This window comes from Streptomyces sp. NPDC017246 (assembly GCF_044331325.1).
Classification (GTDB): domain Bacteria; phylum Actinomycetota; class Actinomycetes; order Streptomycetales; family Streptomycetaceae; genus Streptomyces.
In genome coordinates this window covers 112147-168088 of the sequence record NZ_JBIRMW010000006.1, presented here as the reverse complement: position 1 = coordinate 168088, position 55942 = coordinate 112147, and the positions used below count along the sequence as shown (strand labels likewise).

Here is a 55942-nt window from a genome sequence, read left to right as displayed (position 1 = left end):
AGATCGGCCTCGGTGTGGCTCACGAGGACTCCTCAGTGAACGTTCACGACGGGGAAGCGGACCGTCGCGCCGCGTGGGGTGGGCGGGCAGGTGGGCCGAGGGCGTCCGTTCACACCCGGGTCACACCGTTCACAGTCCGATGTCACCCCGCATTGAAGCGTGTTGACCGGATCCGGACAACGGAAGATGCTCCTGACCAGCGTCCGGACGCGCTCCTCCACCCCCCACACCCCCACATCCCCACACCCCCCGCCCCAGGGAGGAACGCGATGCGCAGAAGAAAGCTGAACCTCGCGGCACTCGCCGCAGCCGCCCTCTTTCTCGTCCCCACCACCTCGGCGTCCGCCGCACCCGCCGGCGAGGACGCGGCCGCCCTCGGCTCCAAGCGGCTGAACATCACCATGCAGGCCCAGCAGAAGACCAACTGGTGCTGGGCCGCGGGCGGCAACACCATCGCCACCTGGTTCGGCCGGAACTACAGCCAGAACCAGTTCTGCAACGCCGCCTTCAACCGCCAGCAGGGCTACGACTGCCCCAACAACCAGGCCACCCTCGGCAACGTCCAGACCGGACTCAGCTGGGCCGGCGTCAACCCCGGCTCGTACGTGACCGGCTGGCTGCGCTACGCGACCGTGCAGACCGAGATCAACGCCGACCGGCCCGTCGAGACCCGCATCCAGTGGTCCAGCGGCGGCGGTCACATGCACGTCCTCTACGGGTACGACGACGCCAACAGCTGGGTCTACTGGGGCGACCCGTGGCCCTCCAGCGACCGCTACAACTGGGCCTCGCACGCCTGGTACGTCAACAACGACTCCTTCTCCTGGACCCACTCGCTCTACCGGATCGGGGCGTGACGGCCATGAACGCACGTGCCATGGGCGCCGGTCTCCTCACCACCGCCGCCCTCGTACTCCTCGGAGCGTTCCCGGCGGAGGCCGCCGACGCCCCGCCGCCCGCGCCCACCCCCGAACAGGCCGCGTCCGCGCCGGGGACCCTGGACACCCTGTCCCGGTTCTTCGCCCGGGACGGCGCCGTCGCCCGCTCGGCCGCCGCGCCGCGCGTCGAGGGCGGGTCCGTTCCGGTACGAATCCTCTCCCCGGACTTCGTCGCCGGGAAGGCCGGTGCCCCGGTCGCGAGGGTCGAGTTCCACGCCAGCCGGGCCGTGTCCTCGGACGGCCAGAAGGCCTCGCTCTGGACGGTGAAACAGGCCGGCGGCTGGCAGGTGGTGAACATCGCCACCGGCGACGACGAGATCCGCTACGCGGAACAGGGCGGGCGCGTGCTGCCCGGCGGCCTCGTCTTCCGCGAGCCGCAGATCGACGCGTGGTACGTCCAGAAGGGCGCGAAGGTGCTCCCGCTGGACGAGGACGCGGTGCGGGCCGTCGGCCGGAACGGGACGAGCCTCACCGCGTACCGGGAGCGGGTCGCCCGGGCGTACGGCGACAAGCTGCCCGGCTCCGCCTACGCGAAGAAGGGCGCGGCGGGGGGCTACGGCCCACAGGCGGGTGCGCCGGCCGCGGCGCCGGGGCCCGTGTCCCGTACGGCGGCCGGCCACGACGAACCGGCCGTCACGGCGGCGTCGGCCACGGCGGGTGCGGGGGCGGTGCTGGCGCTGGTCCTGATATCCGCGTCGGCGATACGCCGGAGGCGGGGCGCGAGTACGACCTGACCCACCCGCGGGGGGCGGGCCCCTGCGGCCCGCCCCCCGCGGTGATCAGCCGTTCCCCCACGCAGAACGCCCGGCCCCGCCGGGGCGTCACCCCGCCCACCTCGTTGCGGCAGCTGCCTGCCGGGCCGGAACGGCCGGTCACGACGTGCGTCGTCGCCACCGCGTTGTGGGCGCTGCCCACCCCGTTGTGGGCAACTGTTCCTCCCCCAGACTCCGTCCGGGGGGACCCCCAGGGCGGAACGGGTGGGCACAACGGAACGTCGCCCTTTGCCGGGCCCAGGCTTCCGCGCCCTGACCCGCACCGGATGCGCGTCGCGCTGTTGGTGCGGGTTCGGGCGCAGGGGGCGGACGCGCCGCCAAGCGCGCGTCCCGTGTGCCCACCCGTCCCGCCCCAGCGGGACGATTGCCCACACGGGCGGTGGCGGGGGGCAGCGTGCGCACGCTGCGGCAAAGGCCGGGCGGCGCGGGCGGGCGGGCGGGCGGGCCCGCACGGCGGTGAGCCGGGCGGGGCGGCGTGCGCGTGCGCACACGGCGGTGAGCCGGGCGGGGCCGCGTGGGCGCGCCCACACGGCGGGGCCCGGCGGGGAGCGCGAGCTCACCGGGGGTGGGCGGGGTCGGCCGGAGCGTCGGCTCGCGCGAGTTCCCAGGGGACGACGGGGCGGCGGCGGACCCGCGGGGGTGGCGTCCGGTCGGGTGGGTGGGGTCCGGGGGTCAGCGGGCCAAGTAGCCGCCGTCCACCGGGAGGATCGCGCCCGTCACGAACGACGCCTCGTCCGAGGCGAGGAAGACGATCGCCGCCGCCACCTCCTCCGGCCTGCCGAAGCGGCCCATCGGATGGGCCCGGACGATCTCGGAGAGGTACTCGGGGCCGCCGGGCTCCACGCGCGCCGCGGCCACCCGTTCCGTCTCGATGGTGCCGGGGGCCACCGCGTTCACCCGGATCCCGTGCTCCGCCCACTCCACCGCCAGGTGCTTGGTCAGCCCGGTGGCCACGAACTTCGCCGGACCGTAGACCGCCTGCCGGGCCTGCCCGGCCACGCCCGAGATCGACGATGTGCACACGATGGCCCCGCCGCCCGAGACGAGCATCGCCTCGATCGCGTACTTGCAGGTCAGGAACATGCCCCGGCCGTCCACCGCCATCACCCGGTCGAAGTCCGCGCCCTCCGCCTCCGTGATGTCGAGCAGCGGGATCACCCCGGCGTTCGCCACCAGGACGTCCAGCCGTCCGAAGCGGTCCACCGCCGTGGTGATCATCCGCCGGGCGTCCTCCTCCCGTGCCACGTCGCCCACGACCGGAACGACACCTTCGAGCGTCGCGAGCCGGTCCCCGTCGAGGTCGGCGGCGATCACATGGGCCCCTTCGCGGAGGAACCGCTCCGTCGTCGCCCGCCCGATTCCGCTCGCCGCGCCGGTGATCACGCACACCCGGTCCGTCAGCCGTCCCGCCACCTGATTCGCCATGCTTCGCCAACGAGCGCGCGAGGCCGGAGTGTCGGTGCCCGCCAGTAGGGTGGGGAGCATGGCAGACCCCTCCAGCTACCGCCCCAAGCCGGGTCAGATCCCCGACTCCCCGGGGGTCTACAAGTTCCGCGACGAGCACCGCCGGGTGATCTACGTGGGGAAGGCGAAGTCCCTGCGGCAGCGGCTGGCCAACTACTTCCAGCCGATCACGAGCCTGCACCCGCGCACGGCCACCATGGTGACCACCGCCGCCTCCGTGGAATGGACCGTCGTGTCGACCGAGGTCGAGGCGCTCCAGCTGGAGTACTCCTGGATCAAGGAGTACGACCCCCGGTTCAACGTCAAGTACCGGGACGACAAGAGCTACCCGTACCTCGCGGTGACCATGAACGAGGAGTTCCCGCGGGTCCAGGTCCTGCGCGGCCACAAGAAGAAGGGCGTGCGCTACTTCGGGCCGTACGCGCACGCGTGGGCGATCCGCGAGACCGTCGACCTGATGCTGCGGGTCTTCCCGGTGCGGACCTGCTCCGCGGGCGTCTTCCGGAACGCCGCGTCGGCCGGCCGGCCCTGCCTCCTCGGTTACATCGGCAAGTGCTCGGCGCCCTGTGTCGGCCGGGTCACCCCGGAGGAGCACCGCGAACTGGCCGAGGAGTTCAGCGACTTCATGGCCGGCCGCACCGGTACGTACATCCGCCGGTTGGAGAAGCAGATGATGCTCGCGGCCGAGGACATGGAGTACGAGAGGGCCGGACGGCTCCGCGACGACATAGAGGCGCTGCGCCGGGCCATGGAGAAGAGCGCGGTCGTGCTCGCCGACGCCACCGACGCGGACCTGATCGCTCTCGCCGAGGACGAGCTGGAGGCCGCCGTGCAGATCTTCCACGTGCGCGGCGGACGGGTCCGCGGCCAGCGCGGCTGGGTCACCGACAAGGTCGAGGCCGTCGACACGGCCGGGCTCGTCGAGCACGCGCTCCAGCAGCTGTACGGCGAGGAGACGGGGGACACGGTGCCGAAGGAGGTCCTGGTCCCGGCGCTCCCCGAGGACGCCGAGGCGGTCACGGCCTGGCTGTCGGGCCGCCGCGGGTCGAATGTCTCGCTGCGGATCCCGCAGCGGGGCGACAAGAAGGACCTGATGGAGACCGTCGCGCGCAACGCCCAGCAGTCGCTGGTCCTGCACAAGACGAAGCGCGCCAGCGACCTGACCACCCGTTCCCGGGCCCTGGAGGAGATCGCCGAGGCCCTGGACCTGGAGTCGGCGCCGCTGCGGATCGAGTGCTTCGACATCTCGCACCTCCAGGGCGAGGACGTGGTGGCCTCGATGGTGGTCTTCGAGGACGGACTGCCCCGCAAGAGCGAGTACCGCCGCTTCCAGATCAAGGGCTTCGAGGGCCAGGACGACGTCCGGTCCATGCACGAGGTGATCGGCCGGCGCTTCCGGCGTTATCTCGCGGAGAAGGAGAAGACGGGGGAGTGGGACCCCGAGGGCGTCGTGGAGGACCCGGACGAGACGGGGCGGCCCAAGCGCTTCGCGTACCCGCCGCAGCTCGTCGTGGTCGACGGCGGGCAGCCGCAGGTGGCGGCGGCCCGGCGGGCCCTCGACGAGCTGGGGATCTCCGACATCGCGGTCTGCGGGCTCGCCAAGCGTCTGGAGGAGGTGTGGCTGCCCGGTGACGACGACCCGGTGGTGCTGCCCCGCTCCAGCGAGGGCCTGTACCTCCTCCAGCGGGTACGTGACACGGCTCACGACTTCGCCATCCGCTATCAGCGGTCCAAGCGCGCGAAACGTATCCGGACCAGCCCTCTCGACGCGGTTCCCGGCCTCGGCGACACCCGCAAACAGGCGTTGATCAAGCATTTCGGCTCGGTGAAGCGGCTCCGGCAGGCGACAATCGAGCAGATCTGCGAGGTTCCGGGCATGGGACGGAGGACCGCGGAGGCGGTCGTCGTGGCCCTCGCACAGGCGGCTCCGGCCGCACCCGCCGTGAACACGGCGACAGGAGAGATCATGGAAGACGACGGGGGCGGCACGGCATGACCGCGCACGAGCAGGACGAAGAACAGCGGCGACAGCACGACGGGCGGCAAGCGCACGGCGAGCACGACGCGCACGAAGAGCACGACCGAGAAGACGGAGCAGGACACGTGAGTACGGGCACGAAGGAGACCCCCGGCGACAACGACGCCGAGGCGGCCATTCCCGAGCTGGTGATCATCTCCGGCATGTCCGGAGCGGGCAGGTCCACCGCGGCGAAGTGCCTGGAGGACCTCGGCTGGTTCGTCGTGGACAATCTGCCGCCCGCGCTGATCCCCACCATGGTCGAGCTCGGGGCCCGCTCCCAGGGCAATGTCGCCCGGATCGCCGTCGTCGTGGACGTCCGCGGCCGGCAGTTCTTCGACAACCTCAGGGAGTCCCTCGCCGACCTGGACGCCAAGCAGGTCACCCGCCGGATCGTCTTCCTGGAGTCCTCCGACGACGCCCTCGTCCGGCGCTTCGAGTCGGTCCGCAGGCCGCACCCGCTCCAGGGCGACGGCCGCATCACCGACGGCATCGCCGCCGAGCGCGACCTGCTGCGCGAGCTGCGCGGCGACGCCGACCTGGTCATCGACACCTCCAGCCTCAACGTGCACGAGCTGCGCGCCAAGATGGACGCCCAGTTCGCCGGTGACGAGGAGCCCGAGCTGCGGGCCACCGTCATGTCCTTCGGGTTCAAGTACGGCCTGCCGGTCGACGCCGACCTCGTCGTCGACATGCGCTTCCTGCCGAACCCGCACTGGGTCCCCGAACTGCGCCCCTTCACCGGCCTCAACGAGGAGGTGTCGAACTACGTCTACAACCAGCCCGGCGCCAAGGAGTTCCTCGACCGCTACACCGAGCTGCTCCAGCTGATCGCCGCGGGCTACCGCCGCGAGGGCAAGCGCTACGTGACCATCGCCGTGGGCTGCACCGGCGGCAAGCACCGCTCCGTGGCCACCGCCGAGCGGCTCGCCGCCCGCATCGCCGCCGAAGGGGTCGAGACCGTCGTCGTGCACCGGGACATGGGGCGCGAGTGAAGCCGTACCGCCGTCGCGTCTCCACCCTCACGGTGCGGCGTACGCTCCGCAGACGCGGCGCCCAGCCGAAGGTGGTCGCGCTGGGCGGCGGGATGGGCCTCTCGGCCTCCCTCGCCGCCCTCCGCCGGATCACCGGCGATCTCACCGCCGTCGTCACCGTCGCCGACGACGGGGGTTCCAGCGGCCGGCTCCGGGAGGAGCTGGGCGTGCTGCCCCCCGGCGATCTCCGCAAGGCGCTCGCCGCGCTCTGCGGTGACGACGACTGGGGCCAGACCTGGGCCCGGGTGATCCAGCACCGCTTCCAGTCCAAGGGCGAGATCAACGGCCACGCCGTCGGCAATCTGCTGATCGTCGCGCTCTGGGAGCAGCTCGGCGACCCCGTGCAGGCCCTGGACCTGGTGGGCCGGCTGCTCGGCGCCCAGGGCCGGGTGCTGCCCATGTCCGCCGTGCCCCTGGAGCTCCAGGCCCTGGTCAGAGGCCATGACCCGGCGCGTCCCGACGAAGTGGACACCGTGCGCGGTCAGGCGACGGTGGCCCTCACCCCGGGCGACGTCCAGTCCGTGCACCTGGTGCCGAACGACCCGCCGGCGGTGCCCGAGGCGGTCGAGGCGGTCCTGGACGCGGACTGGGTCGTTCTCGGTCCCGGCTCCTGGTTCTCCTCGGTGATTCCGCACCTTCTCGTCCCCGAACTGCTCGACGCCCTGGTCGAGACGAAGGCCCGGAAGGTGCTCTCGCTGAACCTCGCGCCGCAGCCCGGAGAAACCGAGGGCTTCTCCCCGCAGCGTCATTTGGAGGTTTTGGGACGACACGCCCCTAAACTCGCCCTGGACGTGGTGTTGGCCGACGAGGCCGCCGTGCCCGATCGCGAGTCCCTCGCCGATGCCGCCAAGCGGCTCGGTGCCGCGGTCGAGCTGGCGCCGGTGGCCGGGCCCGACGGCTCCGCGAAGCACGACCCGGAGCTGTTGGCCGCCGCGTACGACCGTATTTTTCGGATGCATGGAAGGATCGGCCCATGGCGATGACGGCAGCGGTGAAGGACGAGATCTCCCGGCTTCCCGTCACCCGGACCTGCTGCAGGAAGGCAGAGGTCTCGTCGATCCTGCGGTTCGCGGGCGGGCTGCACCTGGTGAGCGGCCGCATCGTGATCGAGGCGGAGCTGGACACCGCGATGGCGGCCCGCCGCCTCAAGCGGGACATCCTGGAGATCTTCGGGCACAGCTCGGAGCTGATCGTGATGGCTCCCGGCGGACTGCGGCGCGGCTCGCGTTTCGTGGTGCGGGTGGTGGCCGGAGGCGACCAGCTGGCCCGGCAGACGGGTCTCGTGGACGGCAGGGGCCGCCCCATCCGGGGCCTCCCCCCGCAGGTGGTCTCCGGGGCGACCTGTGACGCGGAGGCGGCCTGGCGGGGCGCGTTCCTCGCGCACGGTTCGCTGACGGAGCCCGGCAGGTCCTCCTCGCTCGAGGTGACCTGCCCGGGTCCGGAGGCCGCGCTCGCCCTGGTCGGCGCGGCGCGCCGGCTCTCCATCGGGGCGAAGGCCCGTGAGGTGCGGGGGGTGGACCGGGTCGTCGTCCGCGACGGCGACGCGATCGGTGCCCTGCTCACCCGGCTCGGTGCGCACGAGTCGGTGCTCGCCTGGGAGGAGCGGCGGATGCGGCGCGAGGTCCGCGCCACCGCCAACCGCCTGGCCAACTTCGACGACGCCAACCTGCGCCGCTCGGCCCGTGCCGCGGTCGCCGCGGGGGCCCGGGTGCAGCGCGCCCTGGAGATCCTCGGCGAGGAGGTGCCCGAGCACCTCGCGGCCGCCGGCCGGCTGCGCATGGAGCACAAGCAGGCCTCCCTGGAGGAGCTGGGCGCGCTCGCCGACCCGCCGCTGACGAAGGACGCGGTGGCCGGCCGGATCCGGCGGCTGCTCGCGATGGCCGACAAGAGGGCGCAGGACCTGGGCATTCCGGGGACCGAGTCCAACCTGACGGAGGAGCTCGACGACAGCCTCGTCGGCTGATCACGACGGAATCCCGAACTCCGTGCTGCCGGTGCCTTTCTGAGGCGCCGGCAGCTTTTTCGTCCACCCGCGAGGCACCCTTGACAGGCCCATGAGCGCCCATGAGCCTGGCGTCTGTTCACCTTCGTGGCAGACGACAACAAGGGGGGCTCATGAGACGCAGAGCGAGATCGATCCTCGCAGCGGCTTCACTGCTGATCGCGGGAGTGGCGGCGGCACCCGTCGCCGGAGCGCAGCCGAACGACCGGGACGGCGGTGACGGCCTCTCCGTATGGCGTGCCGAGGTCACCCAGGAGCAGGTACCCCTGCTCCTGGAGGCCGGCGCCGACGCCCATGAACTGACCGAGCAGGTGCCCGCGAAGGGCGCCGCCACGGTCGAGCTCTTCCTCACCGGCCGGCAGGCCGGGCAGCTGCGCGGCCAGGGCGTCGAGATCACCGAGCACGATCTGAGCGCGCAGGCCGAGCGGCGGGTGGCCGCCGCGGGGGACGGCGTCTTCCGCCCGTACGGAGGTCCCGGCGGCCTCAAGCAGGAGGTCCTGGACACCGCCCGGGCCAACCCCGGGATCACCAAGGTCGTCTCCATCGGCAAGACCCTCAAGGGCCAGGACATCCTCGCCCTGAAGGTCAGCAAGGGCGCCCAGCGCGTCAAGGACGGCTCCAAGCCCGCCACGCTGTACATGTCCAACCAGCACGCGCGCGAGTGGATCACCCCCGAGATGACCCGGCGGCTGATGCACTACTACCTCGACGGGTACGGCAAGGACGAGCGGATCACCCGGATCGTCGACTCCACCGAACTGTGGTTCGTGCTCTCCGCCAACCCGGACGGCTACGACTTCACGCACGCCGACCCCGACAACCGGCAGTGGCGCAAGAACCTCCGGGACAACGACGGCGACGGGCGGATCACGTCCGGCGACGGCGTCGACCTGAACCGCAACTTCGCCTACAAGTGGGGCTACGACAACGAGGGCTCGTCACCCGACCCGGCCGACGAGACCTTCCGCGGCAAGGGCCCCATGTCGGAGCCCGAGACCAAGGCCCTCGACGCCTTCCAGAAGCGCATCGGCTTCGCGTACGGCATCAACTACCACTCGGCCGCCCAGCTCCTGCTGTACGGCGTGGGCTGGCAGGTCGCCACCGACACCCCCGACGACGTGGCCCTCAAGGCCCTCGCCGGCACCCCGCAGAACTCGGCCGTGCCCGGCTACCGGCCGCAGGTCTCCTCGGAGCTGTACATCACCAACGGCGAGGCGGACGGACACGCCGCCAACGTCAACGGCACGCAGATGTTCACCCCGGAGATGTCGACCTGCGCCACCGCCTCCCGGGTCGACCCGAACGACGCCTGGAACGCGGCCGACTGCGCCTCCGTCTTCACCTTCCCGGACGACGAGAAGCTGATCCAGGCCGAGTTCGCCAAGAACATCCCCTTCGCGCTCGCCGTCGCCGAGACCGCCGCCCACCCGGACCGGCCCGTCTCCCCGGTCGGCATCGACGCCCCCGACCTCACCCCGAAGACCTTCACCACCTCCTACGCCCGCGGCGGGGAGCAGGAGGTCGCGGTCACCGCGCGCAAGTCCCTGCGCGGCAAGACCCTGAAGTACCGGATCAACGGCGGCCGCACCCACAGCGAGGAGCTCGACGCCTGGAAGGGCGGCGAGACCTTCGGCGGCGAGGACAACCTCTACTTCGACGAGTACCGCGCCGAGGTCGAGGACGCCCGGCCCGGCGACTCCGTCGAGGTCTGGTTCACCGCCCGTACCCGCGAGGGCCGGGCCACCGCCTCCGCCCCCTTCACCTACACGGTGGCCGAGCGGCCCCGCGGCGACGTGCTCGTCCTCGCCGACGAGGGCGGCACCACCGCCGCCAAGCACACCGCCGCCTATGTGAAGGCGCTCGCCGACAACGGCCGCAAGGCCGCCGTCTGGGACGTCGCCACCCAGGGCACCCCTGACACCCTCGGCGTGCTCTCCCACTTCCGTACCGTCGTCTGGTACACCGGCGCCGAGCGGCCCTCCGGAGCCGCCCAGCTCGCCGTCCGCGCCTACCTCAACGAGGGCGGCAAGCTGATCAACGCCGGCGAGAAGTCCGGCGGCCTCACCCGGGTCGGCCTGGCGGAGACCAACGACTTCGCCCAGTACTACCTCGGCGCCTACCACCGCGCGGGCCTCAAGACCCCGCCCGCCTTCGCCGGCACCGGAGCCTTCGCGGGCGTCGGCGCGAGCCTCGGCGCCGCCGCCGACAACCCGCTGGACGACGCCGGCGCCTACACCGTCACCTCGGACACCCTGAAGGCGAAGGACTTCCCGCAGTTCGCGAGCAGCGCCTCCGCCGGTGACTACCCGGGCATCCGCACGCCCTTCGAGCCCGCCGAGGGCGCGACCTTCGCGGCCGTCAAGCACGCCGACGACACCTGGGCCCGGCTCAGCAGGACCGTCGACCTCACCGGCGTCGTCGCCGCGGCCGCACCGCGCCTGGACTTCCAGGTCAGCTTCGACACCGAGCCCGGCTACGACAACCTCGTCGTCGAGGCCCACACCGTCGGCCAGGACGACTGGACGACCCTGCCCGACGTCAACGGCGGCACCTCCAGCGAGCCCCCCGCCGACTGCGGCGAGGGCTACTACGTCCAGGGCCACCCCTTCCTCGCCCACTACCTCACCGTCGGCGAGGACGGCTGCGCCCCCACCGGCACCACCGGCTCCTGGAACGCCTTCACCGGCCCCTCCAACGGCTGGCGGCAGGCCTCCGTCGACCTGAGCGCCTGGGCGGGCAAGAAGGTCGAGCTCTCGATCTCCTACGTCTCCGACCCCGGCACGGGCGAGACGGGCGCCTTCGTCGACGACACCCGCCTCGTCACGGGGACCACCACCGAGGCGGAGGGCTTCGAGACCGCCTTCGGGGCCTGGACCGTACCGGGCGCGCCGGCCGGCAGCCCCGGCAACGGATCCGACTGGACGCGCTCCGCCGCGCTCTTCCACTCCCAGGCGGCTGTCACCACGCGTGACACCGTCCTCCTCGGCTACGGCCTGGAGCACGTGCCCGCCGCGACCGAGCGGGCGCGCCTCGTCGGCCGCGCCCTGGGGGCACTCCGCCGCTGACGGAGAGTAGTCGGGACAAAGGTCCCACGACGGCCCGTACCCGTTGGTAGGTACGGGCCGTCGGCCGTTTTACCTCACTTTCCGGGCTCGTACGGATGCGGCCGATGTCACTCGGGGCCCCCTGTGGGGGTAGGGTCGTAAGCGGTCGGGGACATCCCAAAAAACAAAAATCTCGCCGGCGTCGAGCACACCGGCGTACCTAACGAGGAGATCGGTTCGTGACGATCCGCGTAGGCATCAACGGCTTTGGCCGCATCGGCCGGAACTACTTCCGCGCGCTCCTTGAGCAGGGTGCTGACATCGAGATCGTGGCTGTCAACGATCTGGGTGACACCGCGACCACGGCACACCTGCTGAAGTACGACACCATCCTGGGCCGTCTCAAGGCCGAGGTGACCCACACCGCCGACACCATCACCGTCGACGGTCACACCATCAAGGTGCTCTCCGAGCGCAACCCGGCCGACATCCCCTGGGGTGAGCTGGGCGTCGACATCGTCATCGAGTCGACCGGCATCTTCACGAAGAAGGCCGACGCCGAGAAGCACATCGCCGGTGGCGCCAAGAAGGTCCTCATCTCGGCTCCGGCCAGCGACGAGGACATCACCATCGTGATGGGCGTCAACCAGGACAAGTACGACCCGGCGCAGCACGACGTCATCTCGAACGCGTCCTGCACCACCAACTGTGTCGCGCCGATGGCCAAGGTTCTCGACGAGAACTTCGGCATCGTCAAGGGCCTGATGACCACGGTCCACGCGTACACGAACGACCAGCGCATCCTGGACTTCCCGCACAAGGACCTGCGCCGCGCCCGCGCCGCCGCGGAGAACATCATCCCGACCACGACGGGTGCCGCCAAGGCCACCGCGCTGGTCCTCCCGCAGCTCAAGGGCAAGCTGGACGGCATCGCCATGCGCGTCCCCGTCCCGACCGGTTCCGCCACCGACCTGGTCGTCACGCTCGACCGCGAGGTGACGAAGGACGAGGTCAACGCCGCGTTCAAGAAGGCCGCCGACGACGGCGACCTGAAGGGCATCCTGTACTACACCGAGGACCCGATCGTGTCCTCGGACATCGTGAGTGACCCGGCCTCCTGCACCTTCGACGCCTCCCTGACCATGGTCCAGGACGGCAACACGGTGAAGATCCTGGGTTGGTACGACAACGAGTGGGGTTACTCCAACCGTCTCGTCGACCTCACCGTCTTCGTCGGCGGCCAGCTCTAAGCTTCAGGGCGGGCTTTCGATGTGAGCAGGGCTCGGGCAGCGCAACGCCGCGCTGTGCGAGCCCTGTTTGTGTGCTCCACCGCGTACCAAGGAGTCTGTGACAGATGAAGACGATCGACGAGCTTCTCGCCGAAGGCGTCTCCGGCAAGCGGGTGTTCGTCCGCGCCGATCTCAACGTGCCGCTCGACGGCACCACCATCACCGACGACGGCCGCATCCGCGCCGTCGTCCCCACGGTCAAGGCGCTCGCCGCCGCGGGTGCCCGCGTCGTGGTCGCCTCCCACCTGGGCCGCCCCAAGGGCGCCCCGGACCCGGCGTTCTCGCTCGCCCCGGCCGCCGCGCGCCTCGGCGAGCTCCTCGGCGCCGAGGTGGCCTTCGCGACGGACACGGTCGGCGATTCCGCCACCGCCACCGTCGCGGGCCTCGCCGACGGCGGCGTCGCCGTGATCGAGAACCTCCGGTTCAACGCCGGCGAGACCTCGAAGGACGACGCCGAGCGCGGCGCCTTCGCGGACCGGCTGGCGGCCCTCGCCGACCTGTACGTCGGCGACGGTTTCGGTGCCGTGCACCGCAAGCACGCCTCGGTCTTCGACCTTCCGGCGCGTCTGCCGCACGCCGCGGGCTACCTCATCTCCACCGAGGTGGGCGTCCTGAAGAAGCTCACGGAGGACGTCCAGCGGCCGTACGCGGTCGTGCTCGGCGGCTCCAAGGTCTCCGACAAGCTCGGTGTGATCGACCACCTCCTGGAGAAGGCCGACCGCATCCTCGTCGGTGGCGGCATGGTCTTCACCTTCCTCAAGGCCCTGGGCCACGAGGTCGGCACCTCGCTGCTCCAGGAGGACCAGATCCCGGTGGTCCAGGAGTACCTGGAGCGCGCGAAGGCGCGCGGCGTGGAGTTCGTGCTCCCCGTCGACGTCCTGGTCTCCGCCGAGTTCCCGGACATGAAGACCAAGGCCCCGGCCCACCCGGAGACCGTCGCCGGGGACGCCATCCCGGCCGGACGGATGGGCCTGGACATCGGTCCGGAGACCCGTAAGCTCTACGCCTCGAAGCTCGCCGACGCCGGCACCGTCTTCTGGAACGGTCCGATGGGCGTCTTCGAGCACCCCGACTACGCCGAGGGCACCAGGGCCGTCGCCCAGGCACTCGTCGAGTCCCCGGCGTTCACGGTGGTCGGTGGTGGCGACTCCGCCGCCGCCGTCCGCATCCTGGGCTTCGACGAGAAGGCATTCGGCCACATTTCGACCGGCGGCGGCGCCTCCCTCGAGTACCTCGAGGGCAAGACGCTTCCCGGCCTCGCCGCACTGGAGGACTGACTTTCTTATGAGCACTCGCACCCCGCTGATGGCGGGCAACTGGAAGATGAACCTCAACCACCTCGAGGCCATCGCCCATGTCCAGAAGCTCGCCTTCGCGCTGACCGACAAGGACTACGACGCCTGTGAGGTCGCGGTCCTGGTTCCCTTCACCGACCTGCGGTCCGTACAGACCCTGATCGACGGTGACAAGCTCAAGATCAAGTACGGCGCCCAGGACATCTCGGCGTACGACTCCGGTGCCTACACCGGCGAGATCTCGGGCCTGATGCTGTCCAAGCTGAAGTGCGCCTACGTGGCCGTCGGCCACTCCGAGCGCCGTCAGTACCACGCCGAGGACGACGAGGTCTGCAACGCCAAGGTGAAGGCCGCCTTCAAGCACGGCGTGACCCCGATCCTCTGCGTCGGCGAGGGCCTGGACATCCGCAAGGCCGGCAACCAGGTCGAGTACACCCTCGCCCAGCTCGACGGCGGCCTGAAGGACGTCCCGGCCGAGCAGGCCGAGACCATCGTGATCGCGTACGAGCCGGTGTGGGCCATCGGCACCGGCGAGGTCGCCACCCCGGACGACGCCCAGGAGGTCTGCGGGGCGATCCGCGGCCGCCTCGCGGAGCTGTACTCGCAGGAGCTGGCCGACAAGGTCCGCATCCAGTACGGCGGCTCGGTCAAGGCCGGCAACGTCGCCGCGATCATGGCGCAGCCGGACGTCGACGGCGCCCTCGTGGGCGGCGCGGCCCTGGACGCCGACGAGTTCGTCAAGATCGTCCGCTTCCGCGACCAGTGAGTATGCGGTAGCGGAGTTACGTCGTACCCTTGCGGGGGTCGGGCAGGTGCCCGGCCCCCGTCCGTATAAGTCCGAGGAAGTTGGTCCAGCCGTGGTTATGGGGTTCTCGATCGCCCTCATCGTCTTCAGCGGGCTGCTGATGCTGCTCGTGCTGATGCACAAGGGGAAGGGTGGCGGCCTCTCCGACATGTTCGGTGGCGGAATGCAGTCTTCCGTCGGTGGGTCCTCGGTCGCCGAGCGCAACCTGGACCGGATCACCGTCGTGGTCGGTCTGCTCTGGTTCGCCTGCATTGTGGTACTTGGTCTGCTGATGAAGTTGGACGGGTAACTCCAATCACTGGACGCGCGTTGGGCCTTACGTAGACTGGGGCATCTTCGAGCACCATCACGCAGGGAGTTACGACCGTGGCAAGTGGCAACGCGATCCGGGGAAGCCGGGTCGGAGCGGGGCCGATGGGCGAGGCCGAGCGGGGCGAATCGGCGCCGCGAGCCCGCATCTCCTTCTGGTGCTCGAACGGGCACGAGACGCAGCCGAGCTTCGCCAGCGACGCGGCGATCCCGGAGACCTGGGACTGCCCACGCTGCGGCTTCCCGGCAGGTCAGGACCGGGACAACCCGCCGGACCCGCCGCGCACGGAGCCGTACAAGACCCACCTCGCCTATGTGCGTGAGCGGCGCAGCGACGCCGACGGCGAGGCGATCCTCGCCGAGGCGCTGGCCAAACTGCGCGGCGAGATCTGACAACAGTGTGACGGTGTGACGAACGGGTCTTGCCCGCGAACTCGGTTCGCGGGCAAGACCCGTTCGTGCGTCCGGACGCGAGAGCCCCGTTGTCAGTGGCACCCCCTACCGTCGGTCGGAAGCGGATCACGAGGTCCGAAGGGGTGACGGGGGACGGACCGCATGACCACGACGGCGACCGAGGGCGTCAAGGCCGTGCCCGCCTGGCGGGGTGGCTTCGGGAGACTCTGGACGGCCGCCGTCGTCTCCCGGTTCGGCGACTCGCTGCGCACCGCCGCGCTGCCCCTGCTCGCCGCCTCCCTCACCGACGACCCCCTCCTCATCGCCTCCGTCACCGCCTGCGGCTTCCTGCCCTGGCTGCTCTTCGGACTCCTCGGCGGAGCCGTCGCCGACCGCGTCGACCAACGCCGCGCCATGTGGGCCGTCGACCTCGTCAGGGGCGCGCTCATGGCCGCGTTCGCCGTCGCCGTCGCGCTCGGCCACGCGGGCATCGCCCTGCTGCTCGTCCTCGCCTTCGCCCTCACCACCCTGCAGACCCTCTTCGACAACGCGGCCACCGCACTGCTCCCCGCCCTCGTGCCCGCCGAGGCCCTGGCCGGGGCCAACGCCCGTCTGATGACCGGACAGCAGTTCGCCGGCGGACTCCTCGCCGCACCCCTGGTGCCCGCCCTGCTGCTCGCCGGGCCCGCCGTGCCGTACGCGGCAGACGCCGCCACCTACGTCCTCGCCGCGCTCCTCATCGTCTCCCTGCGGACCGGAGCGCCCGAGCGGCCGCCGCGGCCGGCCGGCTCCACCCTCCGCGCCGAGACGGCCGAGGGGATCGCCGCCCTGCGCGCGGACCGCTTCCTGCGCGGGCTCTGCACCGCCACCACCCTCAGCAACATCGGCATGGGCGCCCTGATCGCCACCCTCGTCGTCCTGGTCGACGACGGCCTGCACGCCGGGAACACCGGGTACGCGGCCACGATCACCGGCTTCGCCGTGGGCGGCGTCGCCGGCGGATTCCTCGCCCGCCGGATCGCCGAACGCACCGGACGGGTACGCGCGGTGTTCCTCGCCGGGACCGTCCAGACAGGCTGTCTCGTCCTGTTGGGGACCGTTCCCGTCCTCGGGGTGTCGATCGGGGCCATGGCGGTGTTCGGCTTCATGGGGACGGTGTGGAACGTCCAGCAGACGACCCTCATGCAGGAGCGCGCCCCCGACGGCATGCTCGGCCGCATCGCCGCGGCCTTCCGCACCCTCGCCGTCGCGGGCGCCCCGCTCGGGGCCCTCCTCGGCGGCGCCGCGGCCGCCGGCTGGGGACCGCACACACCCGCCCTCCTCGCGGCGGCGCTGTTCGCGCTCGCCGTCGCGTCGTTGGCCCCTCTGATCAATTAAGTTTGGAGACGCAGCGGGGCAGACAAGCAGTACGAGAAGAAGTGGGCGATGTCCGAGATGAAGAACGAAGGCCGCACCAGGCTCAACCGGCTGCCCGAGTGGGCGGCCCTCGGCAAGCACCGTGAGCAGCTGGGCGAGGCCCGTCTGCGCGATCTGTTCGCCGCCGAGCCGGAGCGTGGCACCGGCTACACCCTGCGCGTCGGCGACCTCTACCTGGACTACTCCAAGCACCTCGTCACCGACGAGACGCTGACCCTGCTGCGCGAACTGGCAGTCGTCACCGGCGTCGCCGAGCTGCGCGACGCCATGTTCCGCGGCGAGAAGATCAACACCACCGAGGACCGGGCGGTCCTCCACACCGCGCTCCGCGCGCCCCGCGGGGCCGTGATCGAGGTCGACGGGGAGAACGTCGTCCCCGGCGTGCACGCCGTCCTCGACCGGATGGGCGCCTTCGCCGACAAGGTCCGCGCGGGCGAGTGGACCGGCCACACCGGCAAGCCGGTCAAGAACATCGTCAACATCGGCATCGGCGGCTCCGACCTCGGCCCCGCCATGGCCTACGAGGCCCTGCGCTCCTTCACCCAGCGCGACCTGACGGTCCGTTTCGTCTCCAATGTCGACGGCGCCGACCTCCACGAGGCCGTCCGCGACCTCGACCCGGCCGAGACGCTCTTCATCGTCGCCTCGAAGACCTTCACCACCATCGAGACGATCACCAACGCCACCTCCGCGCGCGACTGGCTCCTCACCGGGCTCGGGGTCGGCCAGGAGGCCGTCGCCAAGCACTTCGTGGCCCTCTCGACCAACGCCGAGAAGGTCGAGGAGTTCGGCATCGACACCACCAACATGTTCGAGTTCTGGGACTGGGTCGGCGGCCGCTACTCCTACGACTCCGCCATCGGCCTCTCGCTGATGATCGCCATCGGTCCGGAGCGCTTCCGCGAGATGCTCGACGGCTTCCACCTCGTCGACGAACACTTCCGCACCGCCCCGCCCGAGGAGAACGCGCCGCTGCTGCTCGGTCTCCTCGGCGTCTGGTACGGCGCCTTCTTCGACGCCCAGTCGCACGCCGTCCTGCCGTACTCCCACTACCTGTCCAAGTTCACCGCCTACCTCCAGCAGCTCGACATGGAGTCCAACGGCAAGTCGGTGGACCGCGAGGGCAACCGGGTCGACTGGCAGACCGGACCCGTCGTCTGGGGCACCCCGGGCACCAACGGACAGCACGCGTACTACCAGTTGATCCACCAGGGCACCAAGGTCATCCCGGCCGACTTCATCGGCTTCGCCCGGCCCGTCGCCGATCTGCTGCCCGGCCTCGTCGCCCAGCACGACCTGCTCATGGCCAACTTCTTCGCCCAGACCCAGGCCCTCGCCTTCGGCAAGACGCCCGAGGAGGTACGGGCCGAGGGCGTCCCCGAGGAGCTCGTCCCGCACAAGACCTTCCAGGGGAACCACCCCACCACCACGATCCTCGCCGACGAACTCACCCCGTCCGTCCTGGGCCAGCTCATCGCGCTGTACGAGCACAAGGTCTTCGTCCAGGGCGCGATCTGGAACATCGACTCCTTCGACCAGTGGGGCGTCGAACTCGGCAAGGTCCTCGCCAAGCGGATCGAGCCGGTCCTGACCGACGGCGAGGGTGCCGCGGACGGCGAGGAGCTCGACAGCTCCACCGCGGGGCTCGTCTCCGCCTACCGCTCGCTGCGCGGACGGTAGAGACATGACGGGGGAGAACGCGGTGCGGCTGCGGCCGCCCAGGAACGCCGTGGACGAGCGGGCCGTCGCCTGGTGGCGCAGCCGGCTCCTGGCGACCACCGCCGTACCGGTGGTGGTCCTCGGCGTCCTCGGCGCCCTCATCGGGCCCGCCCGCTTCTGGCTGCTGGTCCCGGCCGCGGCCGTGGCGGCCGTGGGCCTCGCCTGCACCGCGTTCTTCCCCGCCTGGTGGTTCCGGGTCCACCGCTGGGAGATCACCGAGGACGCCGTCTACGTCCGCACCGGGGCCTTCTGGCAGGAGTGGCGGATCGCCCCGATGTCCCGGATCCAGACCGTCGACACCTCACGCGGGCCGCTGGAGCAGCTCTTCGGGCTCGCCACCGTCACGGTGACCACCGCCTCCTCCAGGGGCGCGATCCGCATGGCGGGCCTCGACCGCGAACTGGCCGCCGGGCTCGCCGAGCGGCTGACCGTCATCACCCAGGCCACGCCCGGAGACGCCACATGAACGGGGCGGCGGACGAGGCGACCGAGAAGGCGGCGGACGAGGCAGCCGGGGCGCCCCCGGGCCCGGCCGGCGGAGGGAACGAGGACGCGGACTGGCTCCGCCTCGACCCCCGTACCGTCCTCGTCCGGGTCGTCCTCTTCAGCGGCGTCCTCTTCGGCGCCGCGCTCCCCGTCACCTTCGCGCTGGCCGGTCCGCGCCCGCTGTGGCAGGCCGCCGCTTGGAGCGCCGCCGGCGTCGCGCTGGCCCTGCTCGCCGACATCGCCGCCGAGACCGTCCGCCTCCGCCGCACCCGCTACCGGGTCGGCGTGGAACGGGTGGAGCTCCACACCGGGCTCCTCGTCGTCCAGCGCCGCTCGCTCGCCCGTGAGCGCGTCCGCAGCGCCGACCTCACCGCCAACCCGCTCCAGCGCGCCCTCGGCCTCGTCAAGGTCCGCATCGGCACCGGCGAACACACCGGCGGCAGCGACTCCACCCTCGAACTCGACCTGGTCACCCGGGCCGAGGGGGAGCGGCTGCGCCACGAGCTGCTCGCCCGCCCTGCCGCCACCCCCGGCGCCCCGGACGGCGACCCCTCCCTCGCCACGCTCGACCCGCGGTGGATCCGCTACGCACCCGTCTCCTTCGTCGCCCCCGCCCTCGGCGGGGCGGCGGCCGGAGCGGTCATGCAGGTCAGCGAGTGGTTCGGCGCCCAAGGGGAGGTCATCGACTGGATAGGGGACCGGTTCGAGGGCGTCTCCATCCCCTGGACGATCCTCGTCCTGGTTCTCCTCGCCACCGTCGCCGGGGCCGTCGGCGCCCTCGGCCTCTGGGTCGAGATGTGGTGGAACTACCGCTTGGAGCGCGAGCCCGGCGGCACCCTGCGGGTCTCCCGCGGCCTCTTCACCGCCCGCTCCGTCTCCATAGAGGAGCGCAGGCTGCGCGGCGTCGAGCTGGTCGAGCCGCTCGGCGTCCGGCTCTTCGGGGCCGCCCGCGTCGACGCCGTCGCCACCGGTCTCGTCAAGGACGACGACGACAAGCACGCCGACCTCAAGACCCTGCTGCCGGCCGTGGAGCGGGCCGTCGCCGACCGGGTCGCCGCCCGGGTCCTGCGCGAGCCGGAGCCACCCACCGGGACGCCCCTCGCCGCCCATCCCCGGGCCGCCCGCACCCGGAGGCTGCGCCGGGCGCTGTGGAGCGTCTTCGCGCCCGTGGCCGTCCTCGTCCTCCTCGGCCTGCTCCTCACCCCGGTCCTGCTGTACGTGGCTGCGGGCTGCGCGGTCGTCCTCACCCCGGTCGCCGTGATGTTCGCCCTCGACGCCTACGCGGGTCTCGGGCACGGTGTCAGCGGCGCCTATCTGGTGACCCGTTCGGGGTCGGTCCGGCGTGCCACGGTCGCCCTCCAGCGCTCCGGTGTCATCGGCTGGACCGTCAAGCAGTCGTACTTCCAGCGGCGGGCCGGCGTCCTGACGCTCACCGCGACCACGGCGGCCGGAGCCGGTGCGTACGACATCCTCGACGCCGGACAGAACCAGGGCCTGACCTTCGCCGCCGGGGCCGTACCGGAGCTGCTCGCGCCCTTCCTCGAACCCGTACCGACGCGGGAGGCCCGGTCCACCGAGGGGTGAACCGGGCCTCCCGCGGCGTGGGTCAGGCCGACGCCGGCGGGTACAGATCCCGCGGCAGCTCCGAGGCCGCCGCCGCGTCGAGCAGCCACAGCGTGCGCGAGCGGCCGTAGGCGCCCGCCGCCGGGGCCTGCACCTCGCCCGCGCCCGACAGCGCGATGGCCGCCGCCTTCGCCTTGTCCGCACCGGCCGCGAGCAGCCAGACCTCCTTGGCCGCCCGGATCGCCGGAAGGGTCAGCGAGACCCGGACCGGCGGCGGCTTCGGCGCGCCGTGCACACCGACCACCGTCCGCTCCGTCTCGCGGACCGCGGGCAGCTCCGGGAAGAGCGAGGCCACATGGGTGTCCGGTCCGACGCCCAGCATCAGGACGTCGAAGGTGGGCACCCCGCCGTGGTCACCGGGACCCGCGGCGGCGGCCAGCTCCGCCGCGTACGCGGCCGCGGCGGAGTCGGCATCGCTGCCGTACGGACCGTCCGACGCGGGCATGGCGTGCACCCGCGCCGGGTCGAGCGGGACCCGGTCGAGCAGCGCCTCCCGGGCCTGGGTGACGTTCCGCTCGGGGTCTCCCTCGGGCAGGAAACGCTCGTCGCCCCACCACAGGTCGAGCCGCGACCAGTCGATCGCGTCCCGCGCGGGCGCGGAACCGAGCGCCGCGAGCAGGCCGTTGCCGTTGCGTCCGCCGGTGAGTACCACCGAGGCGGAGCCGCGGGCGGCCTGGGCGTCCACGATCTTCGTGATCAGCCGGGCGGCCGCGGCCTCGGCCATCAGCTCCTTGTCCCGGTGGACGACCAGCTGGGGGGTGCTCACTTGGCCGCCGCCTTCTTGGCCGGGGCCTTCTTCGCGGCGGACTTCGCCGGGGAAGCGGCCGGGGCCGTCTTCGGCTCGGACCCGGGCTCCGTCTTCGGCTCGGACGCGGGCTCCGCCTTCGGCTCGGCCTCGGGGGCGGTCATGGCCGCCTCCTCGTCCAGCCGTTCCAGGCCGAACTTGAGCGCCGTCGCGTAGGTGTCGTCCGGGTCGAGACGGCGCAGCTCCTCGGCGATCAGCTCGGCCGTGTCGCGGCGCTTGAGCGCCACCGCACGGTCCGGCTGTCCCTGGATGGACAGCGTCGCGAGCGAGCCGTCCGGCCGGTCGAGCACGATCGGGCCGGTGCTGGTCTCCATCCGTACGGAGGTGAGACCGGGGCCCGCCGACTTCGAGCGCCGGACCGGCACCTTCAGCCGGTCCGACAGCCACATGGCGAGCAGCTCGACGCTCGGGTTGAACTCCTCGCCCTCCACCTCGGCGGAGGTGACCTCGCACACGACCTGGTCGAGCGCGGCGGCCAGCATCGAACGCCACGGGGTGATCCGGGTCCACGCGAGGTCGGTGTCGCCCGGGGTGTACGCGTCCGCGCGCGCGGTCAGCTCCTGGATGGGCTGCTCGGCGGCGTACGAGTCGGTCACCCGGCGCTGGGCGAGCGCGCCCAGCGGGTCCTTCGCCGGGTCGGTCGGCGCGTTCACCGGCCACCAGACGACGACGGGCGCGTCCGGGAGGAGCAGCGGCAGGACCACCGACTGGGCGTGGTCGACGACCTCGCCGTACAGCCGGAGGACCACCGTCTCGCCGGTGCTGGCGTCGGCGCCGAGGCGGACCTCGGCGTCGAGTCGTGCCGTGGAGCGGTCCCGCGGGGAGCGCGAGACCCGCTTGATGACGACGAGGGTCCGCGAGGGGTGCTCGCGGGACGCCTCGTTCGCGGCCTTCAGCGCGTCGTAGGCGTTCTCCTCGTCGGTGACGATGACGAGGGTGAGCACCATGCCGACGGCCGGCGTACCGATCGCCCGCCGCCCGAGCACCAGCGCCTTGTTGATCTTGGAGGACGTGGTGTCCGTCAGGTCGGTCTTCATGGCCGGCGCCAGCTCCGTCCGTCTCGTGCGAGCATCTCGTCCGCCTCGACGGGACCCCAGGTCCCGGACTGGTACTGCGCGGGCTTGCCGTGCTTGTCCCAGAACTGCTCGATCGGGTCGAGGATCTTCCAGGACAGCTCGACCTCCTCGACGCGCGGGAAGAGGTTCGAGTCGCCGAGCAGGACGTCGAGGAGCAGCCGCTCGTACGCCTCGGGGCTGGACTCCGTGAAGGACTCGCCGTAGGCGAAGTCCATCGACACGTCCCGGATCTCCATCTGGGTGCCGGGCACCTTGGAGCCGAACCGCACCGTCACGCCCTCGTCCGGCTGGACCCGGATGACGATGGCGTTGCGGCCGAGTTCCTCGGTCGCGGTGGAGTCGAAGGGGGAGTGCGGGGCGCGCTGGAAGACGACCGCGATCTCGGTGACGCGGCGGCCGAGCCGCTTGCCCGTGCGCAGGTAGAAGGGGACGCCCGCCCAGCGGCGGTTGTCGATCTCCAGCTTGATGGCCGCGTAGGTGTCGGTCTTCGACTGGGGGTCGATTCCGTCTTCCTGGAGGTAGCCGACGGCCTTCGCGCCGCCCTGCCACCCGGCCGCGTACTGGCCGCGGACCGTGGACTTGCCCAGGTCCCTCGGCACCTTCACCGCACCGAGGACCTTGGTCTTCTCGGCGGCCAGCGCGTCGGCGTCGAAGGAGCCGGGCTCCTCCATCGCGGTCAGCGCGAGCAGCTGGAGCAGGTGGTTCTGGATGACGTCGCGGGCGGCGCCGATGCCGTCGTAGTAGCCGGCGCGGCCGCCGATGCCGATGTCCTCGGCCATGGTGATCTGCACGTGGTCGACGTACGACCGGTTCCAGATCGGCTCGAAGAGGGTGTTGGCGAAGCGGAGCGCCAGGATGTTCTGGACGGTCTCCTTGCCGAGGTAGTGGTCGATCCGGAAGACCTCGTCGGGCGGGAAGACCTCGTGGACGACCTCGTTGAGCTCCTTGGCGGAGACCAGGTCGTGCCCGAAGGGCTTCTCGATGACCGCGCGGCGCCAGGAGCCGTCCTTCTGGTCGGCCAGGCCGTGCTTCTTGAGCTGCTGGACGACCTTGGGGAAGAACTTCGGCGGCACGGACAGGTAGAAGGCGAAGTTGCCTCCGGTGCCCTGCGCCTTGTCCAGCTCCTCGATGGTGGCCTTGAGCTGCTCGAAGGCGTCGTCGTCGTCGAAGTCGCCCTGGACGAAACGCATCCCCTGGATCAGCTGCTGCCACACCTCCTCGCGGAACGGGGTGCGCGAATGCTGCTCGACGGCGTCGTGGACCTCCTGCGCGAAGTCCTCGTCCTGCCACTCGCGACGGGCGAAGCCGATGAGCGAGAAGCCCGGCGGCAGCAGGCCGCGGTTGGCCAGGTCGTAGACGGCAGGCATCAGCTTCTTACGGGACAAATCGCCCGTGACGCCGAAGATCACCAGACCCGACGGCCCCGCGATACGCGGGAGCCGTCGGTCTGCGGCGTCACGGAGCGGGTTGGCTCCGTGGACTGCGCTCAAAGTGCTTACGCCTCCGAAGGTGCGAGGCGCGAGAGCTCCGCCTCGGTGGACTTGAGAAGGTCGTTCCAGGACGCCTCGAACTTCTCGACGCCCTCGTCCTCGAGGAGCTGGACGACATCGTCGTAGGCGATGCCCAGCTTCTCGACGGCCGCCAGCTCGGCGCGCGACTGCTCGTACGTGCCGCGCACGGTGTCACCGGAGACCACGCCGTGGTCGGCGGTGGCCTCCAGGGTGCCCTCCGGCATGGTGTTGACCGTGCCGGGGGCGACCAGGTCCACGACGTACAGGGTGTCCTTGTACGCCGGGTCCTTGACGCCGGTCGAGGCCCACAGCGGACGCTGCTTGTTGGCCTGCGCCTTGTCGAGGGAGGCCCAGCGCTCCGAGGAGAAGACCTCCTCGAACGCCTCGTAGGCGAGACGGGCGTTGGCCAGGGCGGCCTTGCCCTTGAGGGCCTTGGCCTCGTCGGTGCCGATGCCGTCGAGGCGCTTGTCGATCTCCGAGTCCACGCGGGACACGAAGAAGGAGGCCACCGAGTGGATCTTGGAGAGGTCGAGGCCGCGCTCGCGGGCCTTCTCCAGCCCCGCCAGGTAGGCGTCCATGACCGCGCGGTAGCGCTCCAGCGAGAAGATCAGCGTCACGTTGACGCTGATGCCGAGGCCGATGACCTCGGTGATCGCCGGGAGACCCGCCTTGGTGGCCGGGATCTTGATCAGGGTGTTGGGACGGTCCACCAGCCAGGCCAGCTGCTTGGCCTCGGCGATGGTGGCGGTCGTCTCGTGGGCGAGACGGGGGTCGACCTCGATGGAGACCCGGCCGTCCTGGCCGTCGGTCGCCTCGAAGACCGGACGCAGGATGTCGGCGGCGTCACGGACGTCCGCCGTCGTGATCATGCGGATGGCCTCGTCGACGGTCACCTTGCGGGCGGCGAGGTCGGCGAGCTGCTGCTCGTAACCGTCGCCCGAGGAGATCGCCTTCTGGAAGATCGACGGGTTCGTGGTCACACCGACCACGTGGCTCTGGTCGATGAGCTCGGCCAGGTTGCCGGACGTGATCCGCTTGCGCGAGAGGTCGTCCAGCCAGATCGCGACGCCTTCGTCGGAGAGGCGCTTGAGAGCGTCTGTCATGAGAATTCCATCTCCATTAAGTCGTACGTATGCGCGTCAGCGCGCGGCGGCGGCGATCGATTCCCGGGCGGCGGCGACGATCGCCTCCGGCGTGAAACCGAACTCGCGGAACAGGACCTTCGCGTCCGCCGAGGCACCGAAGTGCTCCAGCGAGACGATCCGGCCGGCGTCCCCGACGTACCGGTGCCAGGTGAGACCGATACCGGCCTCGACCGCGACACGGGCCTTGACCGACGGGGGCAGAACGGAGTCCTTGTACTCCTGGTCCTGCTCCTCGAACCACTCCACGGACGGCATCGAGACCACACGGGTCGGGACACCGGCGGCCTGGAGCTGCTCACGGGCCTCGACGGCGAGGTGCACCTCGGAGCCCGTGCCGATCAGCACGACCTCGGCGTCGCCGCCGTCGGCCTCGAACAGCACGTAGCCGCCCTTGACCGTGTCCTGGTTCGGCGCGTACGTCGGCACACCCTGGCGGGTGAGCGCGAGACCGTGCGGAGCGCCCTTGCCGAAGACCTTGGTGTGACGCTGCATGATCTCGCGCCAGGCGATGGCCGTCTCGTTGGCGTCGGCCGGACGGACCACGTTGAGACCGGGGATCGCGCGCAGCGAGGCCAGGTGCTCCACCGGCTGGTGCGTCGGGCCGTCCTCGCCCAGACCGATCGAGTCGTGGGTCCAGACGTACGTCACCGGGACGTGCATGAGGGCCGACAGACGCACGGCGTTGCGCATGTAGTCGGAGAACACCAGGAAGGTGCCGCCGTAGACGCGCGTGTTGCCGTGCAGCGCGATGCCGTTCATCTCCGCGGCCATGGAGTGCTCGCGGATGCCGAAGTGGATCGTGCGGCCGTACTTGTCGGCCTCCGGCAGCGGGTTGCCCTCGGGCAGGAACGACGAGTCCTTGTCGATCGTCGTGTTGTTGGAGCCGGCGAGGTCGGCCGAGCCGCCCCACAGCTCCGGGATGACCGCGCCGAGCGCCTTGAGGACCTGGCCCGAGGCGGCACGGGTGGCGACACCCTTGCCCGGCTCGAAGACCGGGAGCTTCTCGGCCCAGCCGGCCGGCAGCTCGTTCGCCTGGATGCGGTCGAACTCGGCGGCGCGCTCCGGGTTGGCCGTACGCCACTCGGCGAGCGACTTCTCCCACGCGGCGCGGGCCTCGCGGCCGCGGTCACCGAGCGAACGGGTGTGCGTGATGACCTCGTCGGTGACCTCGAAGGTCTGCTCCGGGTCGAAGCCCAGCCCACGCTTGGTGGCCGCGATCTCCGTGTCGCCGAGCGCCGAGCCGTGCGCGGCCTCGGTGTTCTGCGCGTTCGGGGCGGGCCAGGCGATGATCGAGCGCATCGCGATGAACGACGGCCGCTCGGTCTCGGCCTCGGCGGCCTTGATCGCCGTGTACAGCGCGGCCGGGTCCAGGTCGCCGTTGGCCTGCGGCTCGACGCGCTGGACGTGCCAGCCGTACGCCTCGTACCGCTTCATCGTGTCCTCGGACACGGCCGTCTCGGTGTCACCCTCGATCGAGATGTGGTTGTCGTCCCACAGCAGGATCAGGTTGCCGAGCTTCTGGTGGCCGGCGAGCGAGGACGCCTCCGCGGAGATGCCCTCCTGGAGGCAGCCGTCACCGGCGATCGCGTAGATCCGGTGGTCGAACGGGGAGGCGCCGGTGGCGGCCTCCGGGTCGAACAGACCGCGCTCGTAGCGGGCGGCCATCGCCATGCCCACGGCGTTGGCGACGCCCTGGCCCAGCGGGCCCGTGGTGGTCTCGACGGCGGCGGTGTGGCCGTACTCCGGGTGCCCGGGGGTCTTCGAGCCCCAGGTGCGGAAGGCCTTCAGGTCGTCCAGTTCGAGACCGAAGCCACCCAGGTACAGCTGGGTGTAGAGGGTCAGGGACGAGTGTCCCGCGGAGAGGACGAACCGGTCGCGCCCGACCCACTCGGGGTCGGCCGGGTCGTGCCGCATCACCTTCTGGAAGAGGGTGTACGCGGCGGGCGCCAGGCTCATCGCCGTACCGGGATGGCCGTTGCCGACCTTCTGTACGGCGTCCGCCGCCAGGATGCGGGCGGTGTCGACGGCCCGCTGGTCCAACTCGGTCCACTCGAGGTCTGTGGTGGTCGGCTTAGTGCTCACCCTGGGTCAGGGCTCCTCTCCACATGTCTGAAGCCGGTGACTGAGGGTGTACCGGCGTTGTCGAGCCTACCCCCGCCGGAACGTCCCTCTTTTCGTGTGCATGCCCCTCAAATGAGCGGACAGAGCAAGACTGCCGCCGCCCGTGTGAGTTCGCCTCCCGAACCGTGTCCACGCCTTGGGACACACCCCCTCAACACGACCCCACCCCCGCGAAGATCGGCGTCTGGGCAACGTCTACAGTGGCGTGGTACGCGCAAGCTTTACCCCGTCTTCATCCGGGGAGCTTGCTGGGAATTTCTCTGTCAGGGGTGTGCGTGACGGCCGTCGAGTCCCGACCCGCAGGGGTCGTCTTGACTCCCAGCCCGGGGGGCCATCGGCCGTTCGGGGCCCGCGTCAAGGCATACGTGGCGCTGACCAAGCCGCGGATCATCGAACTGCTGCTCATCACCACCGTTCCGGTGATGTTCCTGGCCGAGCAGGGTGTGCCCGACCTGTGGCTGGTGCTCATCACCTGCTTCGGCGGCTACCTGTCGGCGGGCGGCGCCAACGCGCTGAACATGTACATCGACCGCGACATCGACGCGCTGATGGACCGTACCTCCCAGCGTCCGCTGGTCACCGGAGTCCTGACCCCGCGCGAGGGCCTGATCTTCGGCCTCACGCTCGCCGTGGTCTCCACCCTCTGGTTCGGCCTGCTCGTCAACTGGCTCTCCGCGGCCCTGTCGCTCGGCGCGCTCCTCTTCTATGTCGTCGTCTACACGATGATCCTCAAGCGGCGCACCGCGCAGAACATCGTCTGGGGCGGCATCGCCGGCTGCCTGCCGGTGCTCATCGGCTGGTCGGCCGTGACCGACTCGATGTCCTGGGCCGCGATCATCCTCTTCCTCGTCATCTTCTTCTGGACGCCGCCGCACTACTGGCCGCTGTCGATGAAGGTGAAGGACGACTACGCGCGTGCGGGCGTGCCGATGCTTCCGGTCCTGGCCTCCAACAAGGTCGTGGCCAAGCAGATCGTCGCGTACAGCTGGGTGATGGTCGCCGTCTCGCTGCTGCTCACCCCGCTCGGCTACACCGGCTGGTTCTACACGGCGGTGGCGCTGCTGACCGGCGGCTGGTGGCTCTGGGAGGCGCACGGGCTGCTCAACCGGGCCAAGGCGGGCGCCAGCGGCGCGAAGCTCAAGGAGATGCGCCTCTTCCACTGGTCCATCACCTATGTGTCGCTGCTCTTCGTGGCCGTCGCGGTGGACCCCTTCCTCCGCTAGGCGCGCCAACGGGGGCGCCGCGCCGCGGCGCGCTCAGATGATCTGCTCGGCCGACGGCCGGGTCACGTGGGATAGGCCACGTGACCCGGCCGTCGCCAGTCGATCTACCCCTCGGTAGCATCGTTTTCATGGCAGAAACGAAGCACGAAGAGCGCAAGGCGGCCAAGCTCGCCAAGGAGATCAAGGCCTTCTCCAAGGAGCACGGCGGCTCCGAGGGCCACCTCGCGCACATCGGCCAGGCGGGCACCCGGATCGTCCTCGTCGGTACGGACGGCGGCTGGGGCGACCTCGTCGCGCCGACCTACGCGATCGCGCAGCAGGCCGCCGAGAAGGCCGGCCTCACCCTCCACGAGGAGTTCGACGGCGAGTTCGCCGCCAGGGTCGCCACCGGCCCGTACGAGTGGAGCCGGATGGCCGGAATCCAGATCGGCGGCCCCTCCAACGGCTGAGGCAACAACCTCGCGCGGGGCTCACCCGTTAGGACGTGTGGAGACGCGACACGGCCACACAGGGAGCCCCCCGAGATGATCGACACGCCGAGCCTGGTGGACCAGTACTGCCACGGGGTGCTCCGTACGGAGCTCGGCCTCGGCACCTTCGAGGCCCACCTCGGCGCCCAGCTCGGCGGGAGCACCGCGCTGCCCGCCGCGGGCACCACCTTCTTCGACACCCAGACCGGCTTCGCCGTGCGCCGCTGGTGCCCGCCCCTCCTCGGTCTGGAACCGCACTGCCCGCCCGCCCGCTACCTCGCACGCCGCCGCGAACTCGGCGTCGCCGAGGCGGGCCGGCGTCTCCTCCGCGCCTCCGGGATCGCCACCTATCTCGTCGACACCGGACTGCCGGACCAGCTGACCGGCACCGGCCTCCCCGACGACCTGACGGGACCCGCCGAGCTCGGCGCCACGGGCGCCGCCGAGGCCCACGAGATCGTCCGCCTCGAACCCCTCGCCGAACAGATCGCCGACACCTCGGGGACCGTCGACGCCTTCCTCGCCAACCTCGCCGAGGCCGTCCACGGAGCCGCCGTCAACGCCGTGGCCCTCGCCTCCGTGGCGGGTGTACGCCAGGGGCTCGCGTACACGCCCGAACCGCCGGGACCGGGGGAGGTGCGCGGAGCGGCGGGGCGCTGGCTCGCCGGACGCCCGGCGGGCGGCCGGCTCACCGAACCCGTCCTGCTGCGCCATCTCCTCTGGATCGCGGTCACCGCGGGGCGCCCCCTCCAGCTGCACACCGGGGACCCGGCCGCGGTCGCCGGCTTCGCCGCCGCCACCGCGGGACTCGGCGCCGACCTGGTCCTGCTGCACTCCTATCCGCACCACCGCACCGCCGCCCGGCTGACCGCCGCGCACCCGCACGTGTACGCGGACCTGGGACCCGTCCTCGCCCACACCGGGGCGCGGGCGGCGGCCGTCCTCGCCGAGGTACTGGAACGGGCGCCGTTCGGGAAGCTGCTCTTCTCCAGCGGCGCCCACGGACTTCCCGAACTCCACGTGGTCGCAGCGAGCGTCTTCCGTGCCGCGCTCACCCGGGTGCTCGGCGAATGGGTGATGGACGGAGCCTGGTCCCGTACCGACGCCCAGCGGGTCGCCACGATGATCGCGGCGGACAACGCACGCCGGGTCTACCGGCTCCCGCGACCCGCTGTCGGACCTCGTCGGTAGCGTGCCCCGGCGCGTCTCAGGCGGTCGCGAGCTCGGGGTCGGCCTGGGCCGGGATGCCGACGGTGGGGACCGGGCGCTCGCGGAGGCTCAGGGCGAGGCGCAGGACCGCGATCCACATCAGCGAGGAGCCGAGCATGTGGAGGGCGACGAGGATCTCGGGGACCCCGGTGAAGTACTGGACGTAGCCGATCGCGCCCTGCGCGAGCAGCACGATCAGCAGGTCACGGGCGCGGGCCCGGGTGTCGAGCGGGGCGTCCACCACCCGTAGGACCAGCCACATCGCGAGCGCGAGGGCGCAGACGACCCAGGCGGCGACGGCGTGGAGGTGGGCGGCGTCCGTCCAGTTCCACGGCATGCGCGGGACGTCGCTGCTGTCGCCGGCGTGCTTGCCGGCGCCGGTCACCGTCGTGCCGAGCACGATGAGCAGGGCCGTGGTGATCGTGATCGCCCAGGAGAGCTTCCGCACCGGCCGCGGCACCCGCGGACGGGGGTCGGTGTCGCCCTCGCCCGTCCGGTGCCAGGTGATGACGGCGACGGTGAGCAGGGCGTTCGCGGCCAGGAAGTGGCCGGCGACGGTCCACGGGTTCAGTCCCATCCACACCGTGATGCCGCCGATCACGGCGTTGCTCATCACGATCCAGAACTGCGCCCAGGCCCAGCGGGTCAGGGTGCGGCGCCACGGCTTGGTGGACCGGGCGGCGACGATCGCCCAGCCGACGGCCGCCGACAGGACGTACGTCAGCATCCGGTTGCCGAACTCGATCAGACCGCGGTAGCCCTGTTCGGGCGTCACGATCAGACTGTCGTCGGTGCACTTGGGCCAGGTGTCGCAGCCGAGACCGGAACCGGTCAGCCGGACCGCGCCACCCGTGACGATGATGAGGACGCTCATCACGACGGCGGAGAGCGCGGCGCGCCGGAGCGTCCTGGGGGACGGGGTCCAGCGCCTGGCGATGGAGGCGAGGGGGGTCAGCACGGGCCCTATCGTAGGCCGGGGCTTGTGCACGCTTTCACGAGGGGTGCCTTGTCGGGAAACGTCACCCTCTGGGACCCCTCCACTACTCCCAGCGGAAGAACCTCGCCGCCGCGCCGAGGCCCAGCACCGCCCAGACCGCGAGCGTCAGCGCGTCGCCCCAGGGCAGCGCGGCGCCGTTCTGGAGGATCGCGCGCAGGCCGTCCGAGAGGGCCGAGATCGGCAGCAGTTCGAGGACCGAGCGGGCCGCGTCCGGGAACTTCTCCAGCGGCACGACGACCCCGCCGCCCACCAGGAGCAGCAGGAAGACCAGGTTGGCGGCGGCGAGCGTGGCCTCCGCCTTCAGCGTGCCCGCCATCAGCAGGCCGAGGCCGGAGAAGGCGGCCGTGCCGAGCACCAGGAGCAGCAGCACGGAGAGCACGCCCGTGAAGGTCGCGGCCCCGTTCGGGGACCAGCCGAGGGCCAGCGCGATCGCCGTCAGGAGGGCGATCTGGAGGATCTCGGTGACCAGGACGGCGAGCGTCTTGGCGGTCATCAGGGCCCAGCGGGGGAGCGGTGAGGCGCCGAGGCGCTTGAGCACCCCGTACCGCCGCTCGAAGCCGGTCGCGATGGCCTGGCCGGTGAAGGCGGTCGACAGGACGGCGAGCGCCAGGATGCCCGGGGCGAGGAAGTCGACGGCCTTGTCGGCGTCCCCCGTCGTCGAGACGGGCACGGAGATGATGTCGACGGTGGAGAAGAGGACCAGGAGCAGCGACGGGATGATCACGGTGAGGAGCAGCTGCTCGCCGTTGCGCAGCAGCATCCTGGTCTCCAGGGCCGTCTGCGCCGCGATCATCCGGCCGACGGGGGCGGCACCCGGCTTCGGGGCGTACGTACCAGTGCTCACGACCGCAGTTCCTTGCCCGTCAGTTCGAGGAAGACGTCTTCGAGGGTGTGGCGCTCGACGGCGATGCCCTCGGGCATGACGCCGTGCTGGGCGCACCAGGTGGTCACCGTGGCGAGCAGCTGCGGGTCGACGGTGCCGGTGATCCGGTACGTGCCCGGGAGCGGCTCCGCCGCGGACGTGCCGTCCGGCAGCGCCTTGAGCAGGGAGCCCAGGTCGAGCCCCGCGCGTCCCGTGAAGCGCAGGGTGTTCTCGGCGCCGCCCCGGCACAGCTGCTCGGGGCTGCCCTGGGCGGCGACCCGGCCGGCGTCGACGATGGCGACGTCGTCGGCGAGCTCCTCCGCCTCCTGCATGAAGTGGGTGGTGAGGACGACGGTCACGCCGTCGGCGCGCAGCTCGCGCACGAGGTCCCAGGTGGCGCGGCGGGCCTGCGGGTCGAGGCCGGCGGTGGGCTCGTCGAGGAAGACGAGCTCGGGGCGGCCGACGACGGCCATGGCGAGCGCGAGGCGCTGCTGCTGGCCGCCGGAGAGGCGCCGGTAGGTGGTGCGGCCGCAGGAGCCGAGGCCGAGCCGCTCGATCAGGGCGTCCACGTCCAGCGGGTGGGCGTGGAGCTTCGCCATGTGGCGGAGCATCTCGTCGGCGCGGGCGCCGGAGTAGACCCCGCCGGACTGGAGCATGACGCCGATCCGGGGGCGCAGGGCGGCCGCGTCGGCGATCGGGTCGAGGCCGAGGACGCGCACGGTGCCGCCGTCGGGCCTGCGGTATCCCTCGCAGGTCTCGACGGTGGTGGTCTTGCCGGCTCCGTTGGGGCCGAGGACGGCGGTGACGGTGCCCGCCCGTACGTCGAGGTCGAGGCCGTCGACGGCGGTCTTGCTTCCGTACCGCTTGACCAGGCCACGGACCTGGACGACGGACTCGTTCTTTCTGGTCCCGCGCATGACGGGAAGTCTAGAGAGGGGCCGGAGGTGCTCCCGGCGCGGGGCCCGGGTCCCCGGAATCAGGACTTTTATGTGCGCTTCACCTCGGGGGCGGGCCGGGGCGCCGACGGGGTGATCGCCGTGGCGCGGGGCCGGGGAGGCGCCGGGCGGCCGTGTGGCGGACAGGTTCTTTTCTCGCCGGGGATCCGCGTCGGAGCGGTGCTTTTCGGTGATCGGGGAGGTGGTCCGATCTGCGCCGCGTCCGGCGTGGCCGGGGGCGGCGGAGCCCTTGTGGCCTGCGCGTACGGGGTGGCGGCGCGGCCGGATCCGGCCGCTGATTCGTCCTACGAATGATCATTTCCGCAGGTCAGGTAAGCCTTACCTGAGTGATGCACGGCACCGCCGTCACTTCCGGCGCCGCTTGTCAGGCCGAGATTAATTACGCAACAATGGCGTTGTGAAAAACGTTGGCGCGGCTCCGGTGGAGGAACTCGCGACCCGAGAGCGTTCGACGCGCAACCGGGTCGCGCGGTCGATCCTGGATCACGGGCCGTCGACCGTCGCCGATCTCGCCGGACGACTCCGCCTCACCCAGGCCGCCGTCCGCCGTCATCTCGACTCGCTGGTCGCCGAGAACGTCGTCGAAGCCCGCGAGCAGCGCGTCTACGGGGCCCGCGCCCGAGGCCGCCCCGCGAAGGTCTTCGCGCTCACCGACTGCGGCCGGGACGCCTTCGACCAGTCCTACGACTCCCTCGCCGTCGAGGCGCTCCGGTGGATCGAGCGCTCCGCCGGCGGCGGGGCGGCCGGGGAAGCGGCCGTGGCCGCCTTCGCCCGCGACCGGATCGAGGCCCAGACGGACACGTACCGCCGGGCCGTCGAGGCGGCCGACCCCGCACAGCGGACCGAGGCGCTCGCCAAGGCCCTGACGGCGGACGGGTACGCTGCCACTGCGCGGAACGCGCCGGTCGGCGAGCAGCTCTGCCAGCACCACTGCCCGGTGGCCCACGTCGCCGAGCAGTACCCACAGCTCTGCGAGGCGGAGACGGAGTTCTTCTCCCGCCTCCTGGGGACGCACGTCCAGCGTCTGGCCACCATCGCGCATGGTGACGGCGTCTGCACCACGTTCATCCCGCACATCGCCCCACAGACCACCGAATCAGCATCCGCAAGTACGGCCGGGAGGAACCCCGCATGACCACCGAGATCAGCCACCCCGAGCTCGAGGGCCTGGGTCGGTACGAGTACGGCTGGGCCGACTCCGACACCGCCGGTGCCACCGCGAAGCGCGGTCTGAACGAGGACGTCGTCCGCGACATCTCCTCGAAGAAGAACGAGCCCGAGTGGATGCTGAAGCTGCGTCTCAAGGGTCTGCGGCTCTTCGACAAGAAGCCCATGCCGACCTGGGGCTCCGACCTCTCCGGCATCGACTTCGACAACATCAAGTACTTCGTGCGGTCCACCGAGAAGCAGGCCGAGTCCTGGGAGGACCTGCCGGAGGACATCAAGAACACGTACGACAGGCTCGGCATCCCCGAGGCGGAGAAGCAGCGCCTCGTCGCCGGTGTCGCCGCCCAGTACGAGTCCGAGGTCGTCTACCACCAGATCCGTGAGGACCTGGAGGAGCAGGGCGTCATCTTCGTCGACACGGACACCGCGCTGAAGGAGCACGAGGAGCTCTTCCGCGAGTACTTCGGCACGATCATCCCGGTCGGCGACAACAAGTTCGCCTCCCTGAACACCGCCGTCTGGTCCGGCGGATCGTTCATCTACGTGCCGAAGGGCGTGCACGTCGAGATCCCGCTCCAGGCCTACTTCCGTATCAACACGGAGAACATGGGCCAGTTCGAGCGGACCCTGATCGTCGTCGACGAGGACGCCTACGTCCACTACGTCGAGGGCTGCACCGCCCCGATCTACTCCTCGGACTCGCTGCACAGCGCCGTGGTCGAGATCATCGTCAAGAAGGGCGCCCGCTGCCGTTACACGACCATCCAGAACTGGTCGAACAACGTCTACAACCTGGTGACCAAGCGCGCCGTCGCCTACGAGGGCGCCACCATGGAGTGGGTCGACGGCAACATCGGCTCCAAGGTCACCATGAAGTACCCGGCCGTCTACCTGATGGGCGAGCACGCCAAGGGCGAGACCCTGTCCATCGCCTTCGCCGGCGAGGGCCAGCACCAGGACGCCGGCGCCAAGATGGTCCACATGGCCCCGAACACCTCCTCCAACATCGTCTCCAAGTCGGTGGCGCGAGGCGGCGGCCGCACCTCCTACCGCGGTCTCATCGAGATCGGCGAGGGTGCCCCGGGCGCCAAGTCCAACGTGCTCTGCGACGCGCTGCTCGTCGACACGATCTCCCGCTCGGACACGTACCCCTACGTGGACGTGCGCGAGGACGACGTCTCCATGGGCCACGAGGCCACCGTCTCCAAGGTCTCCGAGGATCAGCTCTTCTACCTGATGAGCCGCGGCCTCACCGAGTTCGAGGCCATGGCGATGATCGTCCGCGGCTTCGTCGAGCCCATCGCCAAGGAACTCCCGATGGAGTACGCCCTGGAGCTCAACCGGCTGATCGAGCTGCAGATGGAGGGCTCGGTCGGCTGAGGCCGGCCCCGCCCCACCGAACGCAGCGACTGATTTCTTTGACGCAGGAAGAGAGCAACACGACAGCCATGGCTGAGGCTCAGAACATCCCGGCGGGCTCCACGACCGCCGGCTCGATCGCGGTGGCCGCCGAGTCCACCGTCGCCACGCGCATGAGCGCGCCCCCGTCCTTCGACGTCGCGGACTTCCCGGTCCCGCACGGCCGTGAGGAGGAGTGGCGGTTCACCCCGCTCGCGCGCCTCCGCGGCCTGCACGACGGCACCGCCGTCGCCGCCGGCGAGGGCGTCAAGGTCGAGGTCGAGGCGCCCGAGGGCGTCACCGTGGAGACCGTCGGCCGCGAGGACGAGCGTCTCGGCAAGGCCGGGACGCCCGTCGACCGCGTCGCCGCCCAGGCGTACTCCTCCTTCGAGAAGGCCTCGGTCGTCACCGTCGCCAAGGAGGCCGTCCTCACCGAGCCGATCCGCATCGCGGTGCACGGCCAGGGCGGGGTCGCCTTCGGCCACCAGGTCATCGAGCTCGGCGCCTTCGCCGAGGCCGTCGTGGTCATCGACCACACCGGTGACGCGGTGCTCGCCGCCAACGTCGACTACGTCCTCGGTGACGGCGCCAAGCTGACCGTCGTCTCCGTCCAGGACTGGGACGAGAAGGCCGTCCACGTCGCCCAGCACAACGCCCTGGTCGGCCGCGACGCCTCCTTCAAGTCCGTCGTGGTCACCTTCGGCGGCGACGTCGTCCGCATCCACCCGCGGGTGTCGTACGCGGCCCCCGGCGGCGAGGCCGAGCTCTTCGGTCTGTACTTCACCGACGCGGGCCAGCACCAGGAGCACCGCCTCCTGGTCGACCACAACACCCCGCACTGCAAGTCCAACGTGGCCTACAAGGGCGCGCTGCAGGGCCAGGACGCGCACGCCGTCTGGATCGGCGACGTGCTCATCCAGGCCGCGGCCGAGGGCACCGACACGTACGAGCTCAACCGGAACCTGGTCCTCACGGACGGCGCCCGGGTCGACTCCGTACCGAACCTGGAGATCGAGACCGGCGAGATCGCCGGCGCCGGTCACGCCTCGGCCACCGGCCGCTTCGACGACGAGCAGCTGTTCTACCTGATGTCCCGCGGTATCCCGCAGGCCGAGGCCCGCCGACTCGTCGTCCGCGGCTTCTTCGCGGAGCTCGTCCAGCAGATCGGTCTGCCGGACGTCCAGGAGCGCCTCCTCGCCAAGATCGAGGCCGAGCTGGAGGCCTCCGTCTGATGGCCTTCGTCCGAGTCTGCGCGCTGAGCGAGCTGGAGGCCGACACCCCGAAGCGGGTCGAGGTCGACGGCACGCCGGTGTCGGTCGTGCACACCGAGGGCGAGGTGTTCGCGATCAACGACATCTGCTCGCACGCGAACGTCTCCCTCTCGGAGGGCGAGGTCGAGGACTGCGCCATCGAGTGCTGGCTGCACGGCTCCAGCTTCGACCTCCGGACCGGTAAGCCCTCCGGCCTTCCCGCGACGCGCCCCGTGCCCGTATACCCCGTAAAGATCGAAGGGGACGATGTGCTCGTCTCCGTCACCCAGGAGTCCTGAGTCACCCATGGCAACGCTTGAAATCCACGACCTGCACGTCTCCGTCGAGGCGGAGAACGGCCCCCGCGAGATCCTCAAGGGCGTCGACCTGACCATCAAGCAGGGCGAGACCCACGCCGTCATGGGCCCCAACGGCTCCGGCAAGTCGACCCTGGCCTACTCCCTCGCCGGCCACCCGAAGTACACGGTCACCGGCGGCACCGTCACCCTCGACGGTGAGGACGTCCTGGAGATGTCGGTCGACGAGCGCGCTCGCGCCGGCGTCTTCCTCGCCATGCAGTACCCGGTCGAGGTCCCCGGTGTCTCGGTCTCCAACTTCCTGCGCACCTCCGCCACCGCCGTCCGCGGCGAGGCGCCCAAGCTGCGCACCTGGGTGAAGGAGGTCAAGTCCGCGATGGAGCAGCTCCAGATGGACCCGGCCTTCGCCGAGCGCAACGTCAACGAGGGCTTCTCCGGCGGTGAGAAGAAGCGCCACGAGATCCTTCAGCTGGAGCTGCTCAAGCCGAAGATCGCGATCCTCGACGAGACCGACTCCGGTCTGGACGTCGACGCCCTCCGCGTCGTCTCCGAGGGCGTCAACCGCGTCCGTGAGACCGGTGAGGTCGGCACCCTGCTGATCACCCACTACACGCGGATCCTCCGCTACATCAAGCCCGACTTCGTGCACGTGTTCGCGAACGGCCGCATCGCCGAGTCCGGTGGCGCCGAGCTCGCCGACGTCCTGGAGAACGAGGGCTACGACAAGTACGTGAAGGGTGGCGCGTCCGCGTGACTTCTGCCCATCAGGGGCTCTCCGGCCTCCTCGACACCGAGGCGATCCGCAAGGACTTCCCGCTCCTGGATCGCGTGGTCCACGACGGCAAGAAGATCGTGTACCTCGACTCCGCGGCGACTTCGCAGAAGCCGCGGCAGGTCCTCGACGCGCTCAACACGTACTACGAGCGTCACAACGCCAACGTCCACCGCGGCGTCTACACGGTCGCCGAGGAGGCGACGGCGCTGTACGAAGGCGCCCGTGACAAGGTCGCGGCCTTCATCAACGCGCCGAGCCGCGACGAGGTGATCTTCACCAAGAACGCCTCGGAGTCGCTCAACCTCGTGGCCAACATGCTGGGCTGGGCCGACGAGCCCTACCGCGTGGACCACGAGACCGAGATCGCCATCACGGAGATGGAGCACCACTCCAACATCGTGCCGTGGCAGCTGCTCTCGCAGCGCACGGGCGCGAAGCTGAAGTGGTTCGGCCTCACCGACGACGGCCGTCTCGACCTCTCGAACATCGAAGAGGTCATCACCGAGAAGACCAAGATCGTCTCGTTCACGCTGGTCTCGAACCTGCTGGGCACGATCAACCCGGTGGAGACGATCATCCGTCGCGCCCAGGAGGTCGGTGCGCTCGTCTGCATCGACGCCTCCCAGGCGGCCCCGCACATGGTCCTGGACGTGCAGGCGCTCCAGGCCGACTTCGTGGCCTTCACCGGCCACAAGATGTGCGGCCCGACGGGCATCGGCGTGCTGTGGGGACGGCAGGAGCTCCTGGAGGACCTCCCGCCCTTCCTCGGCGGCGGCGAGATGATCGAGACCGTCTCGATGCACTCCTCGACGTACGCGCCGGCCCCGCACAAGTTCGAGGCGGGTACGCCCCCGATCGCCCAGGCCGTCGGCCTCGGCGCGGCCGTGGACTACCTGTCGGCGATCGGCATGGAGAACATCGCGCGCCACGAGCACGCGATCACCGAGTACGCCGTCCGGCGCCTCCAGGAGGTTCCGGACCTGCGGATCATCGGCCCCACCACGGCCGAGGACCGCGGCGCGGCGATCTCCTTCACGCTCGGCGACATCCACCCGCACGACGTGGGCCAGGTGCTCGACGAGGAGGGCATCGCGGTCCGGGTCGGCCACCACTGCGCGCGGCCGGTCTGCCTGCGGTACGGAATTCCTGCGACCACGCGGGCGTCGTTCTATCTGTACTCCACCCCGGCCGAGGTCGACGCCCTGGTCGCGGGACTTGAGCACGTACGGAACTTCTTCGGGTAGGGGCTTGGTCGTGAAGCTGGATTCGATGTACCAGGACGTCATCCTGGACCACTACAAGCACCCGCACGGGCGCGGTCTTCGGGACGGCGACGCCGAGGTGCACCACGTCAATCCGACGTGCGGCGACGAGATCACGCTCCGCGTGAAGTACGACGGCTCGCGCATCGAGGACGTGTCGTACGAGGGGCAGGGCTGTTCCATCAGCCAGGCCTCGGCGTCCGTCCTCAACGAGCTGCTCGTCGGCAAGGAGCTGGCCGAGGCGCAGAAGATCCAGGGCACGTTCCTGGAGCTGATGCAGTCCAAGGGCCAGCTCGAGCCGGACGACGCGATGGAGGAGATCCTGGAGGACGCGGTCGCGTTCGCGGGAGTCTCCAAGTACCCGGCCCGTGTGAAGTGCGCCCTGCTCAGCTGGATGGCGTGGAAGGACGCGACCGCCCAGGCGCTGGGCGACGCGGAGAGGAAGTCGGCATGACCGAGAACGCCGAGGCCACGATGAAGCCGGCCTCCGAGGAAGAAGTCCGTGAGGCGCTGTACGACGTCGTCGACCCCGAGCTGGGGATCGACGTCGTCAACCTGGGCCTGATCTACGGCATCCACATCGACGACTCGAACGTCGCGACGCTGGACATGACCCTGACGTCGGCGGCCTGCCCGCTGACCGATGTGATCGAGGACCAGGCGAAGTCCGCGACGGACGGCATCGTCAGCGAACTGAAGATCAACTGGGTCTGGATGCCCCCGTGGGGCCCGGACAAGATCACGGACGACGGCCGCGAGCAGCTGCGCGCGCTCGGGTTCAACGTCTGACGGTTTCCCCGTCCGACCGTTTCGCGCCTTCGAACGGCCATGCCCACCAGGCAGACTGGGGGCATGGCCGTTCGCATGTACCAACTCGTCGTCGACTCCCACGACCTGGCCGCCCAGGCCCGGTTCTGGTCGCAGGTGCTGGCCTGGAAGATCCTCTTCCAGGCCGAGGACGAGATCGTCATCGGCGCCGACGCCCTCACCCTGCCGGGGATGTGCTTCGTCCCCGTGCCCGAGGGCAAGGCCGTGAAGAACCGGCTCCACATCGACCTGACGCCCGACGACCAGGCCGCCGAGGTCGAGAGGATCCTCGCCCTCGGGGCGCGGCGGATCGATGTCGGGCAGGGCGAGGACGCGACCTGGGTGACCCTCGCGGATCCCGAGGGCAACGAGTTCTGCGTACTGCGGGTGAAGGTCTCGCTCACCGACTGAACGGCGGCGGTGTCCCGGCGGCCAGGACGAGCTCCTGGGCCAGGTTCTCCTTGCGGATGCGCTGGTCGACGTAGAGCAGCGCGGTGACCAGCGGCGGGAAGACGGAGACGACCGCCTGGCTGATCAGCTGGCCGAGGGCGAGGAACGTGACCACGACCACCACGGAGGCCACCACGGTCGCGGAGTCCTCGTCGGTGAAGTCGGTGGCCGCCAGTGGGGCCGACACCAGCGCGGAGAGGACCTGCTGGATCAGCATGCCGACGACGGAGGCCATGATCCCGGCCGCCAGCACGCAGCCGAAGATCCGCCACCAGGAGCCGCGGACCAGGTGCGAGGAGCGGCGCATCGAGGCGACCGCGCCCTGACCCTCCATCACGGCCGCCGACGGGGCCAGGCTGAACTTCACCCAGACCCAGAGGGCGAACGGGAGGGTCGCCAGCGCGCCGAGGAACCAGAGCAGCGTGGCGACGAACGAGACTCCGGAGCCCGGGTCACCCGCCCCCGTGGTGGCGTCGGCGAGCCCGGCGGCGAACGTGACGATCATCGCCACGAAGGCGGCGGCGAAGAGCAGCATCGGGATCATCAGCGCCAGGCTCGTCAGCACCACCGTGCCGAGGACGGACGGCATCCGGGCCCAGGCCCGGCGCCAGACCGCGCCGAAGGTCGTGGGACGGCCGAGGACGGCCTCCTGGACCACGGCCGGGCAGGCCGCCGCGACCAGGGCGTTCGCGCAGAGGATCGCGATCATGCCGGCCAGCCAGACGCAGACGAAGGCGATGATCAGCGGCCGGATGTCGTCCCACCGCGGTTCCTGCCCCGCGGGCAGGTCGAACACGGCGGGGAAGCGGTCGCCGACGGCCGCGTACGCGATGCCGATCGCCGCTCCGACGACGGCCAGGGCGGCGAGGTAGGTCGCCGCGGCCACTCCCAGGAGCTGCTTCCAGTAGCGGCCGAAGGTCGCGAAGGCGCCGGTCAGGATCGTGCTGAAGCCGAGCGGCGCCAGGGGTATCACGCCGGGCTTCGGCGGTGGGGGCGGCGGCGGGTAGCCGTAGCCGTAGGGCGCGCCAGGGGGGCCGTAGGGCGGGCCGGGGGGACCGAAGGGCGGACCCGACGGCCCATGCGGCGGGCCTGGGGGAATCGTCATGCGGGACACCGTATCGGTCATCGATATGTACGACCGTACGCATGCTGTGTACGGTCGTACGCATGGGTTACGGACTGCTCGCCGGCGCCATCGCGGCGGAGATTCTCGCCACCACCTCGATGAAGTACAGCGAGGGCTTCACCAGGCTCTGGCCCTCGATCGTCACCGGCGCGGGCTATCTCATCGCCTTCGCCCTCCTGGCGCAGGCCCTCAAGACGCTCCAGGTCGGCACCGCGTACGCCATCTGGTCCGGCGTCGGCACCGCCGCCGTCGCCACCATCGGCATCCTCTTCCTCGGCGAGACCCTCAGCCCGGCCAAGGTGGCCGGGATCGTCCTCATCGTCGCCGGGGTCGCCGTCCTCAACCTCGGCGGCGCCCACTGATGGCCCGCCCCCGCCGTCACGACCCCGCACGACGGGAGCGGATCGTGGACGCGGCCCTGCGGGTCGCCGGACGGTCCGGGATCGCCGGGCTGAGCCACCGCACGGTGGCCGCCGAGGCCGACGTGCCGCTCGGCTCGACCACGTACCACTTCGCCTCCCTCGACGAACTCCTCGTCGAGGCGCTCCGCAAGGCCAACGAGGGCTTCGGGCGGCTGCTGCGCGAGCGGGCCGCCCTGGCCGCGCCGGAGACCGACCTCGCCGCCGCGCTCGCCCGGCTCCTGGGGGAGTGGCTGGACGGTGAACGCGCCCGCGTGGAGCTGGAGTACGAGCTGTACCTGGCCGCGCTGCGGCGCCCCGCGCTCCGGCCCGTCGCCGCGGAGTGGGCCGAGACCGTCGTGTCCCTCCTCGCTCCCCATACCGACCCCGTCACCGCGCGTGCCCTGGTCGCGCTCATGGACGGCGTCTGCCTCCAGGTGCTGCTGACCGGTGTCGCGTACGACGAGGAGTACGCGCGCGAGATGCTGGCGCGGATGCTGCGGCCGGCGTGAGGGGCGGCCCGCAGGACGGCGTCGGGGCAGCTTGAGGACCGGGCTGGGGCAGCCCGAGGGCGGCCGGCCGCGGGCGTCGCCGCGGGTCTCTTCGCCGTTTCCGCACGAAGAACCGAAACATCCGTCCCGTGTTCGTCGGAACCGCCGACGCTCCCGACCGTCACCTGAGACCGGTTGGCCCGAGCGGGGCCCCGCCGGTTAGGTTTTCCGTCATGACCACTGCTTCTCGTACCACCGGCGCCGTCGCCGCCGGCCTCGCCACCATCTCCGGCGACGGCACCGTTCTCGACACCTGGTTCCCCGCCCCCGAGCTGACCGAGGCGCCCGGCCCGGCCGGCACCGAGCGGCTCACCCCCGACGAGGCCGTGAACGCCCTCGGCGAAGGCGCCGCCAAGGCCCTCGGCGTGGACGCCCGCCGGGGCGTCGAGGTGGTCGCCGTCCGTACCGTCATCGCCTCGCTCGACGAGAAGCCGCTCGACGCCCACGACGCGTACCTGCGTCTGCACCTGCTCAGCCACCGTCTCGTGAAGCCGCACGGCCAGAGCCTGGACGGCGTCTTCGGCCTGCTCGCCAACGTCGCCTGGACCTCGCTCGGCCCCGTCGCCGTCGACGACGTCGAGAAGGTGCGGCTCAACGCGCGCGCCGAGGGGCTGCACCTCGCGGTGACCAGCATCGACAAGTTCCCGCGCATGACCGACTACGTCGTGCCCGCCGGGGTCAGGATCGCCGACGCCGACCGTGTCCGGCTCGGCGCCCACCTCGCCGCCGGCACCACCGTCATGCACGAGGGCTTCGTCAACTTCAACGCCGGCACCCTCGGCACCTCGATGGTCGAGGGCCGGATCTCGGCCGGTGTCCTCGTCGGCAACGGTTCCGACATCGGCGGCGGCGCCTCCACCATGGGCACCCTCTCGGGCGGCGGCAACGTCGTCATCTCGATCGGCGAGCGCTGCCTGATCGGCGCCGAGGCGGGCGTCGGCATCGCTCTCGGCGACGAGTGCGTCGTCGAGGCCGGTCTGTACGTCACCGCCGGCACCCGGGTGACGATGCCCGACGGTCAGGTCGTGAAGGCCCGCGAGCTCTCCGGCGCCTCGAACATCCTGTTCCGCCGCAACTCCGTCACCGGCACCGTCGAGGCCCGCCCGAACAACGCGGTCTGGGGCGGACTGAACGACATCCTCCACAGCCACAACTGATCCGGTGACTCTGCGTTAACAGAACGCAGAGCCACCGCACGCAGACAAGGCGAGGAGTCGACAATGAGGACGAAGCCCACGGTCGCAGGAGTGCTCACGATGGCGGCGGTCCTGCTGCCGGCCGGGACGGCCGCGGCGGACGAGACGCACAGTCACTCGCACAACGGGCCGAACGTCTCCCTGATCTCCACCGGGCAGATCGACGACCCGCTGGAGGACGTCCTGGAGCACGCGGCGATCCTCGGCCGTACCTACACGAGCGACTCCGCCTGATCCGACCGGACCAGCGCCTCGTACACCTCGCGCAGCCCGTCGACCGTCTCCCGGTCGGCGGGCTGCAGCGGTTCCCGCACCGGTCCGCCGAGCAGCGCCTTCACGGTGACCGTGCCCGGCAGGCCCCCGGCCATCATCCGCTCGGCGAGCGGCAGCAGCCGGGCGTTGAGCCGGGCCGCGCCCGCCGTGTCACCCGCGTCGAAGGCGTCGAGGACGGCGCGCAGCCGACGGGGGGCCACGTTCGCCACCGTGCTGACATAGCCGGCGCCGCCGACCGCGTACAACGGGAGGTTCATCTCCTCGCAGCCCGAGTAGTACGCGAGCGAGGTCTCCGCGATCACCCGCGCCGAGCCCAGCAGGTCGTACGCGCAGTCCTTCACCGCCACGATCCCGGGGTGCTCGGCCAGCCGCCGCATCGTCGCGGGCTCGACACGGGTGCCCGTGCGGCCGGGGATGTCGTAGACCATCACCGGCAGCCCGGTCGCGTCCGCGACCTTCAGGAAGTGCGCCTCGACGGCCGGCTGCGGCGGACGGCTGTAGTACGGGGTGACGACGAGCAGTCCGTCCGCCCCCGCCCGCTCGGCCCCGCGGGCCAGCTCGGCGGTGTGCCGGGTGTCGGCGGTCCCGACGCCCGCGACGACCGAGGGGCCGGGGCCCACCGCGTCCCGGACGGCGCGGACGAGCGCGGCCTTCTCGGCGTCGGTGGTGGTCGGCGACTCGCCGGTGGTGCCGTTGAGGACCAGTCCGTCGCATCCCTCGGTGACGAGCCGCGCGGCCAGCTTGCTCGCCTCGTCGAGGTCGAGCTCACCGGTGGGGGTGAAGGGGGTGATCATCGCGCAGAGCGCGCGGCCGAAGGGCGCCGGGCGGGAAGGGGAAGTGCTCATCCCGGAAGTCTGGCCGGAGCGGACGGTGAAGGTCCACTTAGATCTGCTTGGGTCGAAAGATCACCCTTACTTAAGGATGACCCTTCTGGCATCATCGACGGGCGCGACAGGGGGACATGGAGAACAGCACCGCATGAGCTCACACCGCACGGCCGACCGCCGTGTCGCACTCGTCACCGGCTCGTCCTCGGGCATCGGCGCCGCCGTCGCCCACTCCTCGTACATCACCGGCGAGGTGCTGCTCGTGGACGGCGGCGGGCACCTGCTCGGGTAGGCCCCCGTGCCCGCCGAGGGCCGCAGGGGCCCGGCTCTCCCGCGTCGGCAGAGGGGGCCGGCGGGGCCCGGCACCCCGGCGTCGGCCGTAGGGGACCGGGGACCCCGCCCGGGGGACTCAGAGGCTCAGTTTGAAGCCGTCGTGGCTGCGGGCGAAGCCCAGCGAGGCGTAGAAGCGGTGGGCGTCCGTCCGCCGCTTCCCGCTCGTCAGCTGGACCAGCGCGCAGCCGCGCTCCCGCGCGCGGGCCACGGCCCGCTCCATCAGCTCCCGGCCGAGACCGCCGCCGCGCCGGTCGGCCCGGATCCGGACCGCCTCGATCAGGGCCCGCTCGGCGCCGCCCCTGCCGAGTCCCGGGATGTAGGTGGCCTGCAGGCAGCCCAGGACGAGTTCACCGTCCGTCAGGACCAGCATCTCGTTGCGCGGATCGGCCCCGATGTCCGCGAAGGCCCGCTCGTACGCCTCCGTGACGAGGACCGAACCGGGGTCCACGACCGTGTCCTCGTCGGCGAGGAGGGCGAGGACCGCCGGCAGTTCGGAACGGGTGGCGGGACGGAGCGTCAGGTCGCGAAGGATCATGGCGTGCAGTCTCGCACGGCGAAGGATCTTGACCTCAAGCATGGTTGAGGGACCACGGTGGAGGCATCCGAGGAACAGGAGACCTCCCCATGAACGCCGTCGCAGACCCCGACCACCGTCCCGACCTGCACCGTCCCGGAGTCGGCGCCGTCCTCGTCAGCACCTGGCGGGTCGGCACCCCCGAACGCCAGCGCGCGGCCGTCGAGGCCATCCGCACGTCCTGGGAGGGCAGGGAATGGCCCGACCTGGGGCTGCTCTCGTACAGCGTGTACATCGGCACGGACGGGGACACCCTGCTGCACTACTCGCAGTGGACCGGCGAACAGGCCTACGAGGACTTCGTGCGGACCTACCGCGACGACCGGAACGCCGAGATCGACGCGGCCGTGCCGGGCATCGAGCGGGTGGCGCTCCACCGCTACGCGCCCATCCACCGCTCCGCCCTCCTCGACGGGGCGGCCGAGGGGGCGGCGCCCGGCGCGGTCGCGGTCGTCGAGGCCGAGTTCGAGGGACCGGACGCGGGGCGCCAGCGAGCCTGGGTGGACGTCGTGTTCACCGCCCTGGACGAGGACGCGGTGAAGCGGCCCGCGATCGGCGGCATCGGCGCGCACTTCCACCTCTCCCGCGACGGCCGCCGGGTCCTGAACCTCGCCGAGTGGGAGAGCGGACGGGCGCACGAGGAGTGGCTGAGCCGGGGCGAGCCCCTGAGCGAGGCCTGGGAGCTCGTGCGCGGCTACCCGGGGCTGGCCGCGAGCCGGGTGCGGCGGTACACGCCGGCGCTCAGCCTGAGCGCCGGCGTGTGACCGGGGCCGTCCGGGGCGGGTCCGCGCGGACGGAGCACGCGCGGACCCCGTCCGTCACGGGCGGAAGCGCAGCACCTGCGGGTCGTGGTCGCTGTCCTGGTCGGCGAACTCCGCGTTGATGTGGACGCTGTCGTACTCGAAGTGGTGCACGCCGGGGCTCGTCAGGATCTGGTCGAGCACCTGGCTGTTGCCCTGGAAGACGTACGAGTAGCGCTCGCTGCGCGGCAGCGACTTCACGGCCGGGTACAGCGCGCCGCCGTCGGTCAGCGCCTGCGTCGTACCGGAGAACTCGAAGTCGTTGATGTCGCCGACGACCAGCACGTCGGCCTGCTTCTCGACCGCGAGGAGCTCCTTCACGAAGCCGTTGACCGCCTGGGCCTGGAGCAGGCGCTTCGCCTCGGACGAGCGGTTCGGCGGCTGGTGGTGCGAGACGATCGACTCGTCGCCGCCCTTCGAGCCGAAGTGGTTGGCGATCACGAAGACCGTGCGGCCGCGGAAGACGAACTCGCCCGCGAGCGGCTTGCGGCTGCTCTCCCAGGCGGTGTTCGCCGGGTCGACGCGGCCGGGGGAGAGGGTCAGCGCGGCGTGGCCCTTGCTGCCCGTCACGGCGGTGGCGGTGGTGGCGTCGGCGCCCGCGCGGTCCGTGAAGGAGACCCGCTCGGGGTTGAAGAGGAAGACCTGACGGATATTGCCGCCGGGCTCGCCGCCGTCCTTGTTGTTCTCCGGGTCGACCGAGCGCCACTCGTACGCCGGGCCGCCGGCCGCGACGATCGCGTCCGTGAACTTCTTCACCGTCTGGTCGGCGGCGACCGTGCCGTCGTTCTTGGCGCCGTTGTTGTCCTGGATCTCCTCCAGGGCGAGGACGTCGGGCGAGGCGAGGTTGTCGACGACGGCCTTGGCGAGCGCGTCGAACTTCTCCTGCGGGTCGCTCGGGTCGAGGTTCTCCACGTTGTACGTGGCCACGGCCAGCTCGTTCTTGTGCTGCCGGTCCGTGGACTCGCGCTCCAGGCCCTGGTCCACGACCGTGCCGAGCGTGCGGGCGGTGATCGTGTAGCCGCCGAACTGGTTGAAGTCCAGCGGGCCCTCGGTCGTGCCGGTGAGGCGGTCGCCGACGTTCGCCTTGGGGAAAGGCTGCTGGGCGATCGGGGTCAGCGACTGGATCTGGAGCCGACCGGTGTTCTGGTCCTCGTAGGAGCCGTAGACCGTGCCGCCGCGCCAGTTGCGGTTCTCCCAGGGCTTCACCGTGACCCACAGCTCCGCGTACGGGTCGGTGGCGCCGACCACCCGCGAGGAGCCGATCCGGACGTTGGTGCCCTCCAGGGACTCGTAGTAGTCCAGGGCGTACGCGCGGGGGTTCAGCTGCAGGCCGTTGATGGAGCCCGCGGCGGCCGGGTCGCCCTCCGGGGCGTACGCGCCGGGCACGGACCAGGAGGAGATCGTCACCGGGGCCGGGACCGGGTTGCCCTGGGAGAGCACCGTGACGACCGGCTTGGAGAGCTGGGTGAGCGACTGGTTGCCGGAGTTCAGACCACCGGGGACGTACTCGGTGACCGTGCCGCCGAGGCTGACGGCGTCGCCGACGGCGACCGTCGGGACGGAGCTGGTGAAGACGAAGAGGCCCTCGCTGGTGGCCGGGTTCGCGTCCGCCTCGGGGTCCTGGATCCAGAATCCGCGCGAACCGTAGGTGCGGACCCCGGTGACGATGCCCGTGACGCCGGTGACCTGCTTGCCGACGAGCGGGGAGACGCGGGTCGTGCCCTGGATGTCGTGGACGCGGACGCCTGCGGCGTCCTCGGCGGCGGCGCTCGTCGAACCGGCGAGCAGACCGGCGGCGAGGGCCGAGGCGACGACGGCGGAGACCGCGGCGGAGCGCGCGACGGTGCGGCCGGCAGATCTCGGTATGGAGGAAGGCATCAGGGGACTCCGAGGGTACTTGGAGGAACGGCAGAAGAGTCTACGCGCGTCAATCTCTTTGCAGAGCGCCCAACTTGTCAAGAGTCGACGGGTGTACGAAGGCTGACGGATCCGTGAACCGGCAGACGTCCCCCCGGATGCGTCTACGCTGGGAGTTGCTCTTTGAGCCCCTTCACCCGTACCTCTCACCCTTCACCCACGGACGCGTCGAGGAGACCCCCCAGATGTCAGCGGAGCACCCCACCCTTCCCCCCGTTCGGCTCCGTGCGGACGCGGAGCTGGCGCGGGACGCCCTGGCCGCCCCCCTCCTCGCCCACGCGGTACGGCTCGCCCGCTGGGCCGGGCCCGACACCCGGGTGGACGCGGGCGGCGAACTCGTCGACGAGCAACTGCCCGAGGCCGTCGAGGTCCTGGGCCTCACCGGCGACGAGGACGGCGAGATCTGGGCGGGCGACGCCTGGCGCCTCGCCGTCGACACCGGCCTCGTGGACGTCGAGGACGGCGAGGAGGCCGAGGCGGCCGAGGCGGCCGACACCCCCGGACGGGCCGCGCCCGGCGAGAACCTGACACGTGTCGCGGGAGGTTCGCCCCAGGACGTCCTCGCGATCTGGCTGGACGGCTTCGACGCGGTCTTCGGCGACGCCGTCGCCCCCGTCCTCGACGACCTGGACGCCGTCGTCGGCGAGGACGGCGAGATCGACATCGAGTCGCTCGACTGGGACCCCGAGATGGAGGCCGACTTCCTGGAGGGCGTGCTCGGCAACCTCTACCTGCTGACCGTCAGCGAGGGCGGGGCCGGCGAAGGACCGGTGCCGCTGCCCGCGCTCGCCGCGTCGATGGTCGTCCCCGACGACATGGGCGAGCCCACCGACGACATCCTGGAGCAGGTCTCGGACGCGATGATGCGGCTCGACGAGCAGTTCCGGCTCCTCGAACCGATCGGGCTCGTCGAGTACCAGCCCGTCGACGAGGCCCTGATGGTCGAGGAGGGCGAGGAGCCCGCGCCGCCGGTCGACGACGAGGACGTCACCCGGTACGGCATGGTCAGGCTGACGCCGCTCGGCCTCTACGGCGTCCGGGCCCGGATGCTGGAGGCCGGCGTGGACGCGCCCGCCGTCGGCGATCTCGCGGACAAGGGCGCCGACGCGCTCCTCGACGCGATCTCCGGCTACCCGGAGGTCGCCGCACGCGAGGAGACCGCGGGCTGGCTGGCCGGCCGCGAGGCGCTCGACGCCGCCCGGGAGCTGCTGCGAGCCGCGCGCGGCTCGGACGCGGGCTCGCCGCTCCGCCGTCTCCACTGCCAGCAGACGCTGTCGCTGGTGGGCGCGGAGGCGGAGCCCGCGGTGCGGGAGGTCCTGGACGACGCGGAACTCGGCGGCCTCGCGCGGGTCTGGCTCGCCGAGCGGGGTGCGGCGGACGTACCCGCGCCGCCGGAGTCGATGATCTTCTGGCTGGCCGTCGACACGATCGCGGCCCAGCTCGACGCCGACGGCGACCTGCAGGAACTCCAGGAGCTGATCGAGGGGCTCACGGGACGCCACAGCGGCTTCTTCGAGGCGGCCTGGCGGGTGCAGCACCCGGCGACGGCCGAGGTCCTGGAGGCCATGGGGCGCCTCCACCGGGACAAGGGCGTGGCGAAGGAGGCCCGCAAGGCGGCCTTCAAGGCGCGGTCGAGGCCCGGCGCCTGACGCGCCGGTCACGGAGAGCGAGTGCGGGCCCGGCGTCGGACCCGCCGGTCACGGAGAGCGGGTGCGGGGCCCGGCGTCGGACCCGCCGGTCGCTGAGGCCGGCGTCCGACCTGCCGGTGGCCGCGAGCGGGTGCGGGGCCCGGCCACAGGTCACCGGGCGTCGCGCCCGGCGCTGTTCCCGTGGTGTTCAGCCGGTGTTCGCGGCGGCGCGGGAGGGTGGCCCGCGAGATTCGGCCATCACAGGGAGAACGCCACACCATGCCCCTCAACCGCAGAGAGTTCACCAAGCAGTCCGCCGTCGCCGGTGCGGGGCTCGCCCTCACCGGTGTCGTCGGGGCTCTCGCCACCGCGCCCGAGGCGCTCGCCGCCGACGACCCGGAGACGTACGGCGCCGGCCACGGTCACGACCACGAGCACGGGCACGGGCACGGTCACGACCACGGCCACCGGCTCGGGTACGGACCGCTCGTCGGCGACCCCGAGGGGATGCTCGCCCTGCCCGCCGGGTTCTCGTACCGCGTCGTCACCCACAGCGGGGTGACCCGGCTGGAGTCCGGCGAGTTCACGCCCTCCAACCACGACGGCACCGCCGCCTTCGCCGGGCCGCGCGGCACCACGTACCTGGTCAACAACCACGAGCTCAAGGGCACCCGCGACAAGTGGGCCCACCCGGTGCCGCTCACCGAGGGGCTCGTCTACGACCCGGCCGCGGCCGGCGGCTGCACGGTCGTCGAGGTGCACCGCGACGGCACCGTCGCCGAGTGGGTCGGCATCGCCGGCACCTCCACCAACTGCGCGGGCGGCAGCACCGCCTGGGGCACCTGGCTGACCGGCGAGGAGAACTCCGACCGCGCCGGCGTCAACGGCATGACCAAGGACCACGGCTACATCTTCGAGGTCGACCCGCGCGACCGCCGCGCCAACCGGAGCCCGAAGCCGATCAAGGCCTTCGGCCGGTACGACCACGAGGCCGTCGTCATCGACCCCAAGCGGGGGCACGCCTACCTCACCGAGGACGCCTCCAACCCCAACGGGCTGCTCTTCCGCTGGACGCCGCCGAGGGGCTTCGAGCACGGCCGCGGCAAGCTCCGTACCCTCGCCGACGACGCCGGTGTGCTCCAGGCCGCCAAGTGCGTCGACTCCTCGGGCCGCTTCGTGGACGACCTCTCCCGGGCGGGCCGGATCGGCACCGTCTACGGCGTGGACTGGGTCGACGTCCCCGACCGCGACGGCCGCGCCACCTCCGTCCGCAAGCAGTTCACGGAGGGCCAGGTCACCCGCGCCCGCAAGCTGGAGGGCATGTGGTGGGCCGACGGCGGCACGTACGTCGTCTCCTCCTACGCGCGTGCGGAGAGCCCCGGCGCCGCGCACGACGGCCAGGTCTGGTTCTACGACCCCAAGCGCCGCACGCTCACCCTCAAGGTGCTGCTCGGTGTGAACGCGAACCCGGACGTGGACGGCGCCTACGACGGCCCCGACAACATCACCGTCTCCCCGTACGGCGGGCTCGTGATCGCCGAGGACGGCGAAGGCGTCCAGCACCTCTTCGGCGCGACCGACTCGGGCCGCACCTACCCGATCGCCCGGAACGACCTCAACGGCAGCGAGTTCACCGGTGTGACCTTCTCGCCCGACGGCGACACACTGTTCGCGAACATCCAGGACCCCGGCATCATGGTCGCGATCACCGGCCCCTGGCGGCGTCAGCCCCGCCGCTGACCCCTGGTCAGTTCCATGGACTGACATCTAACATGTCAGTCCATGGACGCACTACGGCCCGTGGGCCGGACCCTGTTGCGTGACCGGGCCTACGAAGCGCTGCGCGAGGCCATCGTGCGCGGCGACCTCGCCCCCGGCGCCCCGCTGAAGGACGCCGATCTCGCCGAACGGCTCGGGCTCTCGCGCGCACCCGTGCGCGAGGCCCTGGCCCGGCTCGGCGACGAAGGGCTCGTCGAGTCCAAGCCGCAGAGCTACACCCGGGTCACCCGGCCGGTCAGCCGGGTCGTCAGGGACGCCGCCTCGGTGGTGCGGGTGATGCACGAACTCGCCGCCAGGACCGGCGTACCCCTGCTCGGCCCGGAGGGCATCCGGGCCATGCGCGAGGCCAACGCGCGTTTCGCCGCGGCCGTTCGCGCCTCCGACGTCGAGGCCGCCCTCGACGCCGACGACGAGCTGCACCAGGTCCTCGTCGTCGCCAGCGGCAACCACGCCGCGGCCGCCACGATCGCGCGGTACACCCCCCTGATCCGCCGCGTCGAGCGGCGGCTCTTCGGCGACGCAGGGAGCTGCGGATCGGCCGAACTGCACGCCCGGCTCATCGACGCGTGCGAGGCGCGGGACGCGGCGGAGGCGGTGCGGGTCACCACGGAGATCTGGGCGGCCCTGGAGCAGCTCGCGGACGACGCCATCGAGGTGGCCGAGGTCACCGGGATCCCCGCACCCGTCGAGCCCGTCGGGTCTGCCGGGTCCGTCGAGCCCGTCGAGCCCGTCGAGCCCGTGGGGCCTGGCGGGTCCGCCGAGCCCGACGGGTCTGTCGCGGCGGTCAGGTCCGCAGAGTCCGCCGAAACCGCCGGGCCGCCCTTCCCCCCGGCGCGCCCCGCCCCGTAACGCGTCCAGGACCGTCGACCAGCCGCCGTCACCCACCGGGAGCCGCTTTGCCGATCACCGACTTCGACCGCTACCCGCTTCTCTTCGGACCCTCGCCGGTCCATCCCCTCGAACGGCTCACCCACCACCTCGGCGGCGCCACGCTCTGGGCCAAGCGCGAGGACTGCAACTCGGGTGTGGCGTACGGCGGGAACAAGACCCGCAAGCTGGAGTACCTGGTCGCCGACGCCCTCGCCCAGGGCTGCGACACGCTCGTCTCCATCGGCGGCGTCCAGTCCAACCACACCCGCCAGGTCGCCGCCGTCGCCGCCCGCGCCGGACTGCGCTGCGTCCTCGTCCAGGAGAGCTGGGTCGACTGGCCCGACTCCGTCTACGACAAGGTCGGCAACATCCTGATCAGCCGCCTCGCGGGCGCCGACGTACGGCTGGTGCGGGCCGGCTTCGGCATCGGCTTCAAGGAGAGCTGGGAGCAGGCCCTGCGGGAGGTCGAGGAGAGCGGCGGCAAGCCGTACGCGATCCCGGCGGGCGCCTCCGACCACCGGCTCGGCGGACTCGGCTTCGCGAACTGGGCGTACGAGGTGGCCGAACAGGAGCGCGAGCTCGGCGTCTTCTTCGACACGGTGGTCGTCTGCTCGGTGACCGGCTCCACCCAGGCCGGCATGGTCGCCGGCTTCGCCGCACTGGCCGAGGAGGGCGGGCCCGCCCGCCGGATCATCGGCGTCGACGCCTCCGCCAAGCCCGGTCCGACCCATGAACAGATCACCCGGATCGCCCGGGACACCGCCGCCCTCATCGGGGTCGAGCGCACGGTCACGGCGGCCGACGTCGAGCTCGACGAGCGGTACCACGCGGGGGTGTACGGCATCCCGGACGAGGCCACCCTCGACGCGATGCGGCTGGCCGCCCGCACCGAGGGCATGGTCACCGACCCCGTGTACGAGGGGAAGTCGATGGCGGGACTGGTCGACCTGGTGGACCGGGGAGAGATCGGCCGGGACTCGACCGTGCTCTACGCCCACCTCGGCGGCCAGCCCGCCCTCAACGCCTACAGCGCCCTGTTCTCCTAGCGGGCGTCCTGCCGGTCGGGCCGGGTGCGGGGCCCGACCGGCGAAGACATCCCCCGGCGTCGCGGGAGGCCGGTCGCTCAGAGGGCCTGGGCGGCCGGCTTCACCATGCCCCGGACGGTCCGGGACTTCACGAACTCGCCCATCGCCGTCATCTCCCACTCACCGGTGAACTGCTTGATCAGCTTGGCCATCATCACGCCGGTCTGCGGCTCGGCTGTGGTCAGGTCGAAGCGGACCAGCTCCTCGCCCGTCGCCGCGTCGATCAGCCGGCAGTAGGCCTTGGCGACCTCGGTGAACTTCTGGCCGGAGAAGGAGTTGACCGTGAAGACCAGGCCGGTGGTGTCGGCGGGCAGCCGGCCGAGGTCGACGACGATCACCTCGTCGTCGCCCGCGCCCTCACCGGTGAGGTTGTCGCCGGAGTGCTTCACCGAGCCGTTGAGGATGGACAGCTTGCCGAAGTAGCAGCTGTCCAGGTGGTTGCGCTGCGGGCCGTACGCGATGACGGAGGCGTCCAGGTCGATGTCCTTGCCCCGGTACGCGGGCTCCCAGCCGAGGCCCATCTTGACCTGGGAGAGCAGCGGGCGGCCGCCCTTGACCAGGGACACGGTCTGGTTCTTCTGGAGACTGACCCGGCCCTTGTCGAGGTTGATCTTGCCGCCGGAGGCGGCGGCCGGGGGAGCGGCCGGCGTGGCGGCGGCGATCCGGGGATCCACCGGAGCGACGGGCGGGGCCGGGGGTGCGACGGGGGCGGGCGGAGCGACGGGGGCGGGAGCGACCGGCGCGGCCGCCTGGGGGGCGGCGGCGGGCTCGTCGTCCACCGAGACGCCGAAGTCGGTGGCGATGCCGGCCAGGCCGTTCGCGTATCCCTGGCCGACGGCGCGGGCCTTCCACGCGCCGTTGCGCAGATAGATCTCGACGACCACGAGCGCGGTCTCGGTTGCGAGCTGCGGCGGGGTGAAGGTGGCGAGGACGCTGCCGTCGTCCGCGTTGCGGAGGGTGGCCGTGGGCTCCACGCCCTGGAAGGTCTGGCCCGCGGCGTCCGGGCTCGCGGTGACGACGATCCTCTCGATGCCGGCCGGGACGGCGGAGGTGTCGACCAGGATCGCGTCGGGGGCGGTCCCGCCGCCGGAGCGGTAGGTGACACCGGGACCGGACGGCTGGTTGTAGAAGATGAAGTCGTCGTCCGAGCGCACCTTGCCGTTGGCGCCGAGCAGCAGGCCCGAGACGTCGAGCCGCACCGGGGCGGCGACGTCCACCGCCACGCGCGCGGCGGTGAGAGGGATGTTCGAGCCGGGGGTCATAGCGGTCATGCCAGGGCTAACGAACCGGGTCCCTTTGCCGTTCCCTTACCCTCGTCCGGTTCGGCCACCTTGATTACGCGGGTGGTTCCTGGCCTGCCGCTCGTTGCCGAAGCGGTACGCACCCGTCCAGCGGGCCATGACGAGCTGGGCGTCGCCCGAGCCGACCTCGGCGAGGAACTTCTCGGCGCGTCCGCCGCGCAGGACGCCCGCGGCACGGCCGAGATGGGTGAGGACGACGGAGCCGTCACGGCGCTGCTCGTACGTGAATCCATGGGGTCGTGGCATGCCGGGCATCCTGCCGTTCCCGGTCAGATCCGTCATATGAATATTCTTTCGACCCATGGGTGCAGTGGGGGTGGAAGGGCCGGTCGTACCGGTGGGGGCCAGGGGCACTGTGGGCGGTAGCTGTTTCCGGACACAGGACGTGGACGAGGCGCGCGAGGAGCTCGACGCCCGCTACTACGCGAACCGTATGGACGTCGTCGACCGGGAGCGGCGCCCCTTCGCGGCCCGCTTCGACACGGTCGCGCTCGGCCCGCTGGTCATCGGCGACCTGAGCTGCGGGGCCGATGTGCGGATGAGCTTCGGGGAGCTCGGCGCGTACCACCTGAACGCGCCGCTCAGCGGGCGGATGGAGATGCGCCAGGGAGGGTCCGCGATCGTCGCGACCGCCACCGACGCGCTGCTGCTCGACCCGGCGGGTGACACCTTCCTCGATCGCTGGAGCGGGGACTGCCGGACCCTTTCGGTGAAGATCGGGGCGGCCGAGCTGCGCGACCGTCTGGAGCAGCTCGTCGGCCGCCCGCCCCGCGGCCCGCTCGCCTTCGCACCGCGGCTGGACATCTCGCGCGGTCCCGGTCTGAGCTGGGTGCGCTTCGCCCGGCAGGTCGCCGCCGAGGCGCTCGCGGGAGAGGG

Annotated in this window: 54 protein-coding genes and 1 pseudogene (2 of these 55 running past the window's edge); 39 read left to right on the top strand and 16 right to left on the bottom strand. The window is 71.4% G+C overall.

The features are described 5' to 3' along the window. Positions 1–23: the start of a hypothetical protein gene (locus ACH4MY_RS16080; protein WP_398003119.1), read on the bottom strand. The gene continues 907 nt to the left of window position 1, outside the view; the window shows 23 of its 930 coding nt (coding positions 1–23); the start codon lies at positions 21–23; its stop codon lies off the left edge, out of view. Positions 24–269: 246 nt separating this feature from the next. Between ACH4MY_RS16080 and ACH4MY_RS16075 the strand changes: the two genes are divergently transcribed. Together ACH4MY_RS16075 and ACH4MY_RS16070 are read left to right on the top strand one after the other, a co-directional pair. Then, positions 270–857 (top strand): papain-like cysteine protease family protein, encoded by a 588-nt coding sequence (locus ACH4MY_RS16075; protein WP_398003117.1) that lies wholly within the window; start codon positions 270–272, stop codon positions 855–857. Positions 858–862: 5 nt separating this feature from the next. Further along, complete coding sequence (locus ACH4MY_RS16070) at positions 863–1672, top strand: hypothetical protein (protein ID WP_398003114.1); 810 nt, start codon at positions 863–865, stop codon at positions 1670–1672. 711 nt (positions 1673–2383) lie between these two features. On the opposite strand, the gene ACH4MY_RS16065 is transcribed toward ACH4MY_RS16070, so the two are convergent. Continuing rightward, a complete protein-coding gene (locus ACH4MY_RS16065; RefSeq protein ID WP_398003112.1) occupies positions 2384–3136 on the bottom strand; it encodes an SDR family NAD(P)-dependent oxidoreductase in 753 nt (250 codons plus the stop codon). A 58-nt stretch (positions 3137–3194) separates the two neighbouring features. Here ACH4MY_RS16065 and uvrC point away from each other — a divergent pair, with 58 nt between their 5' ends. The 14 genes from uvrC (at position 3195) to ACH4MY_RS15995 (ending at position 20568) form a co-directional block, all read left to right on the top strand. After that, positions 3195–5171: an excinuclease ABC subunit UvrC gene (uvrC, locus tag ACH4MY_RS16060; RefSeq protein WP_398003109.1), complete on the top strand. Its 1977-nt coding sequence runs from the start codon at positions 3195–3197 to the stop codon at positions 5169–5171. Further along, the gene (gene rapZ, locus ACH4MY_RS16055; protein WP_398003106.1) at positions 5168–6187 is read left to right on the top strand and encodes an RNase adapter RapZ; all 1020 of its coding nucleotides are present in this window, start codon (positions 5168–5170) and stop codon (positions 6185–6187) included. Before uvrC ends, rapZ begins: the two co-directional genes overlap by 4 nt. Next, positions 6184–7209, top strand: coding sequence for a uridine diphosphate-N-acetylglucosamine-binding protein YvcK (gene yvcK, locus ACH4MY_RS16050; protein ID WP_398003104.1), 1026 nt, complete (start codon positions 6184–6186; stop codon positions 7207–7209). The genes rapZ and yvcK overlap by 4 nt, the downstream gene beginning before the upstream one ends. Further along, complete coding sequence (gene whiA / locus ACH4MY_RS16045; protein ID WP_073806627.1) at positions 7200–8189, top strand: DNA-binding protein WhiA; 990 nt, start codon at positions 7200–7202, stop codon at positions 8187–8189. The genes yvcK and whiA overlap by 10 nt, the downstream gene beginning before the upstream one ends. Before the next feature lie 152 nt (positions 8190–8341). After that, positions 8342–11293, top strand: a complete 2952-nt coding sequence (locus ACH4MY_RS16040; protein ID WP_398003101.1) for a M14 family zinc carboxypeptidase — start codon at positions 8342–8344, stop codon at positions 11291–11293. A 218-nt stretch (positions 11294–11511) separates the two neighbouring features. Beyond that, a complete protein-coding gene (gene gap, locus ACH4MY_RS16035; protein ID WP_398003098.1) occupies positions 11512–12522 on the top strand; it encodes a type I glyceraldehyde-3-phosphate dehydrogenase in 1011 nt (336 codons plus the stop codon). A gap of 104 nt (positions 12523–12626) precedes the next feature. Beyond that, complete coding sequence (locus tag ACH4MY_RS16030; RefSeq protein WP_398003096.1) at positions 12627–13838, top strand: phosphoglycerate kinase; 1212 nt, start codon at positions 12627–12629, stop codon at positions 13836–13838. A gap of 7 nt (positions 13839–13845) precedes the next feature. Next, positions 13846–14622: a triose-phosphate isomerase gene (gene tpiA / locus ACH4MY_RS16025; protein WP_398003094.1), complete on the top strand. Its 777-nt coding sequence runs from the start codon at positions 13846–13848 to the stop codon at positions 14620–14622. Between the two features lie 97 nt (positions 14623–14719). Next, on the top strand, positions 14720–14950 hold the full coding sequence (gene secG / locus ACH4MY_RS16020) for a preprotein translocase subunit SecG (RefSeq protein ID WP_017238647.1): 231 nt from the start codon (positions 14720–14722) through the stop codon (positions 14948–14950). Between the two features lie 77 nt (positions 14951–15027). Further along, positions 15028–15363 carry an RNA polymerase-binding protein RbpA gene (locus ACH4MY_RS16015; protein WP_071891222.1) on the top strand — a complete coding sequence of 112 codons (336 nt, stop codon included), beginning with the start codon at positions 15028–15030 and terminating at the stop codon, positions 15361–15363. A gap of 162 nt (positions 15364–15525) precedes the next feature. Then, entirely contained in the window at positions 15526–16740 is a 1215-nt protein-coding gene (locus ACH4MY_RS16010; RefSeq protein ID WP_398003090.1) for an MFS transporter, read from the top strand. A 48-nt stretch (positions 16741–16788) separates the two neighbouring features. Continuing rightward, a complete protein-coding gene (gene pgi, locus ACH4MY_RS16005; protein ID WP_398003088.1) occupies positions 16789–18459 on the top strand; it encodes a glucose-6-phosphate isomerase in 1671 nt (556 codons plus the stop codon). A 4-nt stretch (positions 18460–18463) separates the two neighbouring features. Next, on the top strand, positions 18464–18964 hold the full coding sequence (locus ACH4MY_RS16000) for a PH domain-containing protein (protein WP_398003086.1): 501 nt from the start codon (positions 18464–18466) through the stop codon (positions 18962–18964). Next, entirely contained in the window at positions 18961–20568 is a 1608-nt protein-coding gene (locus ACH4MY_RS15995; protein WP_398003084.1) for a PH domain-containing protein, read from the top strand. Before ACH4MY_RS16000 ends, ACH4MY_RS15995 begins: the two co-directional genes overlap by 4 nt. A 22-nt stretch (positions 20569–20590) precedes the next feature. On the opposite strand, the gene pgl is transcribed toward ACH4MY_RS15995, so the two are convergent. The 5 genes from pgl to tkt are packed head-to-tail and all read right to left on the bottom strand — an operon-like array spanning position 20591 to position 27226. Further along, positions 20591–21373: a 6-phosphogluconolactonase gene (gene pgl, locus ACH4MY_RS15990; RefSeq protein WP_398003081.1), complete on the bottom strand. Its 783-nt coding sequence runs from the start codon at positions 21371–21373 to the stop codon at positions 20591–20593. Further along, complete coding sequence (gene opcA / locus ACH4MY_RS15985) at positions 21370–22449, bottom strand: glucose-6-phosphate dehydrogenase assembly protein OpcA (protein WP_398003078.1); 1080 nt, start codon at positions 22447–22449, stop codon at positions 21370–21372. Before opcA ends, pgl begins: the two co-directional genes overlap by 4 nt. Next, positions 22446–23978, bottom strand: a complete 1533-nt coding sequence (gene zwf / locus ACH4MY_RS15980; protein ID WP_398003076.1) for a glucose-6-phosphate dehydrogenase — start codon at positions 23976–23978, stop codon at positions 22446–22448. Before zwf ends, opcA begins: the two co-directional genes overlap by 4 nt. Positions 23979–23983: 5 nt before the next feature. Next, entirely contained in the window at positions 23984–25102 is a 1119-nt protein-coding gene (tal, locus tag ACH4MY_RS15975; RefSeq protein ID WP_398003073.1) for a transaldolase, read from the bottom strand. Between the two features lie 36 nt (positions 25103–25138). Beyond that, positions 25139–27226: a transketolase gene (tkt, locus tag ACH4MY_RS15970; protein WP_398003070.1), complete on the bottom strand. Its 2088-nt coding sequence runs from the start codon at positions 27224–27226 to the stop codon at positions 25139–25141. 308 nt (positions 27227–27534) lie between these two features. On the opposite strand from tkt, the gene ACH4MY_RS15965 reads away from it, so the two are divergent. From ACH4MY_RS15965 to ACH4MY_RS15955, 3 genes are all read left to right on the top strand, one after another. Beyond that, positions 27535–28488 carry a heme o synthase gene (locus ACH4MY_RS15965; protein ID WP_398003067.1) on the top strand — a complete coding sequence of 318 codons (954 nt, stop codon included), beginning with the start codon at positions 27535–27537 and terminating at the stop codon, positions 28486–28488. A gap of 128 nt (positions 28489–28616) precedes the next feature. Beyond that, positions 28617–28937, top strand: coding sequence for a hypothetical protein (locus ACH4MY_RS15960; protein ID WP_398003064.1), 321 nt, complete (start codon positions 28617–28619; stop codon positions 28935–28937). A 75-nt stretch (positions 28938–29012) separates the two neighbouring features. After that, complete coding sequence (locus ACH4MY_RS15955; protein ID WP_398003061.1) at positions 29013–30149, top strand: amidohydrolase; 1137 nt, start codon at positions 29013–29015, stop codon at positions 30147–30149. A 16-nt stretch (positions 30150–30165) separates the two neighbouring features. Here the strand turns inward: ACH4MY_RS15955 and ACH4MY_RS15950 are convergent, their stop codons facing one another. The 3 genes from ACH4MY_RS15950 to ACH4MY_RS15940 form a co-directional block, all read right to left on the bottom strand. Next, positions 30166–31134: a heme A synthase gene (locus tag ACH4MY_RS15950; protein ID WP_398003861.1), complete on the bottom strand. Its 969-nt coding sequence runs from the start codon at positions 31132–31134 to the stop codon at positions 30166–30168. Between the two features lie 73 nt (positions 31135–31207). Beyond that, positions 31208–32008, bottom strand: a complete 801-nt coding sequence (locus tag ACH4MY_RS15945; RefSeq protein WP_398003058.1) for an ABC transporter permease — start codon at positions 32006–32008, stop codon at positions 31208–31210. Then, positions 32005–32943 (bottom strand): ABC transporter ATP-binding protein, encoded by a 939-nt coding sequence (locus ACH4MY_RS15940; RefSeq protein ID WP_398003055.1) that lies wholly within the window; start codon positions 32941–32943, stop codon positions 32005–32007. The genes ACH4MY_RS15945 and ACH4MY_RS15940 overlap by 4 nt, the downstream gene beginning before the upstream one ends. Before the next feature lie 436 nt (positions 32944–33379). Here ACH4MY_RS15940 and ACH4MY_RS15935 point away from each other — a divergent pair, with 436 nt between their 5' ends. The 9 genes from ACH4MY_RS15935 (at position 33380) to ACH4MY_RS15895 (ending at position 40369) form a co-directional block, all read left to right on the top strand. Beyond that, a complete protein-coding gene (locus ACH4MY_RS15935; protein ID WP_398003052.1) occupies positions 33380–34117 on the top strand; it encodes a helix-turn-helix transcriptional regulator in 738 nt (245 codons plus the stop codon). Continuing rightward, positions 34114–35529 carry a Fe-S cluster assembly protein SufB gene (sufB, locus tag ACH4MY_RS15930; protein WP_327161381.1) on the top strand — a complete coding sequence of 472 codons (1416 nt, stop codon included), beginning with the start codon at positions 34114–34116 and terminating at the stop codon, positions 35527–35529. Before ACH4MY_RS15935 ends, sufB begins: the two co-directional genes overlap by 4 nt. A 68-nt stretch (positions 35530–35597) precedes the next feature. Then, positions 35598–36779 (top strand): Fe-S cluster assembly protein SufD, encoded by a 1182-nt coding sequence (gene sufD, locus ACH4MY_RS15925; RefSeq protein ID WP_398003049.1) that lies wholly within the window; start codon positions 35598–35600, stop codon positions 36777–36779. Further along, the gene (locus tag ACH4MY_RS15920) at positions 36779–37096 is read left to right on the top strand and encodes a bifunctional 3-phenylpropionate/cinnamic acid dioxygenase ferredoxin subunit (RefSeq protein ID WP_030322524.1); all 318 of its coding nucleotides are present in this window, start codon (positions 36779–36781) and stop codon (positions 37094–37096) included. Before sufD ends, ACH4MY_RS15920 begins: the two co-directional genes overlap by 1 nt. 7 nt (positions 37097–37103) lie before the next feature. Then, positions 37104–37868, top strand: a complete 765-nt coding sequence (sufC, locus tag ACH4MY_RS15915; protein ID WP_073806607.1) for a Fe-S cluster assembly ATPase SufC — start codon at positions 37104–37106, stop codon at positions 37866–37868. Then, complete coding sequence (locus tag ACH4MY_RS15910) at positions 37865–39133, top strand: cysteine desulfurase (protein ID WP_187624021.1); 1269 nt, start codon at positions 37865–37867, stop codon at positions 39131–39133. The genes sufC and ACH4MY_RS15910 overlap by 4 nt, the downstream gene beginning before the upstream one ends. Positions 39134–39143: 10 nt before the next feature. Next, positions 39144–39605, top strand: a complete 462-nt coding sequence (gene sufU, locus ACH4MY_RS15905; protein WP_398003044.1) for a Fe-S cluster assembly sulfur transfer protein SufU — start codon at positions 39144–39146, stop codon at positions 39603–39605. After that, positions 39602–39940, top strand: coding sequence for a metal-sulfur cluster assembly factor (locus tag ACH4MY_RS15900; protein WP_030205917.1), 339 nt, complete (start codon positions 39602–39604; stop codon positions 39938–39940). Before sufU ends, ACH4MY_RS15900 begins: the two co-directional genes overlap by 4 nt. Positions 39941–40003: 63 nt before the next feature. Then, positions 40004–40369, top strand: coding sequence for a VOC family protein (locus ACH4MY_RS15895; protein ID WP_398003041.1), 366 nt, complete (start codon positions 40004–40006; stop codon positions 40367–40369). On the opposite strand, the gene ACH4MY_RS15890 is transcribed toward ACH4MY_RS15895, so the two are convergent. Further along, complete coding sequence (locus ACH4MY_RS15890; protein ID WP_398003038.1) at positions 40359–41513, bottom strand: oxidoreductase; 1155 nt, start codon at positions 41511–41513, stop codon at positions 40359–40361. The genes ACH4MY_RS15895 and ACH4MY_RS15890 overlap by 11 nt on opposite strands. Positions 41514–41575: 62 nt before the next feature. On the opposite strand from ACH4MY_RS15890, the gene ACH4MY_RS15885 reads away from it, so the two are divergent. The 4 genes from ACH4MY_RS15885 to ACH4MY_RS15870 all read left to right on the top strand — a co-directional run bounded on the left by ACH4MY_RS15885 (position 41576) and on the right by ACH4MY_RS15870 (position 43913). Then, positions 41576–41896, top strand: coding sequence for a DMT family transporter (locus ACH4MY_RS15885; protein ID WP_398003036.1), 321 nt, complete (start codon positions 41576–41578; stop codon positions 41894–41896). Beyond that, a complete protein-coding gene (locus tag ACH4MY_RS15880; RefSeq protein WP_398003033.1) occupies positions 41896–42444 on the top strand; it encodes a TetR/AcrR family transcriptional regulator in 549 nt (182 codons plus the stop codon). The genes ACH4MY_RS15885 and ACH4MY_RS15880 overlap by 1 nt, the downstream gene beginning before the upstream one ends. A 212-nt stretch (positions 42445–42656) precedes the next feature. Then, complete coding sequence (dapD, locus tag ACH4MY_RS15875) at positions 42657–43640, top strand: 2,3,4,5-tetrahydropyridine-2,6-dicarboxylate N-succinyltransferase (RefSeq protein WP_398003030.1); 984 nt, start codon at positions 42657–42659, stop codon at positions 43638–43640. A gap of 63 nt (positions 43641–43703) precedes the next feature. Continuing rightward, positions 43704–43913 carry a hypothetical protein gene (locus ACH4MY_RS15870; protein ID WP_317873206.1) on the top strand — a complete coding sequence of 70 codons (210 nt, stop codon included), beginning with the start codon at positions 43704–43706 and terminating at the stop codon, positions 43911–43913. On the opposite strand, the gene dapA is transcribed toward ACH4MY_RS15870, so the two are convergent. Further along, positions 43892–44797 (bottom strand): 4-hydroxy-tetrahydrodipicolinate synthase, encoded by a 906-nt coding sequence (gene dapA / locus ACH4MY_RS15865; protein ID WP_398003027.1) that lies wholly within the window; start codon positions 44795–44797, stop codon positions 43892–43894. The two genes, ACH4MY_RS15870 and dapA, sit on opposite strands and share 22 nt — an antisense overlap. A 133-nt stretch (positions 44798–44930) precedes the next feature. Between dapA and ACH4MY_RS15860 the strand changes: the two genes are divergently transcribed. Then, positions 44931–45071: a hypothetical protein gene (locus ACH4MY_RS15860; RefSeq protein WP_398003025.1), complete on the top strand. Its 141-nt coding sequence runs from the start codon at positions 44931–44933 to the stop codon at positions 45069–45071. A gap of 117 nt (positions 45072–45188) precedes the next feature. Here ACH4MY_RS15860 and ACH4MY_RS15855 read toward each other — a convergent pair whose 3' ends face one another. After that, complete coding sequence (locus tag ACH4MY_RS15855) at positions 45189–45647, bottom strand: GNAT family N-acetyltransferase (protein ID WP_398003022.1); 459 nt, start codon at positions 45645–45647, stop codon at positions 45189–45191. 89 nt (positions 45648–45736) lie between these two features. Here ACH4MY_RS15855 and ACH4MY_RS15850 point away from each other — a divergent pair, with 89 nt between their 5' ends. Beyond that, on the top strand, positions 45737–46450 hold the full coding sequence (locus tag ACH4MY_RS15850) for an antibiotic biosynthesis monooxygenase (protein ID WP_398003019.1): 714 nt from the start codon (positions 45737–45739) through the stop codon (positions 46448–46450). A 54-nt stretch (positions 46451–46504) separates the two neighbouring features. Here the strand turns inward: ACH4MY_RS15850 and ACH4MY_RS15845 are convergent, their stop codons facing one another. Then, positions 46505–48364 (bottom strand): endonuclease/exonuclease/phosphatase family protein, encoded by a 1860-nt coding sequence (locus ACH4MY_RS15845; RefSeq protein ID WP_398003016.1) that lies wholly within the window; start codon positions 48362–48364, stop codon positions 46505–46507. Between the two features lie 224 nt (positions 48365–48588). On the opposite strand from ACH4MY_RS15845, the gene ACH4MY_RS15840 reads away from it, so the two are divergent. The 4 genes and pseudogenes from ACH4MY_RS15840 to ACH4MY_RS15825 all read left to right on the top strand — a co-directional run bounded on the left by ACH4MY_RS15840 (position 48589) and on the right by ACH4MY_RS15825 (position 53726). Next, positions 48589–50052 (top strand): hypothetical protein, encoded by a 1464-nt coding sequence (locus ACH4MY_RS15840; RefSeq protein ID WP_398003013.1) that lies wholly within the window; start codon positions 48589–48591, stop codon positions 50050–50052. A 258-nt stretch (positions 50053–50310) separates the two neighbouring features. After that, the gene (locus ACH4MY_RS15835; RefSeq protein WP_398003010.1) at positions 50311–51771 is read left to right on the top strand and encodes an alkaline phosphatase PhoX; all 1461 of its coding nucleotides are present in this window, start codon (positions 50311–50313) and stop codon (positions 51769–51771) included. A 42-nt stretch (positions 51772–51813) separates the two neighbouring features. Then, positions 51814–52452, top strand: a pseudogene (locus tag ACH4MY_RS15830) (GntR family transcriptional regulator); the annotation flags it as partial. A 254-nt stretch (positions 52453–52706) separates the two neighbouring features. After that, positions 52707–53726, top strand: a complete 1020-nt coding sequence (locus tag ACH4MY_RS15825; RefSeq protein ID WP_398003007.1) for a 1-aminocyclopropane-1-carboxylate deaminase — start codon at positions 52707–52709, stop codon at positions 53724–53726. Positions 53727–53803: 77 nt separating this feature from the next. Here ACH4MY_RS15825 and ACH4MY_RS15820 read toward each other — a convergent pair whose 3' ends face one another. Beyond that, a complete protein-coding gene (locus ACH4MY_RS15820; protein WP_398003004.1) occupies positions 53804–55036 on the bottom strand; it encodes a TerD family protein in 1233 nt (410 codons plus the stop codon). Between the two features lie 36 nt (positions 55037–55072). After that, positions 55073–55312, bottom strand: coding sequence for a hypothetical protein (locus ACH4MY_RS15815; RefSeq protein WP_398003002.1), 240 nt, complete (start codon positions 55310–55312; stop codon positions 55073–55075). A gap of 139 nt (positions 55313–55451) precedes the next feature. Between ACH4MY_RS15815 and ACH4MY_RS15810 the strand changes: the two genes are divergently transcribed. Beyond that, on the top strand, positions 55452–55942 hold the 5' portion of the coding sequence (locus ACH4MY_RS15810) for an AraC family transcriptional regulator (RefSeq protein ID WP_398003000.1). 445 nt of this gene lie beyond the right edge of the window; only the first 491 of its 936 coding nucleotides appear in the window; it begins with the start codon at positions 55452–55454; its stop codon lies beyond the right edge, outside the window.

Coding starts and splice junctions, on each gene's coding strand:
- ACH4MY_RS16075 (WP_398003117.1), top strand. CDS start 270: ATGCGCAGAAGAAAGCTGAACCTCGCGGCACTCGCCGCAGCCGCCCTC.
- ACH4MY_RS16070 (WP_398003114.1), top strand. CDS start 863: ATGAACGCACGTGCCATGGGCGCCGGTCTCCTCACCACCGCCGCCCTC.
- ACH4MY_RS16065 (WP_398003112.1), bottom strand. CDS start 3,136: ATGGCGAATCAGGTGGCGGGACGGCTGACGGACCGGGTGTGCGTGATC.
- uvrC (WP_398003109.1), top strand. CDS start 3,195: ATGGCAGACCCCTCCAGCTACCGCCCCAAGCCGGGTCAGATCCCCGAC.
- rapZ (WP_398003106.1), top strand. CDS start 5,168: ATGACCGCGCACGAGCAGGACGAAGAACAGCGGCGACAGCACGACGGG.
- whiA (WP_073806627.1), top strand. CDS start 7,200: ATGGCGATGACGGCAGCGGTGAAGGACGAGATCTCCCGGCTTCCCGTC.
- ACH4MY_RS16040 (WP_398003101.1), top strand. CDS start 8,342: ATGAGACGCAGAGCGAGATCGATCCTCGCAGCGGCTTCACTGCTGATC.
- ACH4MY_RS16030 (WP_398003096.1), top strand. CDS start 12,627: ATGAAGACGATCGACGAGCTTCTCGCCGAAGGCGTCTCCGGCAAGCGG.
- tpiA (WP_398003094.1), top strand. CDS start 13,846: ATGAGCACTCGCACCCCGCTGATGGCGGGCAACTGGAAGATGAACCTC.
- secG (WP_017238647.1), top strand. CDS start 14,720: ATGGGGTTCTCGATCGCCCTCATCGTCTTCAGCGGGCTGCTGATGCTG.
- ACH4MY_RS16010 (WP_398003090.1), top strand. CDS start 15,526: ATGACCACGACGGCGACCGAGGGCGTCAAGGCCGTGCCCGCCTGGCGG.
- pgi (WP_398003088.1), top strand. CDS start 16,789: ATGTCCGAGATGAAGAACGAAGGCCGCACCAGGCTCAACCGGCTGCCC.
- ACH4MY_RS16000 (WP_398003086.1), top strand. CDS start 18,464: ATGACGGGGGAGAACGCGGTGCGGCTGCGGCCGCCCAGGAACGCCGTG.
- ACH4MY_RS15995 (WP_398003084.1), top strand. CDS start 18,961: ATGAACGGGGCGGCGGACGAGGCGACCGAGAAGGCGGCGGACGAGGCA.
- opcA (WP_398003078.1), bottom strand. CDS start 22,449: ATGAAGACCGACCTGACGGACACCACGTCCTCCAAGATCAACAAGGCG.
- tal (WP_398003073.1), bottom strand. CDS start 25,102: ATGACAGACGCTCTCAAGCGCCTCTCCGACGAAGGCGTCGCGATCTGG.
- ACH4MY_RS15960 (WP_398003064.1), top strand. CDS start 28,617: ATGGCAGAAACGAAGCACGAAGAGCGCAAGGCGGCCAAGCTCGCCAAG.
- ACH4MY_RS15955 (WP_398003061.1), top strand. CDS start 29,013: ATGATCGACACGCCGAGCCTGGTGGACCAGTACTGCCACGGGGTGCTC.
- ACH4MY_RS15940 (WP_398003055.1), bottom strand. CDS start 32,943: ATGCGCGGGACCAGAAAGAACGAGTCCGTCGTCCAGGTCCGTGGCCTG.
- sufB (WP_327161381.1), top strand. CDS start 34,114: ATGACCACCGAGATCAGCCACCCCGAGCTCGAGGGCCTGGGTCGGTAC.
- sufD (WP_398003049.1), top strand. CDS start 35,598: ATGGCTGAGGCTCAGAACATCCCGGCGGGCTCCACGACCGCCGGCTCG.
- ACH4MY_RS15920 (WP_030322524.1), top strand. CDS start 36,779: ATGGCCTTCGTCCGAGTCTGCGCGCTGAGCGAGCTGGAGGCCGACACC.
- sufC (WP_073806607.1), top strand. CDS start 37,104: ATGGCAACGCTTGAAATCCACGACCTGCACGTCTCCGTCGAGGCGGAG.
- ACH4MY_RS15900 (WP_030205917.1), top strand. CDS start 39,602: ATGACCGAGAACGCCGAGGCCACGATGAAGCCGGCCTCCGAGGAAGAA.
- ACH4MY_RS15895 (WP_398003041.1), top strand. CDS start 40,004: ATGGCCGTTCGCATGTACCAACTCGTCGTCGACTCCCACGACCTGGCC.
- ACH4MY_RS15890 (WP_398003038.1), bottom strand. CDS start 41,513: ATGACGATTCCCCCAGGCCCGCCGCATGGGCCGTCGGGTCCGCCCTTC.
- ACH4MY_RS15885 (WP_398003036.1), top strand. CDS start 41,576: ATGGGTTACGGACTGCTCGCCGGCGCCATCGCGGCGGAGATTCTCGCC.
- ACH4MY_RS15880 (WP_398003033.1), top strand. CDS start 41,896: ATGGCCCGCCCCCGCCGTCACGACCCCGCACGACGGGAGCGGATCGTG.
- dapD (WP_398003030.1), top strand. CDS start 42,657: ATGACCACTGCTTCTCGTACCACCGGCGCCGTCGCCGCCGGCCTCGCC.
- ACH4MY_RS15870 (WP_317873206.1), top strand. CDS start 43,704: ATGAGGACGAAGCCCACGGTCGCAGGAGTGCTCACGATGGCGGCGGTC.
- dapA (WP_398003027.1), bottom strand. CDS start 44,797: ATGAGCACTTCCCCTTCCCGCCCGGCGCCCTTCGGCCGCGCGCTCTGC.
- ACH4MY_RS15860 (WP_398003025.1), top strand. CDS start 44,931: ATGAGCTCACACCGCACGGCCGACCGCCGTGTCGCACTCGTCACCGGC.
- ACH4MY_RS15855 (WP_398003022.1), bottom strand. CDS start 45,647: ATGATCCTTCGCGACCTGACGCTCCGTCCCGCCACCCGTTCCGAACTG.
- ACH4MY_RS15850 (WP_398003019.1), top strand. CDS start 45,737: ATGAACGCCGTCGCAGACCCCGACCACCGTCCCGACCTGCACCGTCCC.
- ACH4MY_RS15845 (WP_398003016.1), bottom strand. CDS start 48,364: ATGCCTTCCTCCATACCGAGATCTGCCGGCCGCACCGTCGCGCGCTCC.
- ACH4MY_RS15840 (WP_398003013.1), top strand. CDS start 48,589: ATGTCAGCGGAGCACCCCACCCTTCCCCCCGTTCGGCTCCGTGCGGAC.
- ACH4MY_RS15835 (WP_398003010.1), top strand. CDS start 50,311: ATGCCCCTCAACCGCAGAGAGTTCACCAAGCAGTCCGCCGTCGCCGGT.
- ACH4MY_RS15820 (WP_398003004.1), bottom strand. CDS start 55,036: ATGACCGCTATGACCCCCGGCTCGAACATCCCTCTCACCGCCGCGCGC.
- ACH4MY_RS15815 (WP_398003002.1), bottom strand. CDS start 55,312: ATGCCACGACCCCATGGATTCACGTACGAGCAGCGCCGTGACGGCTCC.